The sequence below is a fragment of the Streptomyces sp. NPDC101132 genome, assembly GCF_044759225.1.
Taxonomy (GTDB): Bacteria; Actinomycetota; Actinomycetes; order Streptomycetales; family Streptomycetaceae; genus Streptomyces.
Genome location: NZ_JBIVYX010000015.1, coordinates 56377 through 110452 on the forward strand (window position 1 = coordinate 56377; position 54076 = coordinate 110452).

The 54076-nt window shown below is 73.7% G+C and carries 50 protein-coding genes and 2 pseudogenes (1 of these 52 cut by a window edge); 35 read left to right on the forward strand and 17 right to left on the reverse strand.

The features are described 5' to 3' along the window. The 17 genes from ACIQUR_RS28950 to ACIQUR_RS29030 all read left to right on the forward strand — a co-directional run. Nucleotides 1-617, forward strand: partial view of an FAD-dependent monooxygenase gene (locus ACIQUR_RS28950; RefSeq protein ID WP_403670323.1) — the final stretch only. 895 nt of this gene lie to the left of the window's left edge; 617 of the gene's 1512 nt are visible here — the last part of the coding sequence; its start codon lies off the left edge, out of view; its stop codon occupies nt 615-617. Nucleotides 618-960: 343 nt separating this feature from the next. After that, complete coding sequence (locus ACIQUR_RS28955) at nt 961-1224, forward strand: hypothetical protein (RefSeq protein ID WP_399954705.1); 264 nt, start codon at nt 961-963, stop codon at nt 1222-1224. Nucleotides 1225-1274: 50 nt separating this feature from the next. After that, nucleotides 1275-2261, forward strand: a complete 987-nt coding sequence (locus tag ACIQUR_RS28960; RefSeq protein WP_403670326.1) for an ABC transporter ATP-binding protein — start codon at nt 1275-1277, stop codon at nt 2259-2261. Continuing rightward, nucleotides 2258-3313: an ABC transporter permease gene (locus ACIQUR_RS28965; protein ID WP_403670329.1), complete on the forward strand. Its 1056-nt coding sequence runs from the start codon at nt 2258-2260 to the stop codon at nt 3311-3313. Before ACIQUR_RS28960 ends, ACIQUR_RS28965 begins: the two co-directional genes overlap by 4 nt. Continuing rightward, nucleotides 3310-4719: a YcaO-like family protein gene (locus tag ACIQUR_RS28970; protein WP_403670332.1), complete on the forward strand. Its 1410-nt coding sequence runs from the start codon at nt 3310-3312 to the stop codon at nt 4717-4719. The genes ACIQUR_RS28965 and ACIQUR_RS28970 overlap by 4 nt, the downstream gene beginning before the upstream one ends. Nucleotides 4720-4738: 19 nt before the next feature. After that, entirely contained in the window at nt 4739-5389 is a 651-nt protein-coding gene (locus ACIQUR_RS28975) for a TOMM precursor leader peptide-binding protein (protein WP_403670335.1), read from the forward strand. A gap of 67 nt (nt 5390-5456) precedes the next feature. Then, nucleotides 5457-7076: a tpaE gene (locus ACIQUR_RS28980; protein ID WP_403670338.1), complete on the forward strand. Its 1620-nt coding sequence runs from the start codon at nt 5457-5459 to the stop codon at nt 7074-7076. Further along, a complete protein-coding gene (locus ACIQUR_RS28985) occupies nt 7073-7771 on the forward strand; it encodes a nitroreductase family protein (RefSeq protein ID WP_403670342.1) in 699 nt (232 codons plus the stop codon). Before ACIQUR_RS28980 ends, ACIQUR_RS28985 begins: the two co-directional genes overlap by 4 nt. A 64-nt stretch (nt 7772-7835) precedes the next feature. Next, nucleotides 7836-8000, forward strand: coding sequence for a thiocillin family RiPP (locus ACIQUR_RS28990; RefSeq protein WP_399954728.1), 165 nt, complete (start codon nt 7836-7838; stop codon nt 7998-8000). Between the two features lie 53 nt (nt 8001-8053). Then, a complete protein-coding gene (locus tag ACIQUR_RS28995) occupies nt 8054-8221 on the forward strand; it encodes a thiocillin family RiPP (protein ID WP_141302866.1) in 168 nt (55 codons plus the stop codon). A gap of 50 nt (nt 8222-8271) precedes the next feature. Further along, complete coding sequence (locus ACIQUR_RS29000) at nt 8272-8457, forward strand: thiocillin family RiPP (RefSeq protein ID WP_403670346.1); 186 nt, start codon at nt 8272-8274, stop codon at nt 8455-8457. 70 nt (nt 8458-8527) lie between these two features. Further along, nucleotides 8528-8707 carry a thiocillin family RiPP gene (locus ACIQUR_RS29005; protein ID WP_185902699.1) on the forward strand — a complete coding sequence of 60 codons (180 nt, stop codon included), beginning with the start codon at nt 8528-8530 and terminating at the stop codon, nt 8705-8707. A 221-nt stretch (nt 8708-8928) separates the two neighbouring features. After that, the gene (locus tag ACIQUR_RS29010) at nt 8929-9981 is read left to right on the forward strand and encodes a PqqD family peptide modification chaperone (RefSeq protein ID WP_403670349.1); all 1053 of its coding nucleotides are present in this window, start codon (nt 8929-8931) and stop codon (nt 9979-9981) included. Continuing rightward, on the forward strand, nt 9978-12428 hold the full coding sequence (locus ACIQUR_RS29015) for a lantibiotic dehydratase (protein ID WP_403670352.1): 2451 nt from the start codon (nt 9978-9980) through the stop codon (nt 12426-12428). The genes ACIQUR_RS29010 and ACIQUR_RS29015 overlap by 4 nt, the downstream gene beginning before the upstream one ends. Next, nucleotides 12425-13306, forward strand: a complete 882-nt coding sequence (locus ACIQUR_RS29020; RefSeq protein WP_403670355.1) for a lantibiotic dehydratase C-terminal domain-containing protein — start codon at nt 12425-12427, stop codon at nt 13304-13306. The genes ACIQUR_RS29015 and ACIQUR_RS29020 overlap by 4 nt, the downstream gene beginning before the upstream one ends. Before the next feature lie 74 nt (nt 13307-13380). After that, the gene (locus ACIQUR_RS29025; protein ID WP_403670358.1) at nt 13381-13683 is read left to right on the forward strand and encodes a hypothetical protein; all 303 of its coding nucleotides are present in this window, start codon (nt 13381-13383) and stop codon (nt 13681-13683) included. Nucleotides 13684-13849: 166 nt separating this feature from the next. Further along, a complete protein-coding gene (locus ACIQUR_RS29030) occupies nt 13850-14842 on the forward strand; it encodes a helix-turn-helix transcriptional regulator (RefSeq protein WP_403670361.1) in 993 nt (330 codons plus the stop codon). Between the two features lie 16 nt (nt 14843-14858). Here ACIQUR_RS29030 and ACIQUR_RS29035 read toward each other — a convergent pair whose 3' ends face one another. Then, nucleotides 14859-15494, reverse strand: coding sequence for a GPP34 family phosphoprotein (locus tag ACIQUR_RS29035; RefSeq protein WP_403670364.1), 636 nt, complete (start codon nt 15492-15494; stop codon nt 14859-14861). Nucleotides 15495-15723: 229 nt separating this feature from the next. After that, on the reverse strand, nt 15724-16809 hold the full coding sequence (locus tag ACIQUR_RS29040; RefSeq protein WP_403670367.1) for a methyltransferase: 1086 nt from the start codon (nt 16807-16809) through the stop codon (nt 15724-15726). A gap of 281 nt (nt 16810-17090) precedes the next feature. Between ACIQUR_RS29040 and ACIQUR_RS29045 the strand changes: the two genes are divergently transcribed. The 12 genes from ACIQUR_RS29045 to pcaB all read left to right on the forward strand — a co-directional run bounded on the left by ACIQUR_RS29045 (nt 17091) and on the right by pcaB (nt 33357). Beyond that, entirely contained in the window at nt 17091-18176 is a 1086-nt protein-coding gene (locus ACIQUR_RS29045) for a ScyD/ScyE family protein (RefSeq protein ID WP_403670370.1), read from the forward strand. Between the two features lie 332 nt (nt 18177-18508). Continuing rightward, complete coding sequence (locus ACIQUR_RS29050; protein ID WP_403670373.1) at nt 18509-19657, forward strand: inositol-3-phosphate synthase; 1149 nt, start codon at nt 18509-18511, stop codon at nt 19655-19657. Nucleotides 19658-20256: 599 nt separating this feature from the next. Continuing rightward, complete coding sequence (locus ACIQUR_RS29055; RefSeq protein ID WP_403670661.1) at nt 20257-21396, forward strand: SCO3242 family prenyltransferase; 1140 nt, start codon at nt 20257-20259, stop codon at nt 21394-21396. Further along, entirely contained in the window at nt 21393-22241 is an 849-nt protein-coding gene (locus ACIQUR_RS29060; RefSeq protein ID WP_403670375.1) for a sugar phosphate isomerase/epimerase family protein, read from the forward strand. The genes ACIQUR_RS29055 and ACIQUR_RS29060 overlap by 4 nt, the downstream gene beginning before the upstream one ends. Next, nucleotides 22238-22861 (forward strand): EboA domain-containing protein, encoded by a 624-nt coding sequence (locus tag ACIQUR_RS29065; protein ID WP_403670378.1) that lies wholly within the window; start codon nt 22238-22240, stop codon nt 22859-22861. Before ACIQUR_RS29060 ends, ACIQUR_RS29065 begins: the two co-directional genes overlap by 4 nt. Nucleotide 22862: 1 nt before the next feature. Further along, the gene (locus tag ACIQUR_RS29070; protein WP_403670381.1) at nt 22863-23816 is read left to right on the forward strand and encodes a TatD family hydrolase; all 954 of its coding nucleotides are present in this window, start codon (nt 22863-22865) and stop codon (nt 23814-23816) included. A 4-nt stretch (nt 23817-23820) separates the two neighbouring features. Further along, a complete protein-coding gene (gene eboE / locus ACIQUR_RS29075) occupies nt 23821-24990 on the forward strand; it encodes a metabolite traffic protein EboE (RefSeq protein ID WP_403670384.1) in 1170 nt (389 codons plus the stop codon). After that, the gene (locus tag ACIQUR_RS29080) at nt 24987-26489 is read left to right on the forward strand and encodes a nucleotide pyrophosphatase/phosphodiesterase family protein (RefSeq protein ID WP_403670386.1); all 1503 of its coding nucleotides are present in this window, start codon (nt 24987-24989) and stop codon (nt 26487-26489) included. The genes eboE and ACIQUR_RS29080 overlap by 4 nt, the downstream gene beginning before the upstream one ends. An 81-nt stretch (nt 26490-26570) precedes the next feature. Next, the gene (locus ACIQUR_RS29085) at nt 26571-28049 is read left to right on the forward strand and encodes an FAD-dependent monooxygenase (RefSeq protein WP_399954778.1); all 1479 of its coding nucleotides are present in this window, start codon (nt 26571-26573) and stop codon (nt 28047-28049) included. A 53-nt stretch (nt 28050-28102) separates the two neighbouring features. After that, nucleotides 28103-29575 (forward strand): FAD-dependent monooxygenase, encoded by a 1473-nt coding sequence (locus ACIQUR_RS29090; RefSeq protein WP_403670390.1) that lies wholly within the window; start codon nt 28103-28105, stop codon nt 29573-29575. A gap of 342 nt (nt 29576-29917) precedes the next feature. Next, complete coding sequence (locus tag ACIQUR_RS29095) at nt 29918-31945, forward strand: FAD/NAD(P)-binding protein (RefSeq protein ID WP_403670393.1); 2028 nt, start codon at nt 29918-29920, stop codon at nt 31943-31945. After that, nucleotides 31942-33357: a 3-carboxy-cis,cis-muconate cycloisomerase gene (gene pcaB, locus ACIQUR_RS29100; RefSeq protein WP_403670396.1), complete on the forward strand. Its 1416-nt coding sequence runs from the start codon at nt 31942-31944 to the stop codon at nt 33355-33357. The genes ACIQUR_RS29095 and pcaB overlap by 4 nt, the downstream gene beginning before the upstream one ends. A 24-nt stretch (nt 33358-33381) precedes the next feature. Here the strand turns inward: pcaB and ACIQUR_RS29105 are convergent, their stop codons facing one another. Continuing rightward, complete coding sequence (locus ACIQUR_RS29105; RefSeq protein WP_403670398.1) at nt 33382-33777, reverse strand: NUDIX domain-containing protein; 396 nt, start codon at nt 33775-33777, stop codon at nt 33382-33384. Between the two features lie 378 nt (nt 33778-34155). On the opposite strand from ACIQUR_RS29105, the pseudogene ACIQUR_RS29110 reads away from it, so the two are divergent. From ACIQUR_RS29110 to ACIQUR_RS29120, 3 genes and pseudogenes are all read left to right on the forward strand, one after another. Next, nucleotides 34156-34546: pseudogene (locus ACIQUR_RS29110) on the forward strand (IS5 family transposase); the annotation flags it as partial. Nucleotides 34547-34793: 247 nt separating this feature from the next. Beyond that, nucleotides 34794-35099 (forward strand): annotated as a pseudogene (locus ACIQUR_RS29115) (transposase); the annotation flags it as partial. A 127-nt stretch (nt 35100-35226) separates the two neighbouring features. Next, nucleotides 35227-35631 carry a DUF4265 domain-containing protein gene (locus ACIQUR_RS29120; RefSeq protein WP_403670400.1) on the forward strand — a complete coding sequence of 135 codons (405 nt, stop codon included), beginning with the start codon at nt 35227-35229 and terminating at the stop codon, nt 35629-35631. Between the two features lie 207 nt (nt 35632-35838). Here the strand turns inward: ACIQUR_RS29120 and ACIQUR_RS29125 are convergent, their stop codons facing one another. The 11 genes from ACIQUR_RS29125 to ACIQUR_RS29175 all read right to left on the reverse strand — a co-directional run bounded on the left by ACIQUR_RS29125 (nt 35839) and on the right by ACIQUR_RS29175 (nt 47698). Beyond that, the gene (locus ACIQUR_RS29125) at nt 35839-36489 is read right to left on the reverse strand and encodes a hypothetical protein (RefSeq protein ID WP_403670402.1); all 651 of its coding nucleotides are present in this window, start codon (nt 36487-36489) and stop codon (nt 35839-35841) included. Then, a complete protein-coding gene (locus ACIQUR_RS29130; RefSeq protein ID WP_403670406.1) occupies nt 36486-37742 on the reverse strand; it encodes a hypothetical protein in 1257 nt (418 codons plus the stop codon). The genes ACIQUR_RS29125 and ACIQUR_RS29130 overlap by 4 nt, the downstream gene beginning before the upstream one ends. Then, a complete protein-coding gene (locus ACIQUR_RS29135; protein ID WP_403670409.1) occupies nt 37739-38470 on the reverse strand; it encodes an ATP-binding cassette domain-containing protein in 732 nt (243 codons plus the stop codon). Before ACIQUR_RS29135 ends, ACIQUR_RS29130 begins: the two co-directional genes overlap by 4 nt. Before the next feature lie 154 nt (nt 38471-38624). Then, nucleotides 38625-39050, reverse strand: coding sequence for a hypothetical protein (locus ACIQUR_RS29140; protein ID WP_403670412.1), 426 nt, complete (start codon nt 39048-39050; stop codon nt 38625-38627). Between the two features lie 674 nt (nt 39051-39724). Beyond that, nucleotides 39725-40624: a response regulator transcription factor gene (locus tag ACIQUR_RS29145; protein WP_403670415.1), complete on the reverse strand. Its 900-nt coding sequence runs from the start codon at nt 40622-40624 to the stop codon at nt 39725-39727. Between the two features lie 132 nt (nt 40625-40756). Continuing rightward, nucleotides 40757-41800, reverse strand: coding sequence for a C45 family autoproteolytic acyltransferase/hydolase (locus ACIQUR_RS29150; RefSeq protein WP_403670418.1), 1044 nt, complete (start codon nt 41798-41800; stop codon nt 40757-40759). Then, on the reverse strand, nt 41797-42405 hold the full coding sequence (locus tag ACIQUR_RS29155) for a GNAT family N-acetyltransferase (protein ID WP_403670421.1): 609 nt from the start codon (nt 42403-42405) through the stop codon (nt 41797-41799). Before ACIQUR_RS29155 ends, ACIQUR_RS29150 begins: the two co-directional genes overlap by 4 nt. 82 nt (nt 42406-42487) lie before the next feature. After that, the gene (gene purB, locus ACIQUR_RS29160; protein ID WP_403670424.1) at nt 42488-43774 is read right to left on the reverse strand and encodes an adenylosuccinate lyase; all 1287 of its coding nucleotides are present in this window, start codon (nt 43772-43774) and stop codon (nt 42488-42490) included. Nucleotides 43775-43873: 99 nt separating this feature from the next. Continuing rightward, a complete protein-coding gene (locus ACIQUR_RS29165; protein ID WP_403670426.1) occupies nt 43874-45436 on the reverse strand; it encodes a glutamine synthetase in 1563 nt (520 codons plus the stop codon). A 34-nt stretch (nt 45437-45470) separates the two neighbouring features. Next, nucleotides 45471-47414: a hypothetical protein gene (locus tag ACIQUR_RS29170; RefSeq protein ID WP_403670428.1), complete on the reverse strand. Its 1944-nt coding sequence runs from the start codon at nt 47412-47414 to the stop codon at nt 45471-45473. Then, nucleotides 47411-47698: an ATP-binding protein gene (locus tag ACIQUR_RS29175; RefSeq protein WP_403670431.1), complete on the reverse strand. Its 288-nt coding sequence runs from the start codon at nt 47696-47698 to the stop codon at nt 47411-47413. Before ACIQUR_RS29175 ends, ACIQUR_RS29170 begins: the two co-directional genes overlap by 4 nt. A gap of 324 nt (nt 47699-48022) precedes the next feature. On the opposite strand from ACIQUR_RS29175, the gene ACIQUR_RS29180 reads away from it, so the two are divergent. Then, nucleotides 48023-48865, forward strand: coding sequence for a helix-turn-helix domain-containing protein (locus ACIQUR_RS29180; protein WP_403670434.1), 843 nt, complete (start codon nt 48023-48025; stop codon nt 48863-48865). Between the two features lie 15 nt (nt 48866-48880). Here the strand turns inward: ACIQUR_RS29180 and ACIQUR_RS29185 are convergent, their stop codons facing one another. Further along, nucleotides 48881-50086, reverse strand: coding sequence for a ParB N-terminal domain-containing protein (locus ACIQUR_RS29185; RefSeq protein ID WP_403670437.1), 1206 nt, complete (start codon nt 50084-50086; stop codon nt 48881-48883). A gap of 291 nt (nt 50087-50377) precedes the next feature. On the opposite strand from ACIQUR_RS29185, the gene ACIQUR_RS29190 reads away from it, so the two are divergent. Next, the gene (locus ACIQUR_RS29190; protein WP_403670440.1) at nt 50378-51100 is read left to right on the forward strand and encodes a gamma-glutamyl-gamma-aminobutyrate hydrolase family protein; all 723 of its coding nucleotides are present in this window, start codon (nt 50378-50380) and stop codon (nt 51098-51100) included. Between the two features lie 45 nt (nt 51101-51145). Here the strand turns inward: ACIQUR_RS29190 and ACIQUR_RS29195 are convergent, their stop codons facing one another. Further along, a complete protein-coding gene (locus ACIQUR_RS29195) occupies nt 51146-51580 on the reverse strand; it encodes a YdeI/OmpD-associated family protein (RefSeq protein ID WP_403670443.1) in 435 nt (144 codons plus the stop codon). 105 nt (nt 51581-51685) lie between these two features. Next, a complete protein-coding gene (locus tag ACIQUR_RS29200) occupies nt 51686-52099 on the reverse strand; it encodes a VOC family protein (RefSeq protein ID WP_403670446.1) in 414 nt (137 codons plus the stop codon). Nucleotides 52100-52394: 295 nt separating this feature from the next. Between ACIQUR_RS29200 and ACIQUR_RS29205 the strand changes: the two genes are divergently transcribed. After that, complete coding sequence (locus tag ACIQUR_RS29205; protein WP_403670449.1) at nt 52395-53936, forward strand: alpha/beta fold hydrolase; 1542 nt, start codon at nt 52395-52397, stop codon at nt 53934-53936. Nucleotides 53937-54076: the final 140 nt, after the last annotated feature.

Below are 54076 nucleotides of genomic sequence, written 5' to 3' on the forward strand. Positions count from 1 at the left end.
GCCTGAGCACCGGCGTGCAGGACGCGGCCAACCTCGGCTGGAAGCTGGCCGCGGTGGTCCGCGGCGACGCCCCCGAGGCGCTGCTGGACACGTACCACGCCGAGCGCTGGCCTGTCGGCCGCCGCCTGCTGGCCAACACGCGCGCCCAGGGGATCGTCTTCCTCGGCGGCGAGGAGTCGGACCCGCTGCGCGAGCTGTTCGCCGAGCTGGTCCGGTACGACGACGTCAAACGGCACCTGGCCGGCGCGGTCAGCCACCTCGACATCCGCTACGACTTCGGACAGGGCGAGGACGCCCACCCGCTGGTCGGCCGCCGGATGCCGCCGCGCCTGCTGGTCGGCGCGGACGGCGAGCAGCGCATCGCGGCGCTGCTGCGCCCGGGCCGGGCCGTGCTGCTCGACCTCGCCGACGATGCCGGGGCGCGCGCCACGGCGGCCGGCTGGCAGGGCCGCCTCGACGTGCACACCGTGTCCGCCAAGCCGGTCGACGGCCCGGACGTGCTGGCCGGCGTGGCCGCGCTGCTGGTCCGCCCCGACGGGTACGTGGCCTGGGCGGGCGACCCCGCGCAGGGCCTCGCGGCGGCGCTGGAGCAGTGGCTGGGAGCCGCTTCCTCCTGAACCTCCCGAACCTCCCGAACCTCCTGAGGGGCATCGGAGCCTCCGTCCCGCCGGGCCGACCGGCGGGACGGAGGCTCCCGTGTGTCCGGCGCCGGCCCCACCCGCGAACGGCCTGAACCCTCCCGCGTCGGCGCTCCGCCGACTTCCCCCAGGTGCCCCAGGACCCCCCGGTCCTGGGGCCCTTCGCCGTGCCTCTGGCCTGGGGATTTCCGAGTGCGTCAGCTTGTTGCAGGCCCGGTGCAGCATGCTGACACCGACTTTCGGCCAGCACCCCCCGTCCCGCTGGCATCGTCTTCCTCAGCGGAAACGCGAGTGAAAAAAGATGACGACTCAGGGGGACACAGTGGGGAACCGATTCGCTTCGGCAGCAGCCTGTCTGGCTCTTGCGATCGCCGGTCTCACCGCCACGGCGGGCAGCGCGGCAGCCGACGAGCAGGGCGACGCCCGGACCACCGTCCAGGTCTCCGCGCAGGACGCGGGCCGCGGCGGCGCGGGTCAGCAGCAGCCGCCCGTACCGGGCGAGGTCACCGAGCTGATCTGCCGGATCCAGGCGAGCCTGCCGAACCCGGTCCTGCTCCCGCCCTGTCTGGTCAACGGCTGGCAGTAGTCCCACCTTTCTCCGACTGCCGATTCGAAAGGGCGAGAAAAGAGATGGCCATGACCAGCCAGCTCCCCCGGGCCGCGGAGTTCCGGGGAAGTCCGGACCACGTACTCGAAGTGGCCGACCTGAGGGTGAGATACGCCGACGTCGAGGCGGTGGGAGGCCTTTCGTTCTCCGTCGCCCCGGGCGAGATCTTCGGTCTCCTCGGCCGCAACGGAGCCGGCAAGACCAGCACCATCTCGGCCATCGCCGGCCTGCGCCGCCCCGACGCGGGGCAGGTCCGCATCCTTGGTGAGGACGCGCTGGCCCGGCCCGGCGTGCTGCGTGCCTCCCTCGCCCTCCAGCCCCAGCAGGCCAGTCTTTTCCCGCGGCTGAAGGTGCGGGAGACGCTGGAGACCTGGGCCGCGCTCTACCCGGCGCCGCGGGACGTGGACGCGCTGCTCGACGAGATCGGCCTGGCCGAGAAGGCCGGCGCGCGCTCCGCCCGGCTCTCCGGCGGCCAGCAGCAGAGGCTGCTGCTGGCGACGGCGCTGGTCGGCGACACACCCGTGGTCGTCCTGGACGAGCCCACCACCGGGCTCGACCCGCACGCCCGGCACGCCGTCTGGGACCTGATCCGCAGGGCCCAGGCGGGCGGCACCACCTTCCTGCTCACCACGCACGCCATGGCCGAGGCCGAGGAGATGTGCGACCGGCTGGCCGTGATGCACGAAGGGCGGATGGTGGCGGCCGGCTCCCCCGCGGAGCTGATCTCCCGTCACGCCCCGGGCGGCGTCGTGTCCGTACGGACCGGGCAGCCCGGCCTCGCCGAGCGGGTCCGCGAGCGCTTCGGCGCGGCCGTGACCCCCGTCGAGTCGACCGGCCGCTCGGGCCGGATGCGGTTCGAGGTGACGGCGGACGAGCCGTACGCCACCGCCGAGTGGATCACGGGGATCGATGCCGCGGCCGATGTCCGGCCGCGCCCCGCGACCTTGGAGGACGTGTTCCTCCGCCTCACCGGAACCTCGCCGGAACCGGGACCGGAACAGGAGGAGAAGCGATGACCCCCGTCGGCCTCAGCGCACCACCCGTCTCGACGACGCGCCAGTGGAAGGCGCTCTCCCGGGCCATGACCCGGCAGCTGCTGCGCGATCCGGCGGCACTCTTCTTCAGCGTGGTCTTCCCGCTGCTGATGGCGGTGTTCTTCGTCGTCCTCATGCAGCTCACCTGGGTACGGGGCCCCTTCGACCTCGCCGTCGTCGGCCCCGCCGGCCAGGCGGCGGCCCTGCAGGAGGCACTGGGCGACGGCAGCACCGCCGTCGCCGTCGGCGAGGCGGGTCCCCAGCCGGACAAGGCGGCGGTGATCGTCCCGGACGCGGCCTCCCGCACCCTGCGGATGGCCGTGGACCCGGAGCAGCCCTCGGTGGTCGCCGCGGTGCGCGGCGTGCTGGACGCCGCCGGCTGGAAGGGCTGGGAGGTCACGGCCGTCGGCAGCGACGGCTCCGCCCTCTTCGACCCCATGGCCTTCGTCATCCCCGGCGTGCTCGCCTTCGCGCTGCTCTCGCTCGCCCTGACCGGCACCGCCTCCGCACTCGTGGCCATGCGGGCCAGCGGCACCCTGCGGCTGCTGTCCACCACACCGGCCCGGCGGCCGGCCGTGCTCCTCTCGCTGCTCCCGGGCCGAGGGCTGCTGGCACTGGCCGTACTGGCCCTGATGGGAACGGGCGCCGTCGCCGGCGGACTCCTGGAGCCGGCCTCGATGCTGCGGCTGCTGCTGACCACGGCCATCGGACTGGTGATGCTGCTCGCGCTGGGCTACCTGCTCGGCGGGCTGCTCTCCTCCCCCGAGGTGACCAACGCGATCTCCGGGCTGCTCACCCCGGTCCTCCTGATGAGCACCGGACTGCTCTTCCCCCTCGAACTCCTCCCCGACCCGGTGGCGGGACCGCTCTCCTGGACCCCGCTCGCGATGTTCGGAGACGCCCTGCGCCACGACGTGGTCGGCGGGATCACCCGCCACGCCCTGTGGCTCGACTGGACAGTGATGGCGGCGACGGCCGCGGGGCTGACGGCCCTCGCGGCACGGACGTTCCGCTGGGACACGGAGCGTGCATGATGACGACGTACACGACGGCCGGCACCACCACCGGCGCCCGCACGGACCGGGACCACCCGCCCGTACCCGACTCGCTCCTGCGGATCGGACAGCTCGCCTCCGCCTACGGCCTGGTGAACCGGGTGACCCGGCTCCCCGTCGCCGAGGGCGAACCGGACTTCCCCATCTTCACGGCCTCGCTCGGCAACCCCGGCGAAGTCCTCAGCGAACAGAGCGGCTGGGAGCACAACCCCAGCTCCGGCAACTTCGACGGAGCCGGCGGCGACCTCGACCCCGAGCGTGCCGCGCACCTCGCGGTCGCCGAATCGCTGGAACGTTACTCCTCCTGCGCCCGGGACCCCGAGCAGATCGTCTGGGCGACCGCGGCCGAACTCGGCGAGGACGCCATCACCAGCGACCGCTGGCCCCGGTGCTCGCCCGCCGAACTCGCCGACCCGCGCAGCGGGCTGGTCCCCACGGACCCCGACGGGCCCATGCGCTGGGTGCGCGGCTGGTCCTTCACCCGCAACCGCCCGGTGTACGTGCCGGCCATGCAGGTCTGGCTGAAGAACCCCGTGGAGTCCATGGCGGAGCGCTACGTCCACCCGGTCTCGACCGGCTGCGCCGCGCACTCCGACCCGGCCGCCGCCGTCGTCAACGGCATCCTGGAGATCGTCGAACGCGACGCCATCGCGCTCACCTGGCTCCAGCGGCTGCGGCTCCCCAGGCTGGAGTTCGACCCGGCCGAACTGGCCCCGGAGTACCGGGCCTTCGTCGAGCGGGGCAGCAGCGAACGGCTGCGGACCCACCTCTACGACGCCACCACCGACCTCGGCATCCCGGTGATCTACGGGGTGCAGCTCGCCGACGACGACCGGGTCATCGCCCAGCTCGTCGCGGCCACCGCGGAGCTGGACCCCGGCAAGGGCATCGCCAAGCTCTACCGGGAGGCCTCCTCCCTGCGGATCGCGCTGCGCCACATGGCGCGGGCCGCCGAGAAGGACGCCGCCGCCACCGCCCCCGCGGCGGAGGAGGACATCGTCAGCGTCGTCGACGGCGCCCTGCTGTCCGGGCCGCTGTCCCAGCGGCACCGCTTCGACTTCCTGCTGGAGGGCGAGCGGCCGGTGCACGGGCTGCGCGACCTTCCCCGGGCCCCGTCCGAGGATCCGCTGCCCGCCCTGGCGTGGCTGCTGGACCGGCTGCACGCCGCCGGCTGCGAGGTCGTCGCCGTCGACCTCACCACCGACGAGGCGGAGCAGGTCGGAGCGACCGTCGTACGGATGCTCATCCCCGAACTCATGCCGCTGTCCTTCGTCCACCGCGCCCGCTACCTGGCGCACCCGCGGCTCTACGCGGCCCCCGCCGCCATGGGCCACCCGGTGCGGGGCGAGGCCGACATCAACCCTCACCCCCAGCCGTTCGCCTGACGCGACAAGGAGTCCGAAGATGACCGATCCGCGCCTGCTGATCCTGACCGCGGGAGCGTTCGGCGCGGCCGTCGCCGAAGGACTGGCCGCCCGCCACCCCGGGTCGACCGTCCTCGACGTGAGCCAGGGCTCCCACCCCAGCCTGTGGCCCGACAGCGACCTGATCGTGCTGGCCACCGGCGAGGGCCGGGAGGTGCTGGCCGACATGGTGGACGCCAGCGCCCACGCCTGGAACAGGCCCTGGTTCGCCGTCCAGGCGGGCCCGCTCGACCTGCGGTGCGGACCGGTGGTCGTGCCCGGCCGCACCGCATGCCACCGGTGCTACACCCGCCGCCGCGCACAGCACACCGCCCCGGCGGCCGACGGCCACCCGGCCGGGGCGGCCACGGCGCCCCCGGTCTCCGGGTACGCGCCGCACCACGTCGCCATCGCGGTGGGCCTGGCGGAGCAGGCGGTGCACGAGGCCCTGGCCGAGCCCGGCGGGCCCGGCGCGGCCGAGGGCATCGGCGCCACCGTCCGCAGCTTCGGCCTGGTGGAGGGCGTCACCTCCGCGTCGGCGGTCGTCGCCGTCGACCGGTGCCCCCGGTGCCGGCCGGCCCGCACCCCCGAGAGCCGCCTGCAGCGGTTCGAGGCACTCGCGGCGGAGCTCGCGGCCCTCCCGGGCCGGTGACCCCCGGCCGCGCAGGGCACGCCCCGTACGACCCGCAGTCACGTCCTGAACCGGAAAGGAGGCCTCGATGCCGGACCACTCTGTGATCACCGCCGAAGCCATGGCCTCGGCCGCCCTGAACGACCCGCAGTTCCACGTCCCGGCACGCCCCAGGCTCCGGCGCGGGCTCTCCCTGCACCACACGCCCGAGGCACTCGTCGTCGAGGGGACCCCGAAGAAGCAGCTGCTGCGCGGCGCCGCCGCCCGGGACCTGCTGCCCCGCATGCTCCCCCTGCTCGACGGCAGCCGCGGCCACGAGGACGTGGCCGACGCCCTGGGGATACCGGCCGGCACCGTCTTCAAGGCCCTGTCCCTGCTGTGGACCTGCGGCCTGGTCGAGGAGGCCGCCTCCCCGGAGCGGGCGGCCCGCGCCGCCGACGTGCCCGGCACCCTGGCCGACTTCCTCTCCCGCATCGGAGACTCCACCGGGGCCAACCACGCCTGGGAGGAGGCGCTGGACCGGCTGGCGCGGGCCCGCGTCGAGGTCTTCGGCGCCGGCCCCCTGGCCGACGCCGCCCGCCGCCACCTCACCGACTCGCTCGTGGACACCGGAGCCGGCACCGGGACGGACCCGGCGCCCGGAACCACCCTCGCGGTCGCCGCCGGCCTGGACCCGGACGACTCGGCGGCACTCGCCGCCTCCTGCGCCCTGGCGGGCGTCCCGCTGGTCCGCCTCGCCCTCACCGGCCGTACCGCCCACCTCGGGCCGTACGTGGACCTGGCCTTCACCCCCTGTCTGGCCTGCCGCACCGCCGAGGACCCGGCGGACGACCGGGCCCCGCTGCCCGGCGACGCCGAACTGGCCGCCGCGCTCTTCGCCCGGGACCTGTTCGCGCTGCTCTCACGGAGCACGCCCGGCCCGCTGCCGTCCCAGTGGCGCACCGTCGACCTGGCCGACCTCTCCCAGCAGCGCCGCTCGGCCGCCACCCGGCCCGGCTGCCCGCACTGCTCGGTGGCCCCCGGCGACCCGGTCGCGCCGCCGCTGGCCGCGCGCTACGAGGCCGCGATCGCCTTCCCCCCGCGCGAGTACGCCGACGGCAAGGCCCACCAGGCCCACTACAAGCCCTCGAACATCGCCCTGCAGAACGACGAGAAGACCTGGCCCGTCGCGGCGCCGGTGTCCCTTCCCGAACCCCCGCTCGAGTCACTGAGGTCCGCGCGGCCCGCCCCGCTCGACGACCGCACCGCATCCCTCCTCCTCGCCGTCACCGCGGGGCGCAGGGGACTGCTGCCCGGCCGCGTGCAGCGCTGGACCGCCAGCGGCGGCAACATCGGCTCGGTCGTCGCCCACCTCGTGGTCCGCGACGTCCCCGGCCTGGAGCCCGGCGTGTACGGCTACGTGCCGTCCGAGCACCGGCTGGCCCGGCTCGCGGCCGACCCCGCCGCGGTACCCGGCAGGGCACCGGCCACGGTCGTCCTCACCGGCGACTTCACCAAGGTCGCCAAGAAGTACGCCGCGTTCGCCCTGCGGATCGTCCTGCTCGACGCCGGCTGCGCCACCACCACGCTGCGCACCGCGGCCGGAGCGCTGGACCTGCCCTGCACGACCCGCACCCGCTGGGACGACCTCGCCCTGGCATCGGCCCTCGGGGTCGACCCCGACCTGGAACCGGTCACCGCCGTCGTCGACCTGGGAGGAGCCCCGTGAGCACACCGCACGAACTGGCCATGGACGTCCTGGCGTCCTTCCGCGAGCAGCACGGCGCCACCGGAACGGCACTCGCCGAGCGCCCCGCGCCGACGCCGGAGGCCATCGGACCGGCCGTCACCGTCGGCCCGTACACCCCGCCGGCCGCGCCCCACGACCTGCTGACCACCCTGGAACACCGGCGCTCGCTCCGCGGCTTCGCCCCGGACCCGCTGCCGGCCGGCCTGCTGGCCGACATCATGGCCCGCGCCCTGGCGGCGGACCCGGACGAGGACGCCGCCGGCCACCCCCTGGAACTCACCGTCGTCGCCAACCGGCTGACCGGGGTCACCCCCGCCATCCACCGCTTCGACGCCGCCGCCCGCTCCTTCACCCCGGTGATGGAGCTGCCCACCGGAGCGGCCCGCTACGGGCTGACGCTGCAGCCGGAGTTCTCCGACGCCGCCGCGATCATCTCCGTCGGAGTGGGACTGGACGCCGCGGTCCGGCGCCACGGCGGGCACGGCTACCGGCTGCAGATGACTCGCGCCGGCTCCACCGCGTACGCGATGTGGCTGGACGGCGTCTCCCACGGCCTGGTCGGCAGCGTCTTCGCCGGCTTCATCCCGGCCGCCGTGCGCGGCCCGCTGCTCAGCGACGGAACGACCCGCCAGCAGGTCTTCGCGCTGGCCCTGGGCCTGCCGCCGGCCCCCTGAGACTTCCGCCCCGGCCCGGGGCGGGAACCCCGAACCCACCCACGACACACAGGAGGTGCCTCCCATGGAGGACATCGAGCTGTACGCCGTCGACACGGAGGAACTGGCGATCGAGGAGCTGCCCGAGGGCAACGCCCTCGCGAGCTGGGCGTCCGCCGGATCCGCCTCGACCGCGTCCTGCCCGGCGACGTCCGCGTCGTCCGTCAGCAGCGCTTCCACCTACGGGTGATCCGCGGTTCCCACCGCGCACCCCGTCCCGTGCCCCCGAAGGAGGTGAACACCATGGAGAACAACCTCGAGCTCTACGTCATCGACGGTGACGAGCTGGCCATCGAGGAGCTCCCGGAGGGCAACGCCCTCGGCTGCTTCTTCTGCGCCGGATCCGCCTCGACCGCGTCCTGCCCCGGTACGTCCGCGGCCACCGCGTCGTCCGCGTCCACCATCGGCTGATCCCGGCCGCACCCGGCCGGAACCACCCCCAGAAAAGGAAGGAAGTTCCCGTGCAGAACTCCGACGACCTCGAACTCGACCTCTCCGCCGACGAGCTGGCCTCGGACGCGCTGGGCCTGGAGCCCCTGAAGGAGGGCGTCGCCCTCGGTACCTGGGCGACCGCCGGCACCGCCTCGTCGGCCTCGTGCCCGACGAGCACCGCCTCGTCGTCCGCGAGCGCCTCCAGCTTCGGCTAGAGCGCCCCGGCACCACCCGTACGACCCGATCCACCTGCACGGGCAGGTGACAGGAAGGAAGTGCAACGCCATGAACGAGAACCTCGACACCGAGCTCGAGCTCTGGTCCGAGTCCCTTGACCTGGAGGTCCTCCAGGACGCCGTCAGCCCCGGCTTCACCACCGCGTTCTGCGGTGCCTGCGCCGGCTCCGCCAGCTGCCCCGTCGGCTGCGTCGGCTCGATGAGCAGCGTCTCCAGCCAGGGCGGCTGATCAGCCCGGCGAATCCCTGGGCTCCGGGGTGGTCGTAGTACCCCGGGGCCCAGGGTCCCCAGTCCGGTCCGCTTGCTCCGAACCGGACTGCACCCCACCAGATTAAAGCCAGGCGACCCGGGACCGGTAGCGGGCCGGGACGCCGTCGCGGAGGGAGGAACCGCGCCGTGGACGTGTGCACTGCACCCAAACTCCGGGAGGATCTGGAGATCATCCGGGGGATGGACGACCACCCCCTGGTGTTCGACCCGCAGGGAGGGACCTACCACCGGCTGACGAAATCGGCGGCGGCCCTGCTGCGGCAGTTCGACGGAACGCGCTCGATGGACGAGCTCTCGGCCCTGATGGCCGAGCGACGCGGAGTGGCCGCCGAGGGCGTGCGCCGCGAACTCGACACCTTCGTACAGGACCTGACGCGCAGCGGCCTGCTCGTCGGCACGGAGGCCGAGCGCCCCGTCAAGAAGCGCGCCGGCGGCCGCTTCGGCACCAACATGCTGATGCCGCGCTTCGTCGTGACCCGCTCGCTCCCGGCCGTCCTGGAGCCCGTCGCCCGGCTGCTCCGCCGCATTCCGGCCCGGCTCTCGGCCGGCGTCTTCGCCGCCGGCGGGGTGCTCGGCATCCTGCTCGGCCTGTACACGGTCCTGACGTCGGCGCCGCCGGCCGAGGACCTGCTGGGCACCGGCACCCTGATCGCCATCGCCCTGATGCTCTTCCAGATCCTCGTGCACGAGAGCGCGCACGCGATGGTCTGCCAGGTCCTCAAGGTCCCGGTCCGGGGCCTCGGAGTGGCGCTGCTCTTCTACTTCATGCCGCTCGCCTACGTCGACCGCACCGACGCCTACCGGGTCCGCTCCCGCGGCGGCCGGGTGCTGCTGGCCCTCGCCGGACCACTCAGCGACGGCTGGTTCACCGGCGCCGCCGCCCTGCTCGTGCTCACCGCGGACGGACCGGTCGCCCAGGTGGCCGGGGCGCTGCTGCTGTTCCAGATGCTCAACCTGGTCACGAACATCAACCCGATGCTCCCGAGCGACGGTTACGCCGCGATCGAGGCGGGGTTCGGCCTCGTCGACGCCCGGGGCCGCGCCTTCGCCCTGCTGAAGCACCACCTGCTGGGCCGCGCACTGCCCGGCTTCCTGGAGCGGATGCCCGCCCGCAGCCGCCGGCTCCACCTCGTGTACGGGCTCGTGTGCAGCGTCTACACCGTCGCCCTCGGCTACTTCGTCGTCCAGTCCCTGATCTGGTCGTTCGCCCTCGTCGGGCGGTCGATGCCATGACCTCCCCCGTGATCTCCGGGCCGCTGCTCACCCGGGTCGGCGGCCTGCCCACCGAAGCCCTGGAGCTCACCGGCCGCGGAACGCGGCAGGCCGTCGGCGAGGCCGCCGACGCGCACGCCGAGCTGGAGCGCCTCCGGCCCGCGCTGGAGGACGTCTGCTTCTCGCTGGTCCCGCTGCTGGACGACGAGGTGCCGCTGCGCCGGCAGGTGCTCGCCGCCAAGCGGGCCGTACACCGCCTCCGGGCCCTGCCGTGGGGGGACGAACTGCCGCCGCGGATCGCCGAGCTGACCGGGACCACGGCCTTCGCCGCGTGGCAGACCGCCGTCCGGCTGCGCGACGAGACCACCCGGCGGCTGGCAGCCCTGCTGGCCGAGGACCGCTCGGCCGCCCCGGCCGCGCTCGCCGCCCACCTCGCCGACACCGGCTTCGCCCACGCCGCCGCGCTGGCCGCCCCCGACTGGCTGCGGCACGGCCGTCCGCGCCGCCGCCCGTCCGAGACGCGCAACCTGCGCACCCTGTACTCGTACGTGTCCAGGGCCGCCGTGAAGACCAGCCCGTTCTCCACGCTCACGACCGTGGGCGAGGGCGGCCAGGCAGGCAGTACCGGGCAGGAATCCCCCGCCGCCCACAGCTACGCCGCCACCGCCCTCGCCCACCTGGCCCTGCGGTGCCTGGCCCGCGAGGCCGGCACCGCCGGTCTGCTGCGCTATCGGCTCGCGCCGGTCCGGCCCGGTGGACCCGACGCCCCGGGCGGCCTCGTCCTGCTTCCCGAGCCCGTCGCCGACGGCGGTCTGGCCTGGCGGCTCGACCGGGTGGTGGAGGCAGATCACGCGGCGCCCTGGCTCTCCGGCTTCGCGCCCGACGCCGAACACTCCCTGGAGGAGCTGCTGTCCGGACTCGGCGGACCGGAGCCCTTCCGGCGCTTCCGGCGGCTGCTGGACACCGGGCTGATCACGCCCGTACCGCCCTGGCGGCGCGGCGGCGACCCGGTGGGTGCCGTGGCCGAGCTGCTCGCGGACCGGCCGGGCGACGGCATCGCGGCCGAGGTGCGCGAACTGCGGGAATCCGCCGCCGCCCTCGCCGCCGCCGCGGAGGAGGAGCGGGCCGAGACCGTCACCCGGGCGCGCCGCACGGCCGGGCGCTGGGCCGGGCGGGCCGGACTCGACCGGTTCGCCTCCGGCGAGCTGCTCTACGAGGACGTCCGGAGCGGCCTGGCCCTGCCCGATGTGCTGAGCGTGCCGCAGGTCCGCGCCGACCTGACCGAACTGGGCCGCCGCATGCGCCCGTACCTCTTCCGCTCGCACCTGTACGACGTGCTCGTGGACCGTTTCACCGCCGCGTACGGACCGGGCGGGACCTGCACCGACGTGCTCGGCTTCCTGATGCGCGTCGCCGTCGACGGGGACGCGCAGCCCGACCTCGACCGGGCCGCCGTCGCCGACCGCGCCGAGCGGGGGACCCCGGGGGAGCGGGCCTGGCTGCCGGTCGGACCCACCAGTGCGCCGCCCGCCGCGGCCGTGCTCTTCCAGCTCGCGGCCGGCAGCCACCGGGCGGTGCGGGACGGCGACTACGAGCTGGTCGTCAACCAGTTCAACCCCGGCACCGGCGGGCTCGTCACCCGCTTCGGACGGCTGCTCGGCGAGGACTTCCGGGAACGCCTGCGCGAGCACGTCCGCGCCTGCTGGCCCGGACGCGCCTGCCGCGAACTCGTCCTGTGGACGGAGGTCAACACCGCCCAGTCGCGGTCGGCCGGTCTGCTGCCGCCCTTGCAGCTGCCCGGCGAGACACCGGCGGCCGACGGGCTGGACCTCACCGACACCGTCCTCACCCACGACCCCGGCCAGGGCACGCTCGCGCTGCGCGACCGCACGGGCGGGGCGGTGGGGCTGGCCTACCTCGGGCTCGTCCCGCCGCACCTCTTCCCGCCGTTCGCCCGGCTGCTGGCGGTGCTCGCCGACCCGTGGGTCAACGGGTCGCCGCACTCGGACTACGTCCTGCCGTTCGGGCTCCAGGAGCAGCGGCGCGACGACGTCGTGCCGCTGCCGCGCTCCGCCTTCGGCCGGGTCACCGTCAACCGCGCCTCCTGGGTCGTACCGGCCGCGGAACTCCCGCTGCCGCGGCCGGGGGAGAGCGCTGCCGAGACGGCCCTGCGCGCCGAGGCGTTCCGGCGGGCGCACGGGATGCCCGAGGAGGTCTTCTGCCACCGGCTGACCGGCTTCGGGCCGGACGAACAGGGCGCCGACCGCAAACCCCTGTGGGTCTCGCTCACCTCGCCGCTCTCGCTGTCGGTGCTCGCCCAGTGGGCCGGCGCCGACGGCGGCCACCTGCGCCTGGTCGAGGCGCTGCCGACCCGGTCGGACCATCCCCTGCGGGACGGGGCGGGCGGCACCCGGGCCGCCGAGCACATCTCGCTGCTGCGCTGGCGGCGACCGGAGGAGGAGTCATGAGCGTGGCGGTTCCCGAGCGGGACTGGTGGTACGTACGGGTCTACCCGGGCGGTCCCGGCCGCATGGACGCGGCGGTCCGCACCCTCGTGCCGTGGCTGGCCGCGCAGGCCGCGCGGCTGGGCAGCGAGGAGTGGTTCTTCATCAGGTACTGGGACGCCACCGGCCACCACCTGCGGCTGCGGCTGCGCGCCGGGGCGGCGGAGGTGGACGCGCTGGACGCCGTCGCCCGCGAGGAGCTGACCGGTCTGCTGGACACGCTGGAGGAGCGCCCCGAGGACGCCGTCGGCCTGCTGCCCGGCACCCTGCCGTCCGGCCCGTCGGCCCGCGGGGTGGTGCCCTCGCTGTACGCCCCCGAGCTGGCCAAGTACGGCGGCCCCGAAGGCGTGGCCGTAGCCGAACGGGTCTTCCGGCTGGACAGCGCCTTCTGCGCGGCACGCGACCTCGCCGCCCTGCCCCGGCGCTACGAGCGGGCCGCGCACGCGGTCCACTTCGCCCGTGCCCTCACCGCCCGGGTGCTGCCGGAGGAGGAGCGGGACGTCTTCTGGGTCCACCACCGCACCCGGTGGGGCTGGCAGTTGCGCATGGCCGCCGCCGGCGAGCAGCTGCGGCCGCTGCTGGGCGCCGTCTCGGCCGGGGTGCGGGAGCAGGGCGCTCCGGCGCCCGACGCGCGGGAACGCCTGGAAGCGCACGCCGACGCGCTGGCCGGGCTCGTCCTGCGGGCGCCCGGCTCGCGTCCCCACCAGTTGCTCCACCACCTGCACATGGTGATGAACCGGCTCGGCTTCCCTCCGGGCGAGGAAGCGGCACTCGGAATGCTGGCCGCGCAGCCCGTCAGGACTCCGGCGGCCGCCGCCCGAGCCGGCGCGGTGCCCGTATGAGGGCGGGGCCCCTCCGTCCCCCTTCCGTCCACGTGAACCCGTCCTCCCGACAGAAAGACCGAGGCGAATCCGAAATGAACCGATCGATGCTGCGCGCCCTGCCCGGTGCCGTCCTGGCCGGTGCCGCCCTGACCGCCGCCTTCACCCTGGGCGCGCCCCAGGCCCTCGCCGCGTCGGGCGGGGCCCCGGCGGACGCGCCCGCCCAGAGCCGGGTCACCGGCCTTCCCGGGGACTACGTCCGCCAGGGGTTCACCGGTCTTCCGGCCGGCTGCGAGGCGGCCGGCCGGGCCGGCGTCGCGGACGGCAGGTGGAGCGCCTACCTCTGCCACCGGGACCTCCCCTTCTCCGCCTTCGTGAACCTCTACGTGAAGAAGTGAGGGCGGGCCGGACGCGCGGCGACATGATCAAGCCACATTTCGATCATGGAGCCGCGCGTTCGCGTTACCTGGGCGTTACGATGCATCCCACCATCCGGACGCGCGGCCGCAACCGTCTGACCAGCGAGCACGGCGCGGCGTCCACAAGGGCTTGGGGGTGCTCGAGATGGTCTCAACAAGCATGCGCGTGCTTGGCCTTTCCGACCTGGAGGAAGGCGTCTACCGTCATTTCCTGCGCAATCCGGACACCACCGACGGGGGTATCCACCTGCTGCTGCGCGCCGACCGCGAGGCCGTGGCCCGCGCCCAGGAGCTCCTGTGCGAGCTCGGGCTGCTGTACCCGACCGACCGGAAGACGCTGATCCCGGCCGATCCGGCCATCGCCGTGGACCGCCTCACCGACCTGCGGCTGCGCCAACTGCACCAGGAACTCCAGGAGGTCACGCGCTCCCGGCACCTGGTGGCCGAGCTGCGCGAGGAGCAGTCTCCGACGCTCGCCTCGCAGCAGGCCGTCGAGCGGATCGAGGAGGTGGCGAAGATCCGCAGCCGGATCGACGACCTCGCGTTCTTCGCCCGCGAGGAGATCCTGTCCGTCGAGCCGTACACGGCACTCACACCCGAGAACATCGAGCACTCGCGCCCGCTGGACATGCGCTGCCTGCGACGGGGCGTCCGGATCCGCAGCGTGGTGCTCAAGGAAGCCCTGACGGACCCGCTGACCGTCAGCTACCTGCGCGAACTCATCGCCAGGGGAGCGCAGATCCGGGCGGCGGACGACATCTGCGAGCGGATGCTCGTCTACGACCGGCGCACCGCCCTGGTGCCGATCGACCCCGAGGACACCTCGCGCGGAGCCCTGGTGGCACAGGAGACCGGACTGGTCTCCAGCATCCTCGCCCTGTTCGAGAAGATCTGGGGCCAGGCCACCGACCTGTCCTCGATCGTCGCGGACGCGGACGACGCCCCCGGCGGGCTGGCCGACACCGAACGCGAAGTCCTGAGGTCCATGTGCCACGTGGGCAAGGACGAGATCGGGGCCCGGCAGCTGGGCATGTCGGTGCGCACCTACCGGCGCCACGTGGCCGACCTGCTGCGCGTCCTGGGTGCCTCCAGCCGTCCGCACGCCGCCCTGCTGGCGCGCGAACGTGGCTGGATCTGACGGCCCGCAGCTACCCCTACGCGGAGGAGGCCGCGCCCTGGAGGTCCTGGACCGCCCGCTCCACGGCGGCGGACACCGGGGCGGCCTCCGCCGACAGGACCGTCAGCCGGTCCTTCAGGGCGCGGCGCCGGCCGGCGGGCAGCGCCGTGGCCAGCTGGCCGCCGGCGTGCGCGATGCCCGCCAGCAGCGCCGCCCGGTCGCGGCCCCCGGCCGCGCTCCCGGCCACGCCCTCGGCGGCGGCTACCACCGACGCCCGCACCTCACGTGCGGCGGCGAGACCGTCCGCGGTGAGCCCGGCCCGGTCCAGGGGGAAGACACCGAAGACCCGGCTGGAGCTCTGCTCCACCAGACCGTCCTTCTCCAGGCCGCGCAGCACCTCGCGGATCGACTCACGCCCGTCCTTGCGGACCCAGTGCAGCCACTTGCGGTCCGGTTCCGCCGCGATCCGCTGCCACACCTGCCGCAGCACGGCGTCCTGCGGAGCCCCGCCCGCCGTACGGGCCGTGCCCGCCAGGTCCGCCAGGGCGCCGGAGTCGAGCAACTCGGCGAGCAGCGCACCGCGCACCGCGGGCGCCAGGGCCTGCCGTACGGGAAGCTTGCCGCCCTCCTCGTCGAAGGCGAGCAGAACCATCTCGTCCGCCAGGGTCCTCACACCACGTTCCTCTCGTCCGCGCCGCACCTCGGTCACCGACCGTGCCGGGATGGGCAACGCGGCGCGCAGGCATCAGGGTTCACGCCTCCTGCCGCCATGATCCTATCCACCGGGCTCCGGGGGGCCCGCCGGGCACCGCACCATCCGGCCAACGGGGCGCCCCGCACGTGGAAGGCCCCGGCCCCGCGTCAGGGGGACGCGGAACCGGGGCCCGTTCAGGGGCGGTCCGTCAGACCGCGACGGCCTCCACGACCGAGACGGCCGCGGCCGTCTCCACGACCCGCTCCAGCTTGAAGCCGGCCTTCGCCACCAGCTCCGCGTACTGCGACCGGGTGCGCTCCTTGCCGCCCACGAGCAGCAGCAGCCACAGGTCGACGAGCTTGCCGGAGTGCGGCTCGTCGCCCTCCTCCGGGACCACCATCTCCACCAGCAGCAGCTTGCCGCCCGGCTTGATGGCGGCGCGCACGTTCCGGAGGATCTGCAGCGCCTGCTCCTCCGGCCAGTCGTGCACGATGTGCTTGAGGACGTACGCGTCCGCGCCCGACGGCATCGGCTCGAACAGGTCGCCGTCGGCCAGCGTCACGCGGTCCGCGACGCCCTGCGAGGCGAGGAACTCGGCGGCGCCGTTCCCGGCGACGCGCGGGTCCGAGAGGATGCCCTTGGTGTCCGGCGCGCTGTTGAGGATGCCGGCCAGCAGGGCGCCGTTGGCCCCACAGAAGTCCAGCACCGTGCCGAACTGCGAGAAGTCGTACGCGGCCACGACCGGCGCGGTCTCGGTGGCGGACATGTTCCCCATGCCGCCGATGAACACCGCACCGTACTCCGGGTTCTGCATGAGGTACTCGAAGGCGCCCACGCCGCGCCGCTTCGGGAGGCTCGGCTCGCCGGTCCGCACCGCGTCCAGGAAACCGTTCCAGTCGTCCCAGTGCGTCGGGTGGCCCATCAGCACGCAGATGTCGCGCATCGTCACCGGGTGGTCGGCGCGCAGCGCGTCGGCCATGGGCGTCAGCGCCCAGCGGCCGTCGTCCTGGCGGGTGAACACGCCCTGGGAGGCGAGCAGGCGCAGCACCCGGCCCAGCGCCTCGGCGTCCGCACCGACCTCCGCAGCCAGGTCCTCGATCGCCCGCGGACCGGCCTGGAGGGCCTCGGCCACCCGCAGCTCGGCGGCCGCGTACAGGGCCTGGGTCACCATGGAGCCCATGGCCAGCTCCAGCAGGGCGAACGGGGGCGGGGCCAGCTCCCGGACCTGCTTCTGCAGATCCGCCCGGGTCTTCTCCGCGGCGCGGACGACTTCGGGGGGCGGCAAAGCGGGCATGTCTTTCCTCCATGGCAGGAAGCGCGAGTTCTGTCCCAACCGCCGGAAGGGACCCGTCCCGCCACGTTAAGGAAAAGCGATGGACCCGCCCTGGAATGCGGCTCGGGCCCACGTGGAGCCGGGGCCTGCGGCTCGTGGGCTCCTGGAGTCCCGCTCGGTTTTCCGTCGCCCCGGTAATTCGCGCGGTTATGCGGCCCGGATTTCCCGCCTAATGTGGCGCAGGTTTCGAGCCTGCTCCCGAGGAATAGGGGGGAGCGCGCGACACACGGCGAGGGAGAGAAATGATTTCAGGCAAGTACGGGAAGAAGGCGGTCCTCGCGGCGGCCGCCGCGGCCGTCGCCGCCGCCCCGCTGATCGCCGCGCCGGCGCACGCGGAGGGCACCCCCGAGGCGACCGTCGAGGTCATCGCCACCGGCCTGGCCAACCCGCGCGACATCACCTACACCTGGGACGGCTCCCTGCTCGTCGCCGAGTCCGGCGCCGGCAAGCCGGGCTGCGCCGTGGGCGAGAAGTGCGTGGGCGCCACCGGCGGCATCTACAAGGTCAAGGGCGGCTTCAAGGGCCGCGTCGTGTCGGGCCTCGCCTCGGTCGCCGTGGGTGCCGCCCCCGGCGCGCCCGTCATCGCCACCGGCCCGGTCCAGGCCGTGCCCGACCCGGCCGGCGGCTACACCGTCCTGAGCGGCCTCGGCGGCACCAACGAGTCGCGTGCCGCGCTCGGCGCCGGCTCGAACACCCTGGGCACCCTGTTCCGCACGCGCGACGGCAAGGTCCTCGCGGACCTCGTCGACCACGAGACCCGGCTGAACCCGGACGGCGGCGACGTCCACGCCAACCCGTGGGCCTTCGTCCGCAGCGGCCCGGACTACCTCTTCACCGACGCCGGCAGCAACACGGTCGTCCGCGCCAAGCGGGACGGCACCACCTCCACGGCGTACGTGTGGCCGAAGGCCGAGGTCAACGGCCAGAGCGTCGAGGGCGTCCCCACCGGCATCGCCAGGGACGCGTGGACCGGCACGGTCTACGTCGCCGACATGCCCGGCATGCGCCCGGGTGCCGCCCGCATCTTCAGGATCGAGCCGGGCCGGCAGCCGGAGCTGCTGGTCACCGGGCTGACCAACCTGATCGACCTCGAGGTCACCCCGGACGGCAACCTGCTCGCGCTGTCCTACACCCGCGGCTTCGGGCCGACCGGCCCGACGCCGGGCTACCTCGCCAAGATCGACGTCGACACCAGGCAGGTCACCGAGATCAACACCGGGGACGAGCTCACCGCGCCGACCGGTCTCGAGGTCGACCCGTGGGGCCGGACCTACGTGACCGTCAACTCCACGGGCAGCGAGGGCAAGCTGGTGCGCGTGCGCCACTGACGCGTGCGCCCCTGACGCGTGCCCTGCCGAGCCGCCCCCTCGGGTGCGCCGCCCGACGGCCCCGCCGGTCCCCGGACCGGCGGGGCCGTCGGCCGTCCGGGCGGGCGGCGGTGGCTCGTCCGCGGGTCTGCGGGGCGTCGTGCGGGGACCGTGCGGGACTCGTACGCGCCCCGGGGCCGTCGTACCGGTGCCGTACGCGGTGCCGGTCGGCTCCCGGCCGGGAACGGCTCGGCGGCCGCTCGACCCGCAGCGGAGAGACGTCCGTCGGGGACGGGGCACTCGGCATCCTTGCCCTGGCATCCCCGTACGACGTCCGTCCCTGGAGGCTGTCCGTGTCCCTTCACGCCGAGACCCCCGTTGCCGGTGCCCGGACCGGTGTGTGGCTGGTCGGGGCCCGCGGCTCCGTCGCCACCACGGTCGTGGCGGGCTGTGCCGCCGTCGCCGCCGGGCTGGTGGCGCCCACCGGCCTGGTCACCGAGACCGGCGCCTTCGCCGGTGCCGGCCTGCCCCCGCTGCCCTCCCTGGTCTTCGGCGGCCACGACGTCGTGACCACCCCGCTGCCCAAGCGCGCCGAGGAGCTCGCCGGTCAGGGCGTGCTGCCGCACTGGCTGCCCGACGCCGTGCGCGCCGAACTGGCCGCCGCGGACGAGCGGATCCGTCCCGGCGGGCCGGTGCCGGGCGACGAGCGCGACTGCGAGACGCTGATCAAGTCCTTCGCCCGCGACATCCGCGAGTTCGCCCGCGCGACGGGAGCCGCCCGGGTCGTCGTGGTGAACGTCGCGACCACCGAGCCGGTCGCGGACGAGGAGGTGCTGCCGGCCAGCACCAAGTACGCGGCCGCCGCGCTCCAGGCCGGCTGCGGCTACGTGAACTTCACGCCCTCGGTGGGCATGCACCACCCGGTGCTCGCCGAGGCCGCGCTCTCCTCCGCCCTGCCCTACACCGGGCGCGACGGCAAGACCGGGCAGACGCTGCTGCGGGCCGTGCTCGCGCCGATGTTCCACCAGCGGGCCCTGGAGGTCCGGGCCTGGTCCGGCACGAACCTGCTGGGCGGGGGCGACGGGGCCGCCCTGGCCGACCCCGCCGCGGCGGCCGCGAAGAACGCCGGCAAGGAGCGGGTGCTCGCCGACAACCTCGGCGCCGTGCCGGAGGGCCGGGTGCACATCGACGACGTGCCGGCGCTGGGCGACTGGAAGACGGCGTGGGACCACGTGGCCTTCGACGGGTTCCTCGGCACCCGGATGGTGCTCCAGACGATCTGGCAGGGCTGTGACTCGGCGCTCGCCGCGCCGCTCGTGCTGGACCTCGCCCGGCTGGTGGCCCGCGCCCACGAGCTCGGGCTGTCGGGCCCGCGCCCGGAACTCGGCTTCTACTTCAAGGACCCGGACGGCAGTTCCGCGGCCGCCCTGGGGGAGCAGTACGCGGCCCTGCTGGGCTTCGCCGAGCGCCTGGCGCGCGTCTCCGCGGGGGTCCGGCGATGACCGCCCCCTCCCCGGCACGGCGGGACGGCGCGGGGCCGGGCGGCGCGCGGGAGCAGGTGCGGGTGTGGGCCGAGCTGCTCGGGTTCGGACCGGCCGCGGCGGGCCCCGGCGGCGCCGCTCCCGTACGCCGGGCCCGGCTCGCCCCGGTTCCGGTGGACCCCGAAGGCCCCGGCACCGGCCGGGAACCCGCCCCCGCGTCCGCCCCCCACCCGGCACCCACCCCGCCCGGGGGCCCCTCCGCGACGGGCCGGCCGCGGGCGTGGACAGAACTGCCGCCCGTCCCGGCGGCGTCCACGGTGCCCGGGGACGCGCCCACGCGTGCGAACACCTCGCCACCGCGGCCCGACCCCGACACCGCTCCGACCGGTTCCCCGGCCGCCCGGCCCCCGGCGGTGTCCACGGTGCCCGGGGATGCGTTCGCGGGTACGGCGGCAGCGGCCGTGCGGCCCGGAGGCGAGACCGCTGTGGGTGGTCGGCCCTCCTCTGCCGGCCTGCCTTCCCCGGCCGGCGGGCCCCCGGCGGTGTTCACGGTGCCCGGGGATGCGTTCGCGGGTGCGGAGGGACCGGCGGTGCTTCGCGATGTGCCCGGCGACACGGCTCTGGCCGGTCGGCCTTCGTCGGGTGGCCGGCCCGGCGCGGCGGGACGGTTGCGGGCGTGGGCGGAACTGCTGCGTGTTCCGGCGGTGTTCACCGTGCCCGGGGACGCGCTCGCCGGTGCGGCGGCAGCGGCCGTGCGGCCCGGCCGCGGCACCGCTCTGGCCGTCGCCGCCTCGCTGTGCCTGTACGAGGCGGGCATGGCCCTCAACGACTGGGCCGACCGTGACGAGGACGCCGTCGCCCGTCCGCACCGCCCGCTGCCCTCGGGGCGCGTCCGCCCCGGCGCCGCCCTCGCCGCCGCCGGTGGACTCACCGCGGCCGGACTGGCCCTGGCGGCCCGGGCCGGCCGGCCCGCCCTGGCCGTCGCCGCACCGCTGGCCGTCACCGTGTGGGCGTACGACCTCAAGCTCAAGCACACCCCGGCGGGCCCCGCGGCCATGGCCGCCGCCCGTTCCCTGGACCTGCTGCTCGGCGCGGCCGCGTCGGCGGGCACCGTACGTCCCGCCCTGCGCCCGGCACTGCTGCTCGGCGGGCACACGTACGCCGTCACCCAGGTCTCCCGCCGCGAGGCGGAGGGCGGCTCCACTGCCGCTCCCCTCGCCGCACTGGCCGCCACCACGGTGCTGGCCGCGCTGCTGGGCCGTGGCCCTGGCCCTCGTCGGACACGGGCCGCCGCCACGACGGCTGCCACCGCGGCGAGCGCTCCCGCCCCCGCTCCGACGGCTCTCGCGCAGAGCTCGGTGGCTTCCGTGCAGGGCCCGTCGGCCTCCGGGCGGACCGCGTCGGCTCTCGGGGCGGTCGCGGTGGGTGCCGGGTGCCGGTCGTCGGGGGAGGCGGGACGTCGGTTCGGGGTGGGCGTTCGCCTGGCCGGCGGGGCCGGCCCGCTCCGCCCGGGGGCCGGCGACCTCATACGCCTCGGACTGGCGGCCGCCTACTGGCGCGGGTTCGCGAAGCCGCTCGGGCACGCCGTGCTCAACCCGTCGCCCGTGCTCACCCAGCGGGCCGTCGGAGGCGGCATCCGCGCCATGATCCCGCTCCAGAGCGCGCTCATGGCGGGCGCCGGGGCGCCCCTCGCCGGGGTCGCCACCGCCGCGCTCGCTCCCGTCGCCGCCCGGCTCGCGCGGAAGGTGAGCACCACGTGACGCACGGACTCCGCCTCGGGTACGGCACCAACGGGCTCACCGACCTGCGCCTGGAGGACGCCCTCGCCCTCCTCGCCGACCTCGGCTACGACGGCGTCGGGCTGACCCTCGACCACATGCACCTCGACCCCTGCGCGCCCGACCTGGCCGCCCGTACCGCCCGCATCGCCCGCCGCCTCGGCGAACTCGGGCTCGCTGTCACCGTCGAGACGGGCGCCCGCTACGTGCTCGACCCGCGCCGCAAGCACGGCCCGACCCTGCTGGAGGCCGACGCGGGCGACCGCTGGTCCCGGATCCGGATGCTGGTGCGGGCGGTGCGGATCGCCGCCGACCTCGGTGCGCACGCCGTGCACTGCTTCAGCGGGATCCTCCCGGCGGGCGAGAGCGCCGACGACGGCTGGAAGCGGCTCGCGGACGGGCTGGCCGTGGTCCTCGACGCCGCCGAGGAGACCGGCGTACCGCTCGCCGTCGAGCCCGAGCCCGGCCACCTCCTCGAAAGCCTCGCCGACTTCCACCGGCTGCGCGCCGACCTCGGCGGCCCGGCCCCGCTCGGCCTGACCCTCGACATCGGGCACTGCCAGTGCCTGGAGCCGGCCTCGCCCGCCGACTGCGTACGCGAGGCCGCGCCCTGGCTGCGGCACGTGCAGATCGAGGACATGCGCCGCGGCGTCCACGAGCACCTGCCCTTCGGCGACGGCGAGATCGACTTCCCGCCGGTCCTGGCGGCCCTCGCCGACTCCGGCTACCAGGGGCTGACCGTGGTCGAGCTGCCCCGCCACTCCCACGCCGGCCCCGAACTCGCCGCGCGCTCCCTGCGGTTCCTGCGAAACGGAGGCACCCGATGACCGCCCCCGCCCCGACGACCGCCCCCGCCTCCGGGGCCGCCCCCGCCCCCGTCCCCGGCGCCGGCCACCCCGGGCCCGACGCGCTCGCCGCCGCCCTCGACGCCGAGGGCCGCCGCTGGCTCGCAGCCGCCCGCGCCGACGCGGCCTGGGAGCTGCGCTTCGCCGAGGCCGGCCGCCGCACCGGCGCCCCCGACGAGGCCCGCGTCCTGCTCCTGCTGGCCGTCGGACCCGACGACGACACCGTCGTCCGCCTCTACCGCCAGGGCACCGCCGCCGAGCGGCGCGCCGTCCTGCGCGCCCTGTCGTACCTCGGCCTCGACCCCGCCCACGGGGTGCCGCTGGTGGAGGACGCGCTGCGCGCCAACGACACCCGCCTGGTGGCCGCCGCCGTCGGCCCGTACGCCGCCCGCCACCTGCCCGCCCACGCCTGGCGGCACGCCGTCCTCAAGTGCCTCTTCACCGGCGTCCCCTTGGCCCGCGTCGCCGCGCTGGCCGACCGGGCCCGCGGCGACGCCGAACTGGCCCGCATGCTCACCGACTACGCCGCCGAACGCACCGCCGCCGGCCGTACGGTCCCCGCCGACCTGCGCCGCGCCCAGGCCCTGACCGAGGAGCAGTAACGTGCGCATCTTCGACCCGCACATCCACATGACCTCGCGCACCACCGACGACTACGAGGCCATGTACGCCGCCGGGGTGCGCGCCGTCGTCGAGCCGTCCTTCTGGCTGGGCCAGCCCCGCACGTCGCCCGCGTCCTTCCACGACTACTTCGACGCGCTCCTCGGCTGGGAGCCGTTCCGCGCCGCCCAGTACGGCATCGCCCACCACTGCACCATCGCGCTCAACCCGAAGGAGGCCAACGACCCGCGGTGCACCCCGGTCCTCGACGAGCTGGACCGCTTCCTCGTCAAGGACCAGGTCGTCGCGGTCGGCGAGATCGGGTACGACTCGATGACGGCCGCCGAGGACGCGGCCATGGAGCGCCAGCTCCAGCTCGCCGCCGACCACGGCCTGCCCGCTCTCGTGCACACCCCGCACCGCGACAAGCTCGCGGGGCTGCGCCGCACGATCGACGTCGTGCGCGCCTCCGCCCTCGACGTCGGGCACGCCCTGCTGGACCACCTGAACGAGGCCACCGTCAAGGAGGCCAAGGACAGCGGCGCCTGGCTCGGCTTCTCCGTCTACCCCGACACCAAGATGGACGAGGAGCGCATGGTCGCCGTCCTGAAGGAGTACGGGCCGGAGAAGGTGCTCGTGAACTCGGCCGCCGACTGGGGCAGGAGTGACCCTCTCAAGACCCGCAGGGTCGGCGAGGCGATGCTGGCGGCCGGCTTCGACGAGGACACCGTGGACCTGGTGCTGTGGCGCAACCCCGTGGCCTTCTACGCGCTCAGCGGCCGGCTCGGGCTCGGCACCCCGGTCGCCGCCCCGGCAGCCACCCACGAGGGCAACTCGATCCTGCGCGGCGCGCCGAAGGACGCCGCGCAGGACCTTCCGGGGTCCCCCGCGGGAGCCGCGTCCGCCGCGCCGCCGCGCGAGCCGGCCGGGTCCGCCGCCGTCCGGGCCCGGGGGTAGCCCGATGCGCTTCCGCCACCACGACGGCACCACCGTCCACCTCGCGTACTGCACCAACGTGCACCCCGCCGAGACCCTCGACGGGGTCCTCGCCCAGCTGAGCGCGTACTGCGAGCCGGTACGCCACCGGCTGGGCCGGGAGCGGCTCGGCATCGGGCTGTGGCTGGCCGTGGACGCCGCCCGCACCCTCGACGCCGATCCCCGCGCCCTCGCCGCCCTGCGCGCCGAGCTCGACCGCCGGGGCCTGGAGGTCGTCACCCTCAACGGCTTCCCGTACCAGGGCTTCGGGGCCGAGCGGGTCAAGTACCGCGTCTACCACCCCGACTGGGCCCACGCCGACCGGTACGCGTACACCCTCGCCCTCGCCCGGATCCTGGCCGCCCTGCTGCCGGAGGACGCCGAGGAGGGCACCGTCTCCACCCTCCCGCTGGCCTGGCACACCGTGTACGACGACGAGCGCGCGGCCCGCGCCCGGGCGGCCCTGACCGAGCTCGGCCACCGCCTCGACGACCTCGCCGAGGCCACCGGCCGCTCCGTGCGCATCGCCCTGGAGCCCGAACCCGGCTGCGCCGTCGAGACCACCGCCGACGCCATCGCGCCGCTGCGCGCCATCGGCCACGACCGGATCGGCGTATGCGTCGACACCTGCCACCTGGCCACCTCCTTCGAGGAGCCGGGCCCCGCGCTCGCGGCCCTGGCCGCCGCCGGCGTCCCGGTCGTCAAGAGCCAGCTGTCGGCCGCCCTGCACGCCGAGCACCCCGGCCGGCCCGAGGTGCGCCAGGCCCTCGCAAGGTTCGACGAGCCCCGGTTCCTGCACCAGACCCGCACCCGCGCGGGCGGCGGGCTGTGGGGATGCGACGACCTCGGCCCCGCCCTGGCCGGCGGGGTGCTGCCCGAGACCGGGCCCTGGCGCGCCCACTTCCACGTACCGCTGCACGCGGCCCCCGCCGCACCCCTGACCGCCACCCTGCCCGTCCTGGACGAGGCGCTGGAGCACCTGGTCGGCGGCGAGCGCCCGCTGACCCGGCACCTGGAGGTGGAGACCTACACCTGGGAGGCCCTGCCGCCCGCGCTGCGCCCGCGCACCCCGGACGACCTCGCCGACGGCATCGCCGCCGAACTCACCCTCGCCCGCGACCTGCTGACGGCCCACGGCCTGAAGGAGCTGCCATGACCACCGCCCCCGCCGCCCCGGAGGCCGCCGGTACGCCGACGGCCCCCGCGCCCGGGCGGCCCGTCCCGCTCCTCGTCCTGGACGTCGTCGGCCTCACGCCCCGCCTGCTGGCGCACATGCCCCACCTCGCCGGCCTCGCCGCGGACGGCTCCCGGGCGGCCCTCTCCACCGTGCTGCCCGCGGTGACCTGCTCCGTCCAGGCCACGCTCCTGACCGGCACCACGCCCGCCGAGCACGGCATCGTCGGCAACGGCTGGTACTTCCGGGAGCTCGGCGAGGTGCTGCTGTGGCGGCAGAGCCACCGGCTCATCGAGGGGGAGCGGGTCTGGGACGCCGCCCGCCGCCGCCACCCCGGCTACACCGTCGCCAACATCTGCTGGTGGTACGCGATGGGCGCCGAGGTGGACTGGACCGTCACGCCCCGCCCCGTCTACTACGCCGACGGCCGCAAGGAACCCGACTGCTACACCCGCCCCGCCGCCCTGCACGATGAACTGACCGAGCGCCTGGGCACCTTCCCCCTCTTCACCTACTGGGGGCCCGGTGCCGGCCTGCCCTCCTCCCAGTGGATCATCGACGCCACCCGGCACGTCATGGCCACCCGCCAGCCCGACCTCACGCTCGCCTACCTGCCCCACCTGGACTACGACCTCCAGCGCTTCGGCCCCGACGACCCGCGCTCCCACCGCGCCGCAGCGGACCTCGACGCCGCCCTGGCGCCGCTGCTGGCCGACGCCCGCGCGCAGGGCCGCACCGTGGTCGCCCTCTCCGAGTACGGCATCACGAACGCCCGCCGCCCCGTCGACGTCAACCGGGCGCTGCGCCGGGCCGGCCTCCTGGAGGTGCACACCCAGGACGGCATGGAGTACCTCGACCCGCACGCCTCGCGCGCCTTCGCCGTCGCCGACCACCAGATCGCCCACGTCTACGTGCGCCGCCCCGGGGACCTGCCCGCCGTCCGCGAGGCCCTCGCCGGACTGCCGGGCCTGGCGCGGCTGCTCGACGAGGAGGGCAAGCGGGCCCACGGCCTGGACCACCCCCGCTCCGGGGAACTCGTCGCACTCGCCGAGCCCGACGCCTGGTTCACGTACTACTACTGGCTCGACGACGACCGTGCCCCCGACTTCGCCCGGCTCGTCGACATCCACCGCAAGCCCGGCTACGACCCCGCCGAGCTGTTCATGGACCCCGAGGACCCGTACGTACGCCTGACCGCCGCCACGGCGCTGGCGCGCAAGAAGCTCGGCATGCGCTACCGCATGGCCGTGGTGCCGCTGGACCCCGCACCGGTGCGCGGCAGCCACGGCCTGCCGCCCGCCGACCCCGCCGACGGGCCGGTGCTCCTGTGCTCCGCCCCCGGCGCCGTCGCCGGCACGGTGGCGGCCACCGACGTCAAGGCACTGCTGCTCGAACTCGCCTCGGCGGGCGCGGCACCCGGAGCGCACCCCGCACGGGCGGCCGCCGCGCGCGGTGAGGGGCGGACCTCAAGGATCGCTTGAGCGATCCTGCGGTCCCGCTGCACCGCCCTTCGACCCCCCTGGTCTTCCCTGGTGATCAATCGTCTGTATGGAGGAATCGAAATGGCAAAGAGCGCGATCATCGTGGGCGCCGGGCCGGTCGGTCTGATGCTCGCGGGTGAGCTGCGGCTCGGCGGCGCGGACGTCGTCGTCTACGACAAGCTGCCCGCCCCCAGCGGCGAGTCGCGCGGCCTCGGATTCACCAGCCGTACCGCGGAGGTCTTCGACCAGCGCGGACTGCTCGGCCGGCTCGGCGACATCCGCTGGGGCAAGCAGGGCCACTACGGCGGCATCCGCATCGACTTCTCCCTCCTGGACGAGAGCCACTTCGGCGTCATGGGCCTGGCCCAGTCCGTCACCGAGGACATGCTCGGCCGCTGGGTCGAGGAACTCGGCGTCGAGGTCCGCCGCGGCCACCAGCTGACCACCCTGACCGAGACCGAGGACGGCGTGGTCCTCGGCTTCCAGGGCCCCGACGGCTACACCGAGGCCACCGCCACGTACGTGGTCGGCTGCGACGGCGGCAAGTCCACCGTGCGCACGCTGGCCGAGATCGACTTCCCCGGCGACGAGGCCACCCGCGGCATGTACCTGGCCGACGTCGTCGGCGCGGACGTGCGCATGCGGCCCATCGGCGAGCGCATCGAGGGCGGCGGCATGGTCCTGTCCGTCACCCTGGAGCCGGGTGTGGACCGCATCGTCATCCACGAGGCCGGCGTCCGCCCGCACCACGGCGAGGGCGAGCTGGAGTTCTCGGAGCTCGCCGACGCCTGGCAGCGCCTGACCGGCGAGGACATCCACGGCGCCTCCGCCTCCTGGATGTGCGCCCTCACCAACGCCACCGGCCTGGCCACCCAGTACCGCAAGGGCCGCGTCTTCCTGGCCGGCGACTCCGCCCACGACCACGCCCCGCTCGGCGCCCAGGGCGTCAGCGTCGGCCTCCAGGACGCCGTCAACCTCGGCTGGAAGCTCGCCGCCGTGCTCGGGGACCGCGCCCCCGAGTCCCTGCTCGACACCTACCACGCGGAGCGCCACCCGATCGGCGAGCAGCTGATGCGCGACGTGCACTCCATGTCGCTGCTGTACCTCGCCGGCGAGGAGATGGAGCCGCTGCGCGCCGTCGTGCGCGAGCTGGTCACCCTGCCCGAGGCCGCCAGGCGGCTCGCGGGCCGCGTCTCCGGCCTGCACATCAAGTACGACCTGGGCGACGGGGACCACCCCTCCCTCGGCATGCGCCTGGCCCCCCACCGGGCCGTCGAGCGCGCCGACGGCACCCGCACGAAGGTCGCCGAACTGCTGCACGCCGCCCGCGGCGTGCTCATCGTCACGGACGGGGACGGCGCCCCGGCCGAGCTCGCCGCCCGCTGGGCCGACCGCGTGGACGTCGTCACCGGCACCTGGGCCGACCAGGAGGCCGGCCACCAGGACGCCCCGCGGGCCGTGCTGGTCCGCCCCGACGGCTACATCGCCTGGGCGGCGCCGGACGGCGGCGACCTCGAAGCCGCCCTCACCCGTTGGTTCGGGGCGCCCGCGGCCGCCTGACGGCCCGCCGCACGACACACCCCCCGGCCCCACCCGCAGTTGAGGAGTAGGACATGGCAAAGGGCGCGATCATCGTTGGCGCCGGGCCGGTCGGGCTGATGCTCGCCGGCGAACTGAAACTGGGCGGCGTGGACGTCGTCGTCTTCGAGAAGCTGCCCGCCCCCAGCGGCGAGTCCCGCGGCGTGGGCTTCACCCGACGCGCGGCCGAGGTCTTCGACCAGCGCGGCCTGCTGGAGCGCTTCGGCGACGTCGAGTGGGCCCAGGGCCACTTCGGCGGGGTCCACATCGACTTCTCCAAGCTGGACGACAACCACTTCAGCGTCCGCGGCATCCCCCAGTACCGCACCGAGGAGATCCTCGAGGGCTGGCTCACGGAGCTGGGCGTCGAGATCCGCCGCGAGCACGAGGTGCTCGGCTTCCGCGAGACCGAGGACGGCGTCGTCGTCGAGTACGAGGGCCCCGCCGGCCGCGGCGAGGAGAGCGCGGGCTACCTGATCGGCTGTGACGGCGCCCGGAGCATCGTCCGCCGCCTCGCCGGCATCGACTTCCCCGGCTGGGAGCCCACCCGCGGGATGTACATGGCCGACATCGTCGGGGCGGACATCCGCCAGCGCCCCATCGGCGAGCGCGTGCCCGGCGGCATGGTCATGGCCTTCAACCTGGAGGACGGCGTCCACCGCATCGTCATCCACAACGAGTCGCTGCGCCCGCCGGAGGACAAGAGCGGCCTCACCTTCGAGACCATCGCCGACGCCTGGCAGGACATGACCGGCGAGCGCCTGCACGACGCCCAGGTCCGCTGGATCAGCTCCTTCACCGACACCACCCGCCAGGCCGCCCAGTACCGCAAGGGCCGGATCTTCCTGGCCGGCGACGCCACCCACATCCACATGCCGGCCGGCGCGCAGGGCATGAGCGTGGGCGTGCAGGACGCGGTCAACCTCGGCTGGAAACTCGCGGCCGCCGTCAACGGCTGGGCCCCCGAGGGCCTCCTCGACACCTTCCAGTCCGAGCGGCACCCCGTCGGGGAGCTGCTCATGCGCAACACCCGCGCCCAGACCAAGCTCTACCTCTCCGGCGAGGAGATGGAGCCGCTGCGCGCGGTCATGCAGGAGCTCGTCCAGGACGTGGCGGTGGCCCGTCACCTGGCCGGCCAGGTGTCCGGCCTCGACGTCCGCTACGACATGGGCGCCGGCAGCCACCCGCGGCTCGGCCTCCGGCTGCGCCCCGACACCCCGGTCAAGCTCACCGACGGCAGCCCCGCCACCGTGCGGGACCTGCTCAAGCCGGCCCGCGGCGTGCTGTTCGTGACCCCCGCCGCTGCCGACTCCGACGCGCTGCGCGCCACCGCGGCGCGCTGGGCCGGGCGGGTGGACACAATCACCGGCGACTGGGCCGAGGGCGAGGCGGACGCGCCGGACGCGCCGCACGCGCTGCTGGTCCGCCCCGACGGCTACATCGCCTGGGCCGCCCCCGACGAGGCCGGCCTCCAGGACGCGCTGGAGCGGTGGTTCGGGACCGCCTGAGCCGTCCCGCGCCTCCGCCGGACCTTCCGGCCCCAAAGCGCCCCCCGCACCGCGCGGGGGGTGCTTTCGCGTGTCACGGGGCCGGTACGCGGCCCCGGGCGCCGGTACGCGGCCCCCACGCCGGCCCACCGCGCCGTACGCGTTCCCGACCGCCCGGGAAGGCGCCCGAAACCGGTCCAGGACGGGTCTTCCACCCGTATCCGAGCCCTGGTTGAGCGGCGCGACCGACCGTTGGCCGACACCACCCTGACCCCCGGGGAGCAGGCCGGACCGGCACACCGGCGGGGCCGACGCGGCGGCGCCGCGGTCCGGCCGTCCCCCGTCCCCTGAGCGGAGTGCTTTGTGAGCAGCGGACGTTTGGAAGTGTGCCTCGTCGGCGCCGGACCTCGCGGGCTGTCCGTCCTGGAACGGCTCTGTGCGCAGGAGCGCAAGTCCCCCCGCTGGGACGAGCTGACCGTGCACGTCGTGGAACCGGACCCACCGGGCTCCGGCCGGGTCTGGCGCCCCTCCCAGTCCCGGCACCTCCTGATGAACACCGTCGCCTGCCAGGTCACGGTCTACACCGACGCCAGCGTGGCCATCGAGGGGCCGCTGGAGGAGGGCCCGAGCCTGTACCAGTGGGCCAAGGCGCTGGGCCCCAGCGCGCTGACTCCCGGCGCGGGCTCCCCGTACGACGACGAGACCCTCGCCGAGGCCCGGGACCTCGGACCCGACACGTACCCCACCCGAGCCCTCTACGGCCAGTACCTGACCTGGGTGTTCGGCCGGGTGACCGCCAGCGCGGCCGCCCACACCACCGTCCGCGTGCACGCCTCGCGCGCCGTGGCCCTGGAGGACGCCGAGCCCGGCGCGGGCCCCGGCGGGGCGCAGACCGTGCTCCTGGAGGACGGCACCCGCCTGACGGGCCTGGGCGCGGTGGTCCTCGCGCAGGGCCACGTGCAGGTGCGGCCGACCGACACGGAGCGGGAGTTCGCCGCGTACGCCGCCCGGCACGGGCTGACGTACATCGCGCCCAGCAACCCGGCGGACGTCGACCTGTCCGCGGTCGCCCCCGGCGAGACGGTCCTGCTGCGCGGCCTGGGCCTGAACTTCTTCGACTACATGGCGCTGTTCACCCACGCCCGCGGCGGTCTGTTCGAGCGCGTCGACGGCCGCCTGGTCTACCGCCCCTCGGGCCGCGAGCCGCGGCTGTACGCGGGATCCCGCCGCGGCGTGCCGTACCAGGCGCGCGGCGAGAACGAGAAGGGGGCGCACGGCCGCTACCACCCGCGGCTGCTGACCACCTCCTTCGTGGCGTCCCTGCGCGCCCGGGTACGGGGCGGTGAGCCGATCCGCTTCGGCGCCGAACTGTGGCCGCTGGTCTCGAAGGAGGTGCGCACCGTCTACTACGAGACGCTGCTCGCGCGGCGCGCGGAGCCGGCCGCGGTGGCCGCCTTCGCGGAGGCGTTCCTGCGGGCCGAGGACGACGCGGCCGAGGACGTGCTGCTCACCGCGGCCGGCATCGGCGACGACGAGCGCTGGGACTGGGACACCGTCGCCCGGCCCTACGGCGAGCAGGTCTTCCGGGACCTGGCCGCCTTCCGCGGCTGGCTGCGCGGCTACCTCGACGAGGACCTGCGCCGGGCCCGCGAGGGCAACGTCAGCGGCCCGTTCAAGGCGGCCCTCGACCTGCTGCGGGACCTGCGCAACGAACTGCGCCTGGCGATCGACCACGGCGGCCTCGACGCCGACTCCCACCGCGACGAGCTCGACCGCTGGTACACGCCGCTCAACGCCTACCTGTCGATCGGCCCGCCGGCCTCCCGCATCGAGGAGATGGCCGCCCTGATCGACGCGGGCGTCCTCGACGTGACCGGTCCCGGGCTCCAGGTGACCGCCGACCCCCTCGACCCCGGGGGCCCGGCCTTCATCGGCACCTCCCCGGACGTCACCGGCCTGCGGGTGCGGGCCACGGTGCTGATCGAGGCCCGGCTGCCCGAGATCGACGTACGGCGCACCGCCGACCCGCTCATGGAACGGCTGCTGAGCACCGGTCAGGCCCGGACCCACCGCATCGCCGGCGCGGACGGCTCCTCGTACGAGACCGGCGGCCTGGCCGTCTCGGAGCGCCCGTACCACCTGCTCGACGGCCAGGGGGTGCCGCACCTCAGGCGGTTCGCGTACGGGGTGCCCACCGAGGCCGTGCACTGGGTGACCGCGGCCGGCATCCGGCCGGGCGTGGGCTCGGTGACCCTGGAGGACTCCGACGCCATCGCGGCGGCGGTGCTGGCCCTGCCGGAGCCGCGCCCCGCGCTGCGGCTGCCCGGGACACCGGCGGTCGCGGCCGGGCCGGCGCTGTCCGGCAACGCGGGTGCGGGAGCGGTCGCGTGAGCCGTGCCGCCGACCGCCCCGCGGGCCCGGACACGGGGCTGCTGTCCCCGGTCCGGGCCGGCACCCCCGTCGAGGCCGCCGTCGCCGACGGCGCCTGGATCCAGGCGATGCTCGACGCGGAGGCCGCGCTGGCCCGCGCCCAGGCGCGGTGCGGCACGGTCCCGCCCGCGGCGGCCGCCGCGATCACCGCCGCGGCCCGGGCCGGGGACTTCGACGCCAGGGAGCTGGCCCTGGCCTCGCGGGAGACCGCCAATCCGGTGGTGGGCCTGGTCGCGGCGCTCACCGCGCGGGTCGCGGCCCGCGCGCCCGAGGCCGCCGAGTACGTGCACCGCGGCTCCACCAGCCAGGACGTCTTCGACACCGGCGCCATGCTGGTGGCGACCCGGGCGCTGCGGCTGATCGTCGCGGACCTCGGAGCGGTCGCCGACGCCCTCGCCGGCCTGGCCGCCGGCCACCGGGACACGGTGATGGCCGGACGCACCCTCGCCCTGCACGCCGTACCCACCACCTTCGGGCTGAAGGCGGCGGGCTGGCGGCAGCTGGTCCTGGAGTCCGCCGAGCGGCTGGAGCGGCTGGCCGACGGCGGCCTGCCGGTCTCCCTGGGCGGCGCGGCCGGCACGCTGGCCGGCTACCTCCAGTACGCGGGCGACGACGCCGACCCGGCCGCCGTCCTGGCGGAGCTGACGGCCGCCTTCGCGGACGAGACCGGCCTGGCCGCACCGGTGCTCCCCTGGCACGCGCTGCGCACGCCGGTCGCCGACCTGGGCGCGGCCCTCGCGCACACCGCCGGGGCACTGGGGAAGATCGCCGCCGACGTGCTGGTCCTGGCCCGCACCGAGATCGGGGAGGTGGCCGAGCCGGCCGTCGCCGGACGGGGCGCCTCCTCGGCGATGCCGCACAAGCGCAACCCGGTGCTGTCGACGCTGATCCGCTCCGCCGCCCTCCAGGTCCCGGCGCTGGCCGCCGTCCTCGCGCAGTGCCTGCCGCACGAGGACGAGCGGTCGGCGGGTGTCTGGCACGCCGAATGGCAGCCGCTGCGCGAGGCCCTGCGGCTGACCGGCGGGGCCGCGCACACCGCCGTGGAACTGGTCCGCGGGCTCACCGTGCACCCCGGGCGGATGGCGGCCAACCTGGAGGCCACCGGCGGGCAGCTCGTCTCCGAGCGGGTCTCCGCCGTGCTCGCCCCGCGGCTGGGCAAGGCGGCCGCGAAGGAGCTGCTGACCCGGGCGTCGCTGCGGGCGGCCGAGACCGCCCGCCCGCTGGCCGGCGTACTCGCGGAGTCCGACGCACTGCGGGATGTCCTCACGCCCGCGGAGCTCACCGCATTGCTCGACCCGGCCGGCTACACCGGCACGGCCGGCCCGCTGGTGGACCGGGCGCTGGCCGCGGGCCCGGCCTGCGCCCTCGGCTGAGTGTCCTGCCGATCACGGCGGCTGTCAGAGGACGTGCCGGCCGTCGTGGAGGTAGAGCGGGCGGCGGGCCTGGACGGCCTGGAGGGCCGCGTTCAGGCGGGTGCGGGTCCTGTTCCCCAGGAGTTCTCGGGCCCTGGCCAGGGCCACGAAGGCTGCCTCCGACAGTTCGTCGTCGTGGGGCCTGAGGTGCACGGCCCGGTCGTCGTCGAGGGTGCCGGCGTCGAAGATGAAGGCGAGCTGGTCGTCCCAGGGGCCGTGCGGGGGGACCCAGTCGACGACCAACAAGGCCTGGAGCGTGATGTCGAGGTCGAGTTCTTCCTTCAGCTCGCGGGAGAGTGCCTCGTCCGGCGGCTCGTTGGCCTCCGCCATCCCGCCCGGGAGGTCCCAGCCGGGCTTGTACGTGGGGTTCACCAGCAGCACGCGGCCGGACCGGTCCCGGAATCCGGGCGTCCACCGAGACGCGCTTGCGGGCCTGGGAGCACCAGGTACTGCTGGACGGGACGGTAGGCCCTGTGGGCGTCCAGGGCCCGGTCTGAGCCCTCGGGCGGTTCCCAGGCGCTCTATAGGTGGAGGCCGACGCCTCCGCGTCGTTGGGGGAGGAGGCGGCGCACCTTCAAGAACTGGGGCAATCCAAGGGGCCGGCTGGCCCCTGCGGCCAGCTACGCAGCAGGCGAGTGGGAAACGGGCAGCCGACCCGGACGCCTAAGGCGTGTCCGCAAAGTGGGCTGGCGCCGTCCCGGATGGGTCGTCCGGTGCGGGACCGTCGGCAGGTGGTCATCGGGATCCTGTGGAAGCTGCCAAGGTCTGCCCCTGGCCTTCACACTCACCGGCGGAAACGTCAACGATGGCCGGCATCCGCATCCCACGGCGCGGACCCGGCCGGCCCCGGACGCGCCCGGATCGGGTCGTCGCGGACAAGGGCTACTCGTCCCTGAAGATCCGCGCCTACCTGCGGCGGCGCGGCATCGCCGCGACGATCTCGGAACGGATCGACCAGATCAACGGCCGCATCCGCAGAGGCGAGAGCCGCTGCCGCCTGGACCGGGCCGCCTACCGACGCCGTAACGTCGTCGAACGCTGCTTCAACCGGCTCAAGCAGAACAAGGCCCTCGCCACCCGCTACGACAAACGAGCCCGCCACTACCAAGCCATGGTCACCATCGCCTGCCTACGACTCTGGCTCCCATGACATTGCGGACACGCCCTAACGCCCGGTCAGCCTCCCGACCCCATGGACAGGGCGGTTCAAGGGGCGGCCTGTGGCCCTTCACATGTTGGCTGCCGCCAGAGGGCGACGGCAGCGTCCTGATCCAGCCAGGGCTCGGCCCCGCCCGAGATGACTTCACGCTGTCCTTTCGAACGGCTGAGGCTCCTCGGGAGACCCCCTGCGCGCTCAGCGCGAGCCTGGCGCAGCGCGGCGGCGTGGGATGCTTCGACCGCCCTGCGTCGGTCGGCACGGGCGGCATCGATCGAGGCCACCGCCGTCCCCAGGGCGCCTCGCTGACCGTGGCTACGACCACGACAAGTACCGCCGCCTGGTCTGGGGACTCGGAGTGAAACCGCTGGTCGCCCGCCGGGGCACCGAGCACGGCTCCGGCCTGGGCACTCAACACTGGGTTGTCGAGCGCGCTTTCGCCCATCTGCACTGGTTCCGGCGTCTGCGGATCCGTTGGGAGATCCGCGACGACATCCACAAAGCCTTCCTCACCCTCGGATGCGCCCTGATCTGCTGGCGACGCTTGACCACGCCCCGCCGCGTCGAAGTCAAGGCGAGTCCTGCAGGATCTGGGGGTCAATACCCAGCTCCGGGAGGCACCCCATGCCCATCATCACGCACCAGGCCCCGATCGGCCGAGGCCCCCCAACTACATGATCCACGCCGATCTGTCGGACCGGCAGGACGGTTGGCGCGAGCAGTTGTGGACCCACCAGCTCACCGAGGACACCTTCGAGGTGGCGTGTCTGCCGTTCTTCACCCACGGAATCTGCCATCGCGACGTCGTGACCATCGACCGCCACGACCTGCTGACCAGCGTCGTGCGCAAGTCCGGCCACCGGACCCTTCGCGTCGCACTCGTCGTGGAACATACGGACCGAGACGAGGTACACAAGCTCCTGCACGGCAAGGTAGTCAGTGTCGGCCTGCCTCACGAGTGGCTCCAGGGCACCTACCTCGCGGTGGACCTTCCGCCTGGAACGGACGAGTCGCTCTTCGTCGAGGCAGTGGAGCCTCTCGCGGAGGCCGGCGCCCTCCACTGGGAGATCGACTCCTGACGCGAAAGATCATTTCGTTAGGAGTTCTAGAGCCACTCCTCAGTTCTCAGCCTCGGCGGCGCGACTGCATGCGCCGTAGCTTCACGAACAGCATGGCGGCGACGAAGCCTAAGACGTTCAGCAGTGCCACACCGGCAACAATGATCCAGCCGTCTTGCATGTTTCCCCTTTCCTGGAGTCCTGGGCAGTACCCAGATCAAGCGCTGGTCACTCCGCGTCGGCGTGGATGCCGCCGAGCGTGTAGCGGCCGAGGTGGCTCTTCGTCAACGGACGCAGCGCGTAGAAGACGATCGCACCGAGGAAGATGACAACCGTCCATACCCATTGCCTAGGGCTAACGGACTCTTCCATGATCGCTGCCCACCAGTAGTACCCGGGCTTGGCCTGCGGATAGCCGAAGAACATGCAGGCCAGGGTGAGGGTGACAGGAGGCAGCCAAGCCAGTGCTGGTCCAGCGAAGCTGACGGTAATGACGGCCAGTGAGCTGTGGAGTAGGAGATTGCGGACTCCGGCCTGCCAGTCGATGGCTGGTCCGACGAGCTGCCCGAGGCTCACGGCGAGGCCGGCAACAGCAGTCAGGGCCAGCAGCCAGAGCAACCGTGCCGTGAGCAGACGGTGCGGCTCGGGGAGAGGGATGCGGGCGGTGTTTGCGGTGCCCATTCCGACCGCGATACCCGCGAGGGCGGGGACAAACAGCAAAAGGGATACTGGTGTTTCGAACAGGAGGAACCCGAGGCTGTCGATCATTGCTTGTGCCCCGATCAGCGAGAGCAGACCGCTGACCGCGATGAGCGTGACGGCTGAGCGCCCGGCGTGTACCCCGGCCCAGGATCGGACAATGATCAGGTGATCCTTCATTGCCCCTCCAGCTTGCACGCCGCGTAGTCGGCCCTGATGTCCTGGACCTCCTTCGGCGTCAGGATCTTTGCAGGTTCGGGGAACTCTCGCGGGTCGACCTTGATGTCCGCGGTGTGGAGAAGGGTGGCGTAGAGGGAGAACTCGCGCTGCCAGTACTTTGGCCCAGGGCCGCGTCCCTCGTAAAGCCCGGCGCAGTGCAGAGGTCGGACAAGGCCCGAGGCTACTTCCTCGAGGGTGACCTTCCCGGTCGCGTAGGCATCGGCGGAGATCTCCAGGCCGGCGATGTCCGGTGATGTCACCCGGTAGGTGCGGCTTAGTTCCTCGACGCGCTTCGGTACCAGGGCGTCGTATCCGCGGGCACGTGCTGCTTTGGTGAGGGTCCGGACGTGGCCGACGGCCTGATCCTGGAACCGCTGGTGCTCCGGGTAGAGGCAGACGGTGGGCTCTGCGTCGGTGCAGTCTGTCGGCGTCTCGGCTTTCGCGATGAGCCGCTGGTCCGGAAGGGCGTATTGGCCGCCCAGGGCAATCAGGGCAATCAGGGCCATCGCGCTAGCTCCGATGCGTGTGGGAATTACCCGACCGGACCGCTGGCATATCGGCAACAGCAGCAAGGCGGCACCGGTGATCGCGAAGACGGCGATCTGGGCGAGGAGATAGCCAGCTGAGTACTGGTAGCCGAGCCGAGAGACGGTCGCCCCACCGAGCGAGAGAGGCTCGAACCGGCCGCTGCTGCCTTCGCCAAGGAGGTAGATGAAGGTGAAGGCCCCGATGGCTGCGATGGCGCCAGCGAGAAGAGGGCTGGTCAGGCGGCCGATGGCCGACCCGATGGCCACGTACCAGCAAATCGCAAGGCACTGCACGAGAACCGCGCCAGCGAGCCCGAACCACGCCGGTGTGCCGTGCACACCACCGACAGCGATTCCCGTGGCGATGGTGAGGAGATGCACGCCAAGCACCGGAAGGGCGCACCATGCGGCTGCCCGGAAGTAGGGTCGGTGGGGGCGGCTGGTAGCCAGGACAAGGTGGATGTTGCCTGGGCGCGACAAGCGCGAGGCGTCGACCGCGGCCGCGCCGGCGAGCAGCGGTCCCACGATAAACAGTGCGATGGCGAACCAGTCCACGGTCCACAGGCTTTCCCCCCGCCAGGGCATCCCGCGCTGGAGGAAATTCATCACCTCCAGACCCGCGACGGGCAGCATCACCCATGGACCGACCAGGGTCTTGAGGGCGTAGCGGAGGGAAAGGACGCTCACTCTGGGGCTCCCATCAGAGTCGCGATGGCCCGCTCCAGGTCGGTGTCCCCCGGAGCATCGGGATCAGCTTTCCCTTCGAGGGTCGGCACGTCGCCGTCGAAGACGACGTCACCGCCGTGGAGGATGATCACCCGGTCCGCCAGGCCGCGAACGTCCTCCACAAGGTGGGTGGAAACGATGACGACGCGTCCCGCAGACACCGAGTCGATCGTCTCTCGCAACGCGATGCGTTGCCGTGGGTCAAGGCCGACCGTGGGTTCGTCGAGGAGCAGCATCGCCGGGTTGTGGATCAGAGCCTGAGCTATCCCGAGACGGCGGGCCATGCCGCCGGACAGCGTGCGAATCTTGCTGGTCCGGCGATCGGTCAGGTTTGTTAGCGTCAGGGCTTCGGCCACCGCTGCCGGGCGTCGCTTGGTGGGGACCTGGTGGACCCAGGCGACGTAGTGCAGGAACTCTTCACAGCTCGCTCCCTGCGGAAGCTCGGGGTCCTGGGGCAGGTAGCCCAGGGCCACGGCTCGCTCGGTCGCGGCGCCCACCTCAAGTCGCAATGTCCCAGACGTTGGCCTCTCAAGCCCTGCGGCGAGCCGGAAGAAGGTGGATTTGCCAGCGCCGTTCGGCCCGACGAGGCAGGTCACCCCCTCGGTCACCGCCAGGCCCATCGGGCCGAGCCGGAATGCTCCGCCGTAGTCCTTCACCAGTTCGTCGCATGTCAGACGAGTTTGGCTCATAATCCCCCCCTGGTCATTTCGCTGAGGTGGCGACATGGCCAGGACGGATCGTCCTGGCGAAGCGTGTCCCTGCCGGAATGCATTGGATATGACGTACCACTCGACACACCCTGACCGGCCTTCCGGGTCACGGAAAGCCGGCCAAGGTACGAGGTCAGTACTGGTCGCCGCCGTCGGTGTAGGACCAGCCGGTCATGGGGTCGGACCGCCACGGGATGTCCAGGGCCGCCCGCACCTTGCCCCGGGCGTAATCGGCCTCGTTAGACACGCCGGTTGACGCGGTCTTGTAGATGTAGGAGCTGCTGCTGTGGTGACCGGTTTCCGCGCTGGCGTGGTCCCAGTACTTCTGCGTGCAGGTCATGTACTTGCTGACCTGGGTGCAGTAGCCCGCGTTCACCTGGGTTCCGAGGACGACGTACACCTTGTGGTCATCGGCGTTGGAGAGCTTGGTGTAGCTCATCACCTCCGACCGGGTGCCGTTCGAGGTGTTGTGCACCTTCCAGGTCCCGTGGGCGTACCCGGTGCTGCCGTAGCCGGTCACCTTCAGCGGAGTGGAGCTGGGGTTCCAGGTACGTGCCACTCCGAGAGCCTGCGCCGCGGTGGGCAGGGCAGCTACCGCGAGTGCCGCGATAACCCCGACTTCAGCTATCCGTCGAAATGCAGTGGAGCGTCGTGCGTTAGCCACGTTCTCCCCCAATGGGTTGGTCTTTCCCATGGTGCGACCAACAGAACAGTCGAACATTCCATCGACCGCGTTGACGACCCGAAGCTATAGCCCGTCCCCAAGTGGACAGGAGAGGTGAACGCAAGCTGAGGAACATCTGAGGTGCAAGCGTGCATTACTGGCGAATTAGCGGGATAAGATGGACAGCATCGCACCAACGAAAATGAGCCTTCAGCAGTCCTGCTGTGGCTCAATTCCATGTGTATCAGAGGTTCTGCGTGCAGCGTCAAACCGGTCGACAGCCTCGCCTTCGCCTCAAGCGCCACCGCGCCGTCGCCACCCGCTACGACTGCCGTCCGCTACGAAGCCCGGATCCCGGAGCTCGACCGCCAATGCATCCTGCCCGTCGCGGATCGCAGCGCTCACCTTGATGCTCGTCCTCGTCTGCCTCTCTCGACTCTGGTGTGAGTCGAGGACCGGGTGGAGGTCTGTCGGCACCTACTGCATTGCTGAAACTCTGACGGACGCGCCTCGGGCACCCCTCGCGGCGCTGCGAGAGGTGCCCGAGGAGTGTGGGGAGGACGAGGAGTTCAGACGGTGCCGAGGCGGAAGCCGACGCCCCGGACGGTGACGATCCAGCCGGGGTGTCCCAGCTTCCCGCGCACGCTGCTGACATGGGTGTCCACGGTCCGGCGCGACCAGGAGTCGCCCCACACCTGCTGGAGCAGCTGCCGCCGCGGGACCACGGCGTCGGGATGCTGCGCCAGCAGGCGCAGCAGGTCGAACTCCTTGCGCGTCAGGGCGACCGGCACGCCGTCCACGGTCACCTCGCGGGAGCCCACGTCGATGCGGAGCCGGCCGTGCCGGATCTCCTGGGCCGGGCCCGCGGCGGCCGCCGACTGCCACTGGGCGCGGCGCATGACGGCCTCGATCCGGGCCATCAGCTCGCGCATCCCGAAGGGCCTGGTGACGTAGTCGTCCGCGCCCGCCTGGAGGCCCAGCACGCAGTCGATCTCGGACTCGCGGGAGGTGACGATGATGAGCGGCACCCGGCTGACCGACCGGATCGCCCGGCACACCTCCAGCCCGTCCAGGTCCGGCAGTTCGAGGTCGAGCAGGACGAGGTCGGCGCTGCCGTAGGCCTGCAGGGCCGCGCCGCCGTGGGGCGCCCTGGTGCAGGTGTGGCCGTGCCGGCGCAGCTGGTGCGCCAGCCCGTCCCCCGCGTCGGCGCCCACGACGAGGATGCGCCGCCCGGAGACCGCGGGCGCGGTCCGGGGGGCGGCCCCGCCCAGGACCTCCCGCAACGAGGTGGCGCCGGGGTCGCCCGGTCCGGGGACCCCGCCGAACGCGTGCTGGCCGGGGGGCCGCGAGTCGACGGAGCACGGCAGCCGCGCCCCCCGGACCGGAGCGGTGGCCCGCGGCCCGTCGTGCTCGGGGTGCGGAGTGGACGTCTGGTGCTCCAGCAGTGCCTGCGCCTGAACCTGACTCATGCCTCCCCCGGGGGGTCGTGGCGGGTCCGGACCGGTCCGGCCGCCCTCCGCGCCGACGCTAGCGGCGCGCGGTCGAGGCCTGGTGCAGCGCCGGTCCAGATGCCGCCGGGGCGCCCGCCGGCGCCCCGCCCCCTACACCGTGAACACCTCGGTGACGGCGTGGTTGGGGTCGCCCGCCCGCAGGTGCAGCTCGCCCTCCCCGGGCAGCATCACCACGGAGGCCACCGTCCGCTCCAGGCGGAAGATCCCGTGCGCGGGGATGCACACCGGCGGCCGGGACAGGACGCCGAAGTGCTCCTCCGGAGCGGCCTGCGGGCCGAGCCCGGCCAGCCCCTTCGTCACGGCCTCCAGCCGCTCGTCGGAATTGACCCGGTCGGGGGCCGACTGCCGGTCGTGCGGGACGAAGTCCGCGTGCAGGTAGTGGTTGGTGTGCGCGGCCTCCCGCCCCGCCGGCTCGGTCACCCGCAGCTCGGTCCCGCACAGCTCGGCGTACACCGCGCGCCGCCGGTCGCACAGCACCAGGTTGCGCGAGCTGGACAGGGTGAGCCCGGCCAGCACCTCCAGCGCCTCGTCCACGCTCCCGGCGCCGTCCAGCAGGTGACGGATGGCCAGGTACGGGGTGAGGCCCGGCCGCCACAGGCCGTCGGTCACCAGGTTCAGCCCGATCGCCAGCCCGTCGCTGTTCATGCCCAGGTAGCCGAGCAGGCCCGCGAAGCTGAGCACCGTCACCCGGCGCGGCGTCCCCGCCCGGGCCAGCGACAGCACCGCGATGTGGCTGTCGACGTCCGCGTTCAGGTCCACCGTCTGCGCGAGCACCGGCCGCGCGTCCGGCCCGGTGCGCGCGTACGTCGTGCAGTCCCCGGCGGTCGGCACCCCGGTGTAGCCCATCACCTCGCGGCGCAGCTGCAGCAGCCACGCCTCGTCCTCGGTGATCCCGGCCCCGGCCGCCAGCCCCGCCACCTCCTCGGCCAGGTCGGGGACCGCCGCCGTGATCTCCGCCCGGTACGCGGAGATCGACGGCAGCAGCCCCGTGAACGTCAGCGGCCGGTCGGTGAGGCGGCCCAGCCGCGCCAGGCCGTCGCCGAGGAAGGCGCGCAGCGGGCCGGCGAGTGCCGCCCCGTGGGCGCGGCCCAGCTCGAAGGGGGTGCCGACGGCCTCGACGTACGGGGTGCTCATGCGGAGGCGGACGCCTTCTTGGGGCCCTGGGAGAGGGCGGCGAGGACCTGCGGCCACTCGGCGCGCAGGATGCTGTAGAAGACCGCGTCGCGGCGGCGGCCGCCCGGCATGTAGTTGTAGGAGCGGGCGGTGCCCTCCTCGGTGGCGCCGATGTTGCGCAGCCCCTTGCGGGCCTGGACGTTGAGCTCGTCCGTCTTGAACTCCACGCGCTCGGCCTCCAGCACCTCGAAGCAGTGCTGGAGCAGCAGCAGCTTCGCCCAGTGGTTGATGCCCTTGCCGCGGAAGTCGTGGCCCAGCCAGGAGGCCCCGATCTCCAGCCGGCGGTCCTTCTCGGCGAAGCTCAGCAGGCTCATGCTGCCCGCGACGCGGCGGCTCTTCTTGTCCCGGATCACGTAGACGGCGCGGCGGCCGGCCGCGTGCTCGGCGAGGTTCGAGTCGAAGAACGTCTCGAAGTCCGCGTCGTCGCCGACGACTACGGTGAAGTAGCGCCAGATCTCGGGGTCCATGGCGACCGCGCGGATGTCCTCGCGGTCGGGCGCGCAGAGCGGGGTCAGCAGGACGTGCTCGTTCTCCAGGTGGGTGGAGACCTTCTCGGACCAGCTCATGGGGGAACTCCTGTGGGCGAGTAGCGAAGGGGGAAGGTCAGTGTGGACGGCCGGGGGAGGCCGTTCCAAGATCAGACGGTGCTCACTCAGCCAGCTCGCGAAGCTTCTCCAACCGGCTGTGCACCACGCCGTGGTTGACGAGGAAGTCCTCGGGCTTCCGGGGGCTGCTCTGCACGCCCTCCTCGGCCAGGGCCTCGCCGAAGTTCTGCCCGTACTCCGCGGTCCGCTTGGCCGCCGCCTGCACCGCCCGGTACGCCTGGTCGCGTTCGACGCCCGCCTCCAGCAGCTCCACCAGCACCGACGAGGAGCACACCAGCCCGTGGGTCGCGGCGATCGACTCCCGCATGCGGTCCGGGTCGATCCGCAGGTTCTCCAGCAGCTCCGTGGCCTTGACCGTCTGGAAGTGCGCCACGGTCAGCGCGTCCGGCAGCAGCACCTTCTCGACCGCCTGGTGGGCCAGGTCCCGCTCGTGCCACAGCGCCACGTTCTCCAGCGCCGTGTTGGCGTACCCGCGCAGCAGCCGCGCCAGCCCGCACAGCAGCTCGCTGCCGGTCGGGTTGGCCTTGTGGGGCATGGCGCTGGAGCCCTGGTAGGCCTCCACGCGCTGCTCCTCCACCTCGCGCACCTCGGTGCGCTGGAGCAGCCGCAGTTCCAGCGCGATCTGCTCGATGCAGGCGCCCAGCGCGGCCACCGCCTGGAGCAGCTGCGCGTGCCGGTCGCGGGCCACGACCTGGCTGGGGGAGGGCTCCACGCCCAGGCCCAGCTGCTCGCACACGTACTCCTCCACCGCCGGGTCGATGAGCGAGTACGTGCCCACCGCGCCGGACACGGTGCCCACCGCGACGGCCTCGCGGGCGGCCGCCAGCCGTTGCAGGGACCGCTCGATGGCGAACGCGAAGCCGCCCAGCTTGTGGCCGAACGTGGTGGGTTCGGCGTGCACGCCGTGGGTGCGCCCCACCGTCACGGTGTCCCAGTGCTCGAAGGCCCGCTCGACCAGCACCGCGCGCAGTCGCTGCACCGCGGAGGCCAGGACGTCCGAAGCCTGCGCCAGCGTGAATCCGAGGGCCGTGTCGACCAGGTCGTAGCTGGTCATGCCCAGGTGGACCCAGCGGGCCGAGGACTCCGGCATCTGCTCCGTGTAGGCCGTCAGGAACGAGATGACCTCGTGGTCGCGCTCCTTCTGGATCTCCACGACCCGGGACGGCAGCGGTGCCCTGGCCGCGCGCATGTCGTCGAGGACCGCGGCCGGTACGCGGCCCAGCCGCACCTGTGCCTCGGTCGCGAGGATCTCCACGCGGACGTACGTCTCGTACCGGTGCTCGTCCGAGAACAGGTTCGCCATCTCGGGCAGGGTGAAACGAGGAATCATGGGACAGCAGCCTTCGTCGGTGGTGGTGGTCGGTGGGGCGGCGGACGGTGGGGGCCGGCAGTGCGCGCCCGCCCCCGCGGGATCCGGGGTGCGGGGCCGTCAGAAGGCCGCGAAGTACTCGCGCTGCTCCCATTCGGTGACCTGGCCCGGCACCGGCGCGGCCTGCCGGGCCCACGCCTCGTACCGGCGCACCTCGCTCTCCTTGAGCCGGGCCAGACAGGCGGCCAGCGGGTCGCCCAGCAGCCGGGCGGCGCGGCCCGCGGTGAAGGCGTCCAAGGCCTCGCGCAGCGACTGCGGCACGATGTCGCGCCCGGTCTCCCGGCCCCCGTTGCCGGCCGCCCCCGCACCCGGTCCGGCCGTGCCCTCCCCGGCCGGCGCGCCCTCCGGGGACGCCGGGGACTCCAGGGATTCCAGGCCCTCCAGGCCCGCGAACAGCTGGGCGGCGATGTTCAGGTACGGGTTCGCGCTCGGCTCGCCGATGCGGTTCTCGATGTGCGCGCCCGCCCCCGAGCCGACCACGCGCAGCATGGCCGTGCGCGACTCCAGGCTCAGGCCCACCCGGGTCGGGGACAGGGCGTGCTGGGTGCCCAGCCGCTGGTAGCCGTTGACCGTGGGCACCGACAGCAGGAACAGGTCGCGCAGCCAGTCCTGCAGGCCCTCGGCGTACGCCTTGCTGGTGGGGGAGAGGCCCACCGAGAGGCCCTCGGCGCTGAAGACGTTGCGGCCGGTCGCGGTCTCCAGGACGGACTGGTTCAGGTGCCAGCCGCTCGGGTCCGCCCCGGCGATCGCCGGCTGCGACATGAAGGACGCGTGCAGGCCCCGGGCCGCGCACCAGCGCTTGGTGAAGACGCGGAAGAACAGCATCGCGTCCGCCGTGTCCAGCGCCGACATGGGGTCGAACGTGGTCTCCACCTGCCCGGGGCCCATCTCGTGCTCCATCGACCGCACCGGCAGCCCCAGGCCGAGCAGGGCGAGCGCCAGCGGGTCGGTGACCGGGGCGACCGTGTCGTACGCGGCGTCCAGGTTGAACTGGTAGCCGGCGTTCATCGCGGCCACCCGCGGGGCCGGGCCCTGGAGACCGAAGCCGTTGCCCTCGTTGCCCGGATCGTCGTCCAGGCGGCGCGTCAGGTACCACTCGACCTCCAGGCCGAGTACGGGGGTCAGCCCGCGGCCGGCGTAGCGGTCCAGCACCCGGTGCAGCACGTGCCGCGAGGACAGCGGGTGGGGGCGGCCGTCGCGCAGGTACTCGTCGCCGATCACCCAGGCCGTGCGCGCCCCCTCGCCGGGCAGCACCAGGAAGGTCAGCGGGTCGGGCACCAGCACGAAGTTGCCCAGGCCGGCGATCTCGTCGACGCCGATGCCGTGCTCGCCCCGGTAGTCCACCGCGGTGGTGCAGGCGGTGTCCTTCAGGAACGGACCGGGGCTGTAGTTCATGCCGTTGCGCAGCACCCCGCGGAAGGTGCGGGAGGTCAGCGTCTTGGAGCGCACCAGGCCGTGCGGGTCGCCCCACACCAGGCGGACGAAGTCGACGTCGTCCAGCCCCGCCTCGATGCGCTCGGCGGCCGCCAGCCGGGCGTCGTCCCACAGCCCGTGGTCGGCGACGAACGCGTGGCTCCCGACGCTGCCCTCCGCTGCGGGGGTCGACCATGACCTGGAATACATGACGGGGAGCGTCCTTTCGTCAGAGGTCGGCGCGTCAGACGGCCGAGAGGGGTCCGACCCGGGGCCGGGCCGGCTCCGCACCGGCCGCCTCGACCGGGGTGCCGGTGACGGTCCTCCAGTGCCAGGCGGAGTCGAAGGCCGTGACCTCGGCCTGCTCCCCCTGCTCGGCGAGCACGGCCGCCTGCTGCGTCATCCGGGCGATGAAGGCGGCCACCTGGTGCGCCGCGAGCATCTCCTGCTCGGTGTACGGCTCGCCGTCGGCGCGGACGATGCGCAGGTCCATGAACCCGTTGAAGGGCCGTCCGCACACCTCGACCGCGTGGGGGCTGCGGATCGTGAACCGCACCATGTTGTTGACGTGCCCGTGGTGGTGCTGGTCGGAGAAGTGGGCGATGTCGGGGATGGTGGGCGGCACGAAGTGGTCCCGCTCCAGGACCTTCTCGGTCCGCGGCAGGTTGCCGGCGATGAAGTGCCAGGAGTTGTACTGCATGCGCGAGGACATCGCCCAGGCGGTGTCGGCGAGCGTGGCGAGCGAGTCGCCGTAGTGCCGCCGGGCCTCCTGCGCGGGGACCACGCAGCAGAAGAAGTCGGTGATGCCCCAGGTGGTGATCTCGTCCCAGGACTCGGCGCGCAGGGCGCGGACCAGCTCCGGCAGCGACCGGATGCCCCGGCTCATCGCGAAGTCGGCCGAGAACGCGGCGGTGGTCGCGGCGACCGCCTCGTACACGACCGCCTCCAGACCGGTGCCGAACTCGCCGTACGGCCGGGCCAGCCAGGCCGTGTCGGTGCCGTCGGCGAGCCGCAGCTCGGCCAGCCGGTCGCCGGTCACGGGCAGCGTGGCGCGCAGGTGTTCGGTGACCTGCCGGTCCCGGTCCGCGGCCACCTCGCCGTACGGGGCCGCGACCTTCTCCACCTTGTGGATCAGGGCGCCGTGGATCTCGCGGTACAGCTGGACGGTGCGGGCCACCTCGGGGCGGTGCAGGCCGAGCGCCGTGGCCAGGGCCATCAGCGCGTCGATGCCGGCGTCGGGCCCGGCCGCGGGGATCCGCTCCTCGCCCAGGGCGTCGTTGTAGTTGCGGCGGGTGCGCTCCAGCAGGCGGCCCACGTTGTCCGGGGTGAGCTGCGAGCCGTTGGCCTCCTCGATGCGGCCGTACCCGGCCGAGCGGATGAGCAGGGTGATGCCCACGACCAGCAGGGCGTCGTGGTCCGACCACAGCTCCAGCGGCAGGCCGGTCAGGCTGCCGAACACGCAGTCCGGGTGGCCCGGCCACAGCGTCTTGCCCACGACCGTGTTGGTGTCGCGGAAGTTCGTGTACTGCCTGTCCTCGACGTAGAGCATGAACGGGGCGGTGCGCTGCGCGGCCTCGGTCAGCTGCGCCAGCAGCGCCTTGCGGCCCTCGTCGCCCTGCTCCGCGAGCCAGCGGCGGCTGTCGGCCGCGTAACGGGCGAACCGCTCCTGGGCCGTCGTCACCTCGCGCCGGTACTCCTCCAGGTGCCGCTCGGTCCACGGCACCCGCAGCACGCCGGCGACCAGCCGGTGCTGCTTGGCGAGCGGCTGCTGGGAGGGGACGCGGACGACGATCCGGCCGCCGGTGGTCAGGCCGATCTCGCCGAGGAACGCGGTGCGCTCCGCGGGGTCGGCGACGGCCCCGGCCGGCTCGCGGCCGTCCACGGACAGGCCGGCGACGACCTTCAGCGCGGCGGCGTCCGCCGTGCGCAGGCCGCCCGCCTGGACCTCGGCCGGCACGTATCCGTCGAGCGTGAGCAGGGTGTCCAGGGCCGCGCGCAGGTCGGGCGCGGCCGAGGCCTTCCGCCACACCCGGGCCAGCAGCCCGGGGAACCCGGCGTCCTCCTCGCGCACCCGGTCCGGCTTCGGCGTGGCGCCGGCCGCCAGGCCCAGGCGGCTGGGCCGCCGGCTCTGGCGCTTGCGGGCGTTGGCGGCTCTGCGGGAGCCCTCGCGGTCCACGGGCGCGGTCATGCGGCACCTTCCCCGGTGAGGGCGATGTGGCTCCACATCGCGTCGTCGGTGGGCGTCCAGTCCTCGTCGACGTAGATGCAGTCGACCGGGCACTCCAGGACGCAGACGGGGCAGCCCGAGCACAGCTCGGGGATGATCACGACGTCGAGTCCGCGGTCGAAGATCGCGCCGAACTTCTCGGGACAGCTGCGCAGGCACGTGTCGCAGGTGATGCACTCGGACTTCTCGATGCGGCGTGGGGGCTTGGTCCAGTTGCCCGCGCGGCTGCGCGTGGCGATCCTCATGGCTCGGTCGGACGTGGCATCCGACGGAGCGTTGTTTTCCACGGGCATGGGACCCCTTAGACGTCGTGTCGATGACGGCTCGAACGGACGCTCCGAGCATCCGGGGTTCCTCTCGACCAACTCCGGAACCGGGGTCGGGGCGTACTGGAGCGCCCGTTGCGCGGCGGCGGCCCGTCCGGGCCCCGCGACGGACGGCGGGGGCCGGTCCGGAGGTACGCCCGGAATGTCGGCTCCGGATCCCTAGTGCCGCTCAAGCTGAGCGCGATGCGGGCACCTCAGGCTGCTGGCCGGTCTACACGTAGCGAGGTGCGTATGGATACGGCGGTGGAGAGGGCGATCGCGTGCATGCGGGAGCACTACGGTGAGCCCCTGGCACTGGCGCGGCTCGCGGAGAGCGCCCTGCTCAGCCGGTTCTACTTCGCGCGGCTGTTCAAGGAGGAGACCGGGCTGACCCCCGGCAGGTTCCTGGCCGCCGTCCGCATCCACGAGGCCAGGCGGCTGATCGAGACCACCTCGATGAGCATCACCGACGTGGCCTGCGCGGTCGGCTACAACAGCCTCGGCTCGTTCACCAACTGCTTCACGGCCAGCGTCGGGGTGTCCCCGGGCCGGTTCCGCCGGCTGGTGCGGGACGGCGGGGCCGGGCTGCCGGTACCGGTGCCCGAACCCGGCCCGCGGCCGGGACGGGGCACGGTCGGCGGGACGATCAGCCTGCCCGGCGGCCAGGGCAACGCCCGCGTGTTCCTGGGCGCCTTCGCCACACCCCTCGTCCAGCACCCCTGCGTCGCCTCCGCCGTCTTCGACGTACCGAGCGGCCGGCCGTCCTGCTACTCCCTGAAGGACGTCCCCGAGGGGAACTGGCACCTGCTCGCGGTGGCGGTGGCCGACGGCCCCGGGCCCGACGGCGCGGCCCGCCGGACCACGCTCGTCGGCGGACGCGGCGTACTGCCCGTGATGGTGACCGCCGGCGGCGTCACGAGCACGGCGGTACGGCTGCGCCCGGCACGGCGGACCGATCCGCCGGTCCTGCTGGCGCTGCCCGAACTCGTGCCCCCGGCCACCTTCGTACCGCCCCCGGGCTGCCCCTCCACCGCGTTCGACGACACCGCCGGGCGGCGCCCGGCCGCGGACCGGCTCCGGCTGGTGCCCGCGGCACCGGTGCCGTGACCCCGCGGCCGCGCGTCACGGCATCAGGTCCTGCTTGGTCTTGAGCCGCTCGGCGAGCTGGCTCCACTCCGCGCCGATGCGCTCCGCGATCGGGGCGATGACGCCGAGCCAGTGGGCCGGGACCGCGTCGACCAGTTCCCGCCAGCTCTCGTCGGGCTCGGTGGCGTGCAGTTGCATCCAGCGGAGGAACTCCCGGCCGCCCGCGGTGTAGCGGATGGCGGGATCGGTCGCCATCTTCGCCGCCACCGTCGTCCAGGCCGGCACCTCCTCGGTACGGTTCCTGCGCTGCGGCGTGCCGTTGACGGCCGGTGCCACCCGCAGCGGCGCGCGGGCCGCGCCACCGGGATGCGCACCGCCGGCCACCGCCGGGAGGGCCCGCGACGGTTCCCCGGCCGGCCGTACGGGCTCGGCGGACGGCACGGACGGCACGGGCGGGACGGACCGCAGGGGCCCGGGCGCCGCGTCGGGCGTCCGGCGGCCGCTTCGCTCGGGGCTCTCGCCGCGCCGCAGCCGGGCGCTCACGTCGTGGACTGTGCCCAGCGACACGTCGGTCTCCCTGGCCACCTGGCGGAGCGGGGCGTCCGGGTGCGCGGCGATGTACTCGGCGGCCCGCCGCCGGCCCTCGCCGGGACCCACCGGGCGCCGCCGGCCGTCGCGGCCGATGCGCTTGCCGTCGAGCGGCGTGCCCTCCGCCGACTTCTCGCGCATCGACGCGATCGTCTTCGCGCTCAGCCCGGTGATGCCGGCGACGGCACGGTCGGACCAGTCGGGGTGGGAACGCAGGACGCGCTGGGCCCCGGACACGCGGTCGGCCTTCGACAGCGGCAGTCCGTGCGTGCCGTTCGCCTTCATGGCGATGACCAGCGCCTCGGAGTTCGAGCAGTCGACGAAGCGGGCCCTGATGCTGCTGTCACCGCGCAGCCTGGCGGCCTCCAGCCGGTGCAGGCCGTCGATGACGCGGTAGCCGTCGATCTGGACCAGGATGGGCGGCAGGTCCACCGATCCGCCCGCGTCCACGAGGTGCTGGATGTGCGCGGCGTCCATGCCGCTCTGGCGCAGGGGAACGCCCGCCGACAGGGCGCCGACGGGGACGTCGTGGGCCGGAATCTGCTCGAAGTGCTTCAGGTCGAATTCGCTGCGGCCCGACGCGTCGACGGTCTCCGTGCCGACGGAGCCGAACGCGTTCGTGATCAAGATGGCCTGCGCACTGCTCGGAGCCATTCCTTCACTTCCTCTCTGCTGCCGCTGCCGACGAGCGTCGCAGGAGGGGCTCCAGCAGCAGTCGAGGGGGGATCGACGTTCCCTGGAAATGCGCTGTAGGGGCCTCCTTCTGTGATAGCAGGAAGGCCGTTCCGTTCAGTAGGTGCAGGTCCGCCGGGTTCTGAACCGTGGCCGCCGCTTCACGCGCACGGCTACGTTGGCCGTGCCTGCCGTTCGTGGCAGCGGGTGTTTCATCTGCCCCCTTTCCTCAGTTGAACCCGGAAATCCGTGAAGGTGGTTATGGAATCGGTCATGAATGGTCCGGCGAGCACGGGGCGGCCGGTGATCGGGATCTGTGCGCGGACCGCGCCGGTCACGTTCCAGGGCAGCGACATGGTCGTCAGCTTCGCGCTCCAGGCCCACCTCGGCTTCCTGGCCGCGGCGGGCTGCACGCCGCTGCTGCTTCCGCTGCTGCCCGGTGTCGAGGCCCTGGCGGACCGGATCGACGGCCTGCTGATCCCGGGTGGCCCCGATCTGGATCCGACGCTGTACGGCGAGGAGCCGCACCCCGGTACGTGGGCGGCGACCCCGGACGCCGACCGGGTCGAGCTGGGCCTCATCCGGGCGGCACTCGACGCCGGGCTGCCCGTACTCGGCATCTGCCGCGGCATGCAGCTGCTCAACGTGCTGCACGGCGGCTCGCTCCACCAGCACCTGCCCGAGGTCACCGGGCACGACGGCCACCGCCCGGACACGCCGTCCTTCACGCTCGGCACCCAGCCGCTGAAGCTGGAGCCGGGCAGCCGGATCGCCGCCCTCCTCGACGAGGACGAGCCGGTGACGGCCTGTCACCACCACCAGGCCGTCAACCGGCTGGGCACCGGCCTCACCGCCACCGGCTGGGCGGCGGACGGGACCGTCGAGGCGATCGAGGTCACGGACCACCCCTTCGCCGTCGGCGTGCAGTGGGAGGCGGGATTCACCCCCGACCGGCGGCTCCACCAGGCGCTCGTGCACGCCGCCGGACGCCGCTGAACCAGGGCGCCGGCCCCGCCGGGGCCTCAGCCCCGCAGGGTGGCCTCAGCCCCGCAGGGTGGCGACGGCCTTCTCGATGCGCCGTTGCCGCGTCTCGGGCAGCTTCGCGCTCTCGATGGCGCGCACGTGCTCGCGCTTGCGGCTGTGCGTGAGGTTGTCGTAGGCGGCGCGGGCGGCCGGCTCGGCGTCCAGGGCCTGCGCGAAGTCCGCGGGCTCGACGACGACGCGCGGCTCGGTGTCGAGCTCCAGCTCGACCTCGATCTCCTCGCCGATCTCGACCTCCGAGGCCCGCCGGTTGGCGTGGCTGAGGCCGATCAGGTGGCGCCCGCGCAGGTAGGCGACCCGGCTCTTCCAGGAATGCCCGTTGATCGTGATCGTCACCGGCGGCCGCGAGCCCTCGCCGAGCGCCTCCACCACCTCGGGCGGAACCAGCAGCCCGCGCATGGGCTCGGGGGGTTCCACGATGGACCGAAACTTCAAGGTCTTCTCCTGTTCATCCTGCCGGGTTCACCACGGATCCCGGCCGTCCGGGACGGAAGCGGCACGCGCCCGCCGTCCCGGACGGTTCCGGGACGATGGCCGCGGCTATTCGGCGTACGGCTGGTCGTCGCCCTGGGCGCTGTAGCCGAGGCTCCAGATATAGCCGTCCGGGTCGGCGAACGTCCCGCCGTACCCGCCCCACGGCAGCGCGCCGGCGGGCTTGAGCACCTTGGCGCCGGCGTTCTGGGCCTCCGCCATGACCTCGTCGACCCGCGCCTCGCTGCGGACGACGTAGGTCAGCACCAGGCCGCTGAAGCCGCTGCCCTCCTCGTCGGTGCCCACCTGGGCGGCCAGGCCCTCGCGGCCGTAGAAGCCGACCGGCGAGGCGCCGTCCGACTCGAAGAACACCGAGACGCCGTAGTCGTTCTTGATCTTCCAGCCGAGTCCCTCGGTGTAGAACCGCTTGGCCCGGTCCATGTCCCGGACACCAAGAAGGATCGAGCTGACGTGCGCTTTCATGCCTTGCTCCTCGAACTGTGGGTGATGCGTGCCGAAGCCCCTCACTCAGCAGGCTAGGGGCGGCTCCGTGAGCCCCGCTTCTCGATTCCTGATCGATGCGGACCGCACCCCCGACGCACCCCGGCCGCGCCCTGCCCCGTCGGCCGGCCCTCCGCATTCCGGCCGCATTCCGGCGAAATTACCGGAATGGAGCTTATCGGCTCGTGTCGACTCCAGCAGGTTTTGAGCCAATTTCGACCTTTGCCGAAGAACCCCTTGCCACCCTGTGACCGCCGTGCATTCAGAAGGGGAATCCATGAAAAAGCTCGCACTGGTCACTGCGGTGATCGTGACCGGCCTGTCACTCCCGGCCGTCACCCCCGTGGCAGTGGCCGAAGAGGCTGCCGCGCCGGCCGCCGGAACGATCGCCTGGGCGCCGTGTCCCGACGCCGACCCGAACCTCGGCGCGTTGCTCAAGGGCCTGGAGTGCGGCTCGCTGGAGGTCCCGCTGGACTACGCCCAGCCCGACGGCCAGAAGATCAAGCTGGCGCTGACCCGCGCCAAGCACACGGTCCCCGACGACCAGTACAAGGGCGTCGTGCTGCTGCACCGCGGCCAGTGGCCCGGCCCGATCAGCCGCGACATGCCCACCCGCTACGCCAAGGGCACGAGCGGCCTGGCGAAGGACGTCGGCCCCGCCTACGACTGGATCGGCATGGACCCGCGCGGCGTCGGGGCCAGCGAGCCCTCGATCGTGTGCGACGCGTCCTACATCAACCCGCTGCTCCCCGACCCCGTCCCGCAGACGGCCGCCGACGAGCAGGCGTCCGTGGCCCGTGCCCAGGCGTACGCCAAGAGCTGCGGCGACAAGTACGGCGACACGCTCAAGCACTTCACCACCAAGGACTCCGCGCGCGACCTCGACCGCATACGGATCGCGCTGGGCCAGGAGCAGATCAGCTACTACGGCATCGACTGGGGCGCCTACCTCGGCTCGGTCTACGCGTCGATGTACCCGGCCCGGGTGAAGCGCATGGTGCTCGACAGCGTGCCCAGCCCCAGCGGCGTGGGCTACCAGAACCAGATGGCCAAGAACTTCACGGCCGAGCACAGCGGCGGACTCTTCTTCGCCTGGGTCGCCAAGTACGACTCCGTCTACCACCTGGGCACGACGGCGGAAGAGGTCGAGGACAAGTACCACGAGGCCCTGGCGACCCTCCGTGCGACGCCCGTCGACGGCAGGATCGGACCGGGCGAGTGGACGAACGTCTTCGAGCAGGTCGTCTACCGCAGCTGGACCTGGGTCAGCCGCGCGAAGATCTTCTCCGACTTCGTGGTGCGCGGTGACGCGACCGCGCTGCGGGCCGACTCCCCGACCCCGGGCTTCCCGCAGCAGAACCGCGTCGCGATGACCAGCGCGGTCAACTGCTCCGAAGGCCCGTGGCCGAAGAACTGGAACGTCTGGAGCGCCACCCTGGCCGGCCAGTACGCCGCCGGCAACAAGCTCCTGACCTGGAGCAACGCCTGGTACAGCGCGCCCTGCGCCTTCTGGCCGGTGCCGTCGCAGACCGCGGCGCAGGTCGGCAACAGCAGCGTCAACATCCTGCTCGTGCAGCCGCAGTACGACCCCTCGCACGGGATGTTCGGCGCCCTCGACATGCGCGTCCGGTTCCCCAACTCCCGCCTCATCGTGGAGCTGGGCGGCCACAACCTCGGCTCGACGCTGACGGCCAACAACAACGCCTGCCTCAACACCTACGCCAGCGACTACTTCCGGGACGGCACCCGTCCCACCTCCTGGTGGGGCATCGACGCCACCTGCCAGGCGGCCGCGGACCCGGTGCCGCCGACCGCCTGATCCTCCGTCGCCGCGGGGGCCCCCCCCGGCCCCCCGCGGGGCCCCCGCCCCCCCGAACCGCCGGGGGGGGAACGGGCGGGGGGGGGGGGGCGGGCCGCGCCCCGCCCACCGCCCCGCCGGCGCCGCCCGCCCCGGCGCCC

Bases quoted from the DNA above. Each gene is read 5' to 3' on its own strand.
- ACIQUR_RS28960 (WP_403670326.1), top strand. From the start codon at position 1,275: ATGACCAGCCAGCTCCCCCGGGCCGCGGAGTTCCGGGGAAGTCCGGAC.
- ACIQUR_RS28965 (WP_403670329.1), top strand. From the start codon at position 2,258: ATGACCCCCGTCGGCCTCAGCGCACCACCCGTCTCGACGACGCGCCAG.
- ACIQUR_RS28970 (WP_403670332.1), top strand. From the start codon at position 3,310: ATGATGACGACGTACACGACGGCCGGCACCACCACCGGCGCCCGCACG.
- ACIQUR_RS28975 (WP_403670335.1), top strand. From the start codon at position 4,739: ATGACCGATCCGCGCCTGCTGATCCTGACCGCGGGAGCGTTCGGCGCG.
- ACIQUR_RS28980 (WP_403670338.1), top strand. From the start codon at position 5,457: ATGCCGGACCACTCTGTGATCACCGCCGAAGCCATGGCCTCGGCCGCC.
- ACIQUR_RS28990 (WP_399954728.1), top strand. From the start codon at position 7,836: ATGGAGGACATCGAGCTGTACGCCGTCGACACGGAGGAACTGGCGATC.
- ACIQUR_RS28995 (WP_141302866.1), top strand. From the start codon at position 8,054: ATGGAGAACAACCTCGAGCTCTACGTCATCGACGGTGACGAGCTGGCC.
- ACIQUR_RS29005 (WP_185902699.1), top strand. From the start codon at position 8,528: ATGAACGAGAACCTCGACACCGAGCTCGAGCTCTGGTCCGAGTCCCTT.
- ACIQUR_RS29010 (WP_403670349.1), top strand. From the start codon at position 8,929: ATGGACGACCACCCCCTGGTGTTCGACCCGCAGGGAGGGACCTACCAC.
- ACIQUR_RS29015 (WP_403670352.1), top strand. From the start codon at position 9,978: ATGACCTCCCCCGTGATCTCCGGGCCGCTGCTCACCCGGGTCGGCGGC.
- ACIQUR_RS29020 (WP_403670355.1), top strand. From the start codon at position 12,425: ATGAGCGTGGCGGTTCCCGAGCGGGACTGGTGGTACGTACGGGTCTAC.
- ACIQUR_RS29025 (WP_403670358.1), top strand. From the start codon at position 13,381: ATGAACCGATCGATGCTGCGCGCCCTGCCCGGTGCCGTCCTGGCCGGT.
- ACIQUR_RS29030 (WP_403670361.1), top strand. From the start codon at position 13,850: ATGGTCTCAACAAGCATGCGCGTGCTTGGCCTTTCCGACCTGGAGGAA.
- ACIQUR_RS29040 (WP_403670367.1), bottom strand. From the start codon at position 16,809: ATGCCCGCTTTGCCGCCCCCCGAAGTCGTCCGCGCCGCGGAGAAGACC.
- ACIQUR_RS29045 (WP_403670370.1), top strand. From the start codon at position 17,091: ATGATTTCAGGCAAGTACGGGAAGAAGGCGGTCCTCGCGGCGGCCGCC.
- ACIQUR_RS29065 (WP_403670378.1), top strand. From the start codon at position 22,238: ATGACCGCCCCCGCCCCGACGACCGCCCCCGCCTCCGGGGCCGCCCCC.
- eboE (WP_403670384.1), top strand. From the start codon at position 23,821: ATGCGCTTCCGCCACCACGACGGCACCACCGTCCACCTCGCGTACTGC.
- ACIQUR_RS29080 (WP_403670386.1), top strand. From the start codon at position 24,987: ATGACCACCGCCCCCGCCGCCCCGGAGGCCGCCGGTACGCCGACGGCC.
- ACIQUR_RS29085 (WP_399954778.1), top strand. From the start codon at position 26,571: ATGGCAAAGAGCGCGATCATCGTGGGCGCCGGGCCGGTCGGTCTGATG.
- ACIQUR_RS29090 (WP_403670390.1), top strand. From the start codon at position 28,103: ATGGCAAAGGGCGCGATCATCGTTGGCGCCGGGCCGGTCGGGCTGATG.
- ACIQUR_RS29120 (WP_403670400.1), top strand. From the start codon at position 35,227: ATGATCCACGCCGATCTGTCGGACCGGCAGGACGGTTGGCGCGAGCAG.
- ACIQUR_RS29125 (WP_403670402.1), bottom strand. From the start codon at position 36,489: ATGAAGGATCACCTGATCATTGTCCGATCCTGGGCCGGGGTACACGCC.
- ACIQUR_RS29135 (WP_403670409.1), bottom strand. From the start codon at position 38,470: ATGAGCCAAACTCGTCTGACATGCGACGAACTGGTGAAGGACTACGGC.
- ACIQUR_RS29145 (WP_403670415.1), bottom strand. From the start codon at position 40,624: ATGAGTCAGGTTCAGGCGCAGGCACTGCTGGAGCACCAGACGTCCACT.
- ACIQUR_RS29150 (WP_403670418.1), bottom strand. From the start codon at position 41,800: ATGAGCACCCCGTACGTCGAGGCCGTCGGCACCCCCTTCGAGCTGGGC.
- ACIQUR_RS29155 (WP_403670421.1), bottom strand. From the start codon at position 42,405: ATGAGCTGGTCCGAGAAGGTCTCCACCCACCTGGAGAACGAGCACGTC.
- purB (WP_403670424.1), bottom strand. From the start codon at position 43,774: ATGATTCCTCGTTTCACCCTGCCCGAGATGGCGAACCTGTTCTCGGAC.
- ACIQUR_RS29165 (WP_403670426.1), bottom strand. From the start codon at position 45,436: ATGTATTCCAGGTCATGGTCGACCCCCGCAGCGGAGGGCAGCGTCGGG.
- ACIQUR_RS29170 (WP_403670428.1), bottom strand. From the start codon at position 47,414: ATGACCGCGCCCGTGGACCGCGAGGGCTCCCGCAGAGCCGCCAACGCC.
- ACIQUR_RS29175 (WP_403670431.1), bottom strand. From the start codon at position 47,698: ATGAGGATCGCCACGCGCAGCCGCGCGGGCAACTGGACCAAGCCCCCA.
- ACIQUR_RS29185 (WP_403670437.1), bottom strand. From the start codon at position 50,086: ATGGCTCCGAGCAGTGCGCAGGCCATCTTGATCACGAACGCGTTCGGC.
- ACIQUR_RS29190 (WP_403670440.1), top strand. From the start codon at position 50,378: ATGAATGGTCCGGCGAGCACGGGGCGGCCGGTGATCGGGATCTGTGCG.
- ACIQUR_RS29200 (WP_403670446.1), bottom strand. From the start codon at position 52,099: ATGAAAGCGCACGTCAGCTCGATCCTTCTTGGTGTCCGGGACATGGAC.
- ACIQUR_RS29205 (WP_403670449.1), top strand. From the start codon at position 52,395: ATGAAAAAGCTCGCACTGGTCACTGCGGTGATCGTGACCGGCCTGTCA.